General features: G+C 72.4%; 51 protein-coding genes (1 of these 51 running past the window's edge). 10 read left to right on the top strand and 41 right to left on the bottom strand.

Going from position 1 to position 56,552, the window contains the following annotated elements:
• From ACIQMX_RS25780 to ACIQMX_RS25750, 7 genes are all read right to left on the bottom strand, one after another.
• A protein-coding gene (locus ACIQMX_RS25780; RefSeq protein WP_363073881.1) for a S1 family peptidase crosses the window boundary here: on the bottom strand, nt 1-301 show its 5' portion. It extends 599 nt beyond the left edge of the window; 301 of the gene's 900 nt are visible here — the first part of the coding sequence; the start codon lies at nt 299-301; its stop codon lies beyond the left edge, outside the window.
• Nucleotides 302-529: 228 nt separating this feature from the next.
• On the bottom strand, nt 530-1,330 hold the full coding sequence (locus ACIQMX_RS25775; RefSeq protein ID WP_363073879.1) for a DUF1684 domain-containing protein: 801 nt from the start codon (nt 1,328-1,330) through the stop codon (nt 530-532).
• A 4-nt stretch (nt 1,331-1,334) separates the two neighbouring features.
• Nucleotides 1,335-2,600 carry an NtaA/DmoA family FMN-dependent monooxygenase gene (locus ACIQMX_RS25770; protein ID WP_402481921.1) on the bottom strand — a complete coding sequence of 422 codons (1,266 nt, stop codon included), beginning with the start codon at nt 2,598-2,600 and terminating at the stop codon, nt 1,335-1,337.
• Nucleotides 2,601-2,617: 17 nt separating this feature from the next.
• Nucleotides 2,618-3,664, bottom strand: a complete 1,047-nt coding sequence (locus tag ACIQMX_RS25765) for an LLM class flavin-dependent oxidoreductase (protein ID WP_363073875.1) — start codon at nt 3,662-3,664, stop codon at nt 2,618-2,620.
• Nucleotides 3,665-3,758: 94 nt separating this feature from the next.
• A complete protein-coding gene (locus ACIQMX_RS25760) occupies nt 3,759-4,511 on the bottom strand; it encodes an amino acid ABC transporter ATP-binding protein (protein ID WP_402481494.1) in 753 nt (250 codons plus the stop codon).
• A 113-nt stretch (nt 4,512-4,624) separates the two neighbouring features.
• Nucleotides 4,625-6,469, bottom strand: a complete 1,845-nt coding sequence (locus tag ACIQMX_RS25755) for an FAD/NAD(P)-binding protein (protein WP_402481492.1) — start codon at nt 6,467-6,469, stop codon at nt 4,625-4,627.
• On the bottom strand, nt 6,466-7,332 hold the full coding sequence (locus ACIQMX_RS25750; RefSeq protein WP_402481490.1) for an amino acid ABC transporter permease: 867 nt from the start codon (nt 7,330-7,332) through the stop codon (nt 6,466-6,468). The genes ACIQMX_RS25755 and ACIQMX_RS25750 overlap by 4 nt, the downstream gene beginning before the upstream one ends.
• 489 nt (nt 7,333-7,821) lie before the next feature.
• Here ACIQMX_RS25750 and ACIQMX_RS25745 point away from each other — a divergent pair, with 489 nt between their 5' ends.
• Nucleotides 7,822-8,763, top strand: a complete 942-nt coding sequence (locus tag ACIQMX_RS25745) for an ABC transporter substrate-binding protein (protein ID WP_402481487.1) — start codon at nt 7,822-7,824, stop codon at nt 8,761-8,763.
• 46 nt (nt 8,764-8,809) lie between these two features.
• On the opposite strand, the gene ACIQMX_RS25740 is transcribed toward ACIQMX_RS25745, so the two are convergent.
• Nucleotides 8,810-10,072: a DUF5685 family protein gene (locus ACIQMX_RS25740; RefSeq protein ID WP_402481918.1), complete on the bottom strand. Its 1,263-nt coding sequence runs from the start codon at nt 10,070-10,072 to the stop codon at nt 8,810-8,812.
• A 308-nt stretch (nt 10,073-10,380) separates the two neighbouring features.
• On the opposite strand from ACIQMX_RS25740, the gene ACIQMX_RS25735 reads away from it, so the two are divergent.
• Nucleotides 10,381-10,824 carry a cell division protein SepF gene (locus ACIQMX_RS25735; RefSeq protein WP_219573620.1) on the top strand — a complete coding sequence of 148 codons (444 nt, stop codon included), beginning with the start codon at nt 10,381-10,383 and terminating at the stop codon, nt 10,822-10,824.
• Nucleotides 10,825-10,862: 38 nt separating this feature from the next.
• Here ACIQMX_RS25735 and ACIQMX_RS25730 read toward each other — a convergent pair whose 3' ends face one another.
• A complete protein-coding gene (locus ACIQMX_RS25730) occupies nt 10,863-12,074 on the bottom strand; it encodes an acyl-CoA dehydrogenase family protein (RefSeq protein ID WP_363073867.1) in 1,212 nt (403 codons plus the stop codon).
• 95 nt (nt 12,075-12,169) lie between these two features.
• Nucleotides 12,170-13,900: an MFS transporter gene (locus tag ACIQMX_RS25725; RefSeq protein ID WP_402481484.1), complete on the bottom strand. Its 1,731-nt coding sequence runs from the start codon at nt 13,898-13,900 to the stop codon at nt 12,170-12,172.
• 557 nt (nt 13,901-14,457) lie between these two features.
• Between ACIQMX_RS25725 and ACIQMX_RS25720 the strand changes: the two genes are divergently transcribed.
• Nucleotides 14,458-15,495, top strand: a complete 1,038-nt coding sequence (locus ACIQMX_RS25720; protein ID WP_363073863.1) for a phosphatase PAP2 family protein — start codon at nt 14,458-14,460, stop codon at nt 15,493-15,495.
• A 116-nt stretch (nt 15,496-15,611) separates the two neighbouring features.
• On the opposite strand, the gene ACIQMX_RS25715 is transcribed toward ACIQMX_RS25720, so the two are convergent.
• Nucleotides 15,612-15,827, bottom strand: a complete 216-nt coding sequence (locus ACIQMX_RS25715; protein WP_402481481.1) for an I78 family peptidase inhibitor — start codon at nt 15,825-15,827, stop codon at nt 15,612-15,614.
• Nucleotides 15,828-16,533: 706 nt separating this feature from the next.
• Between ACIQMX_RS25715 and ACIQMX_RS25710 the strand changes: the two genes are divergently transcribed.
• Both ACIQMX_RS25710 and ACIQMX_RS25705 read left to right on the top strand, forming a co-directional pair.
• Complete coding sequence (locus tag ACIQMX_RS25710) at nt 16,534-17,316, top strand: hypothetical protein (protein WP_363078970.1); 783 nt, start codon at nt 16,534-16,536, stop codon at nt 17,314-17,316.
• 137 nt (nt 17,317-17,453) lie between these two features.
• Nucleotides 17,454-17,795: a hypothetical protein gene (locus tag ACIQMX_RS25705; RefSeq protein WP_363078971.1), complete on the top strand. Its 342-nt coding sequence runs from the start codon at nt 17,454-17,456 to the stop codon at nt 17,793-17,795.
• A gap of 182 nt (nt 17,796-17,977) precedes the next feature.
• On the opposite strand, the gene der is transcribed toward ACIQMX_RS25705, so the two are convergent.
• The 5 genes from der to aroH form a co-directional block, all read right to left on the bottom strand.
• Nucleotides 17,978-19,447, bottom strand: coding sequence for a ribosome biogenesis GTPase Der (gene der / locus ACIQMX_RS25700; RefSeq protein ID WP_363078201.1), 1,470 nt, complete (start codon nt 19,445-19,447; stop codon nt 17,978-17,980).
• A 61-nt stretch (nt 19,448-19,508) separates the two neighbouring features.
• Nucleotides 19,509-20,216 carry a lysophospholipid acyltransferase family protein gene (locus ACIQMX_RS25695; protein WP_363078199.1) on the bottom strand — a complete coding sequence of 236 codons (708 nt, stop codon included), beginning with the start codon at nt 20,214-20,216 and terminating at the stop codon, nt 19,509-19,511.
• Nucleotides 20,213-20,929, bottom strand: a complete 717-nt coding sequence (cmk, locus tag ACIQMX_RS25690; protein ID WP_363078197.1) for a (d)CMP kinase — start codon at nt 20,927-20,929, stop codon at nt 20,213-20,215. The genes ACIQMX_RS25695 and cmk overlap by 4 nt, the downstream gene beginning before the upstream one ends.
• Before the next feature lie 148 nt (nt 20,930-21,077).
• Complete coding sequence (locus ACIQMX_RS25685) at nt 21,078-22,163, bottom strand: prephenate dehydrogenase (protein WP_363078195.1); 1,086 nt, start codon at nt 22,161-22,163, stop codon at nt 21,078-21,080.
• On the bottom strand, nt 22,160-22,522 hold the full coding sequence (aroH, locus tag ACIQMX_RS25680; protein WP_402481476.1) for a chorismate mutase: 363 nt from the start codon (nt 22,520-22,522) through the stop codon (nt 22,160-22,162). The genes ACIQMX_RS25685 and aroH overlap by 4 nt, the downstream gene beginning before the upstream one ends.
• 137 nt (nt 22,523-22,659) lie before the next feature.
• On the opposite strand from aroH, the gene ACIQMX_RS25675 reads away from it, so the two are divergent.
• On the top strand, nt 22,660-23,382 hold the full coding sequence (locus ACIQMX_RS25675; RefSeq protein ID WP_402481473.1) for a DNA polymerase beta superfamily protein: 723 nt from the start codon (nt 22,660-22,662) through the stop codon (nt 23,380-23,382).
• Here the strand turns inward: ACIQMX_RS25675 and ACIQMX_RS25670 are convergent.
• The 14 genes from ACIQMX_RS25670 to ACIQMX_RS25605 form a co-directional block, all read right to left on the bottom strand.
• Nucleotides 23,371-24,165 (bottom strand): DNA polymerase beta superfamily protein, encoded by a 795-nt coding sequence (locus ACIQMX_RS25670; RefSeq protein ID WP_402481470.1) that lies wholly within the window; start codon nt 24,163-24,165, stop codon nt 23,371-23,373. The two genes, ACIQMX_RS25675 and ACIQMX_RS25670, sit on opposite strands and share 12 nt — an antisense overlap.
• A 3-nt stretch (nt 24,166-24,168) precedes the next feature.
• The gene (locus tag ACIQMX_RS25665) at nt 24,169-25,191 is read right to left on the bottom strand and encodes an ADP-ribosylglycohydrolase family protein (protein WP_363078188.1); all 1,023 of its coding nucleotides are present in this window, start codon (nt 25,189-25,191) and stop codon (nt 24,169-24,171) included.
• Nucleotides 25,188-25,922, bottom strand: a complete 735-nt coding sequence (locus ACIQMX_RS25660; protein ID WP_363078186.1) for an NUDIX domain-containing protein — start codon at nt 25,920-25,922, stop codon at nt 25,188-25,190. The genes ACIQMX_RS25665 and ACIQMX_RS25660 overlap by 4 nt, the downstream gene beginning before the upstream one ends.
• Nucleotides 25,919-26,998, bottom strand: a complete 1,080-nt coding sequence (locus ACIQMX_RS25655) for an AAA family ATPase (protein WP_363078184.1) — start codon at nt 26,996-26,998, stop codon at nt 25,919-25,921. Before ACIQMX_RS25655 ends, ACIQMX_RS25660 begins: the two co-directional genes overlap by 4 nt.
• On the bottom strand, nt 26,995-27,648 hold the full coding sequence (pnuC, locus tag ACIQMX_RS25650; RefSeq protein WP_402481465.1) for a nicotinamide riboside transporter PnuC: 654 nt from the start codon (nt 27,646-27,648) through the stop codon (nt 26,995-26,997). Before pnuC ends, ACIQMX_RS25655 begins: the two co-directional genes overlap by 4 nt.
• Nucleotides 27,649-27,798: 150 nt before the next feature.
• Nucleotides 27,799-28,992 (bottom strand): pseudouridine synthase, encoded by a 1,194-nt coding sequence (locus ACIQMX_RS25645; RefSeq protein ID WP_402481464.1) that lies wholly within the window; start codon nt 28,990-28,992, stop codon nt 27,799-27,801.
• Entirely contained in the window at nt 28,992-29,639 is a 648-nt protein-coding gene (gene scpB, locus ACIQMX_RS25640; protein ID WP_363078178.1) for an SMC-Scp complex subunit ScpB, read from the bottom strand. The genes ACIQMX_RS25645 and scpB overlap by 1 nt, the downstream gene beginning before the upstream one ends.
• Nucleotides 29,636-30,769, bottom strand: a complete 1,134-nt coding sequence (locus tag ACIQMX_RS25635) for a segregation and condensation protein A (RefSeq protein WP_402481460.1) — start codon at nt 30,767-30,769, stop codon at nt 29,636-29,638. The genes scpB and ACIQMX_RS25635 overlap by 4 nt, the downstream gene beginning before the upstream one ends.
• A 117-nt stretch (nt 30,770-30,886) precedes the next feature.
• Nucleotides 30,887-31,489, bottom strand: a complete 603-nt coding sequence (locus ACIQMX_RS25630) for a hypothetical protein (RefSeq protein ID WP_363078211.1) — start codon at nt 31,487-31,489, stop codon at nt 30,887-30,889.
• Nucleotides 31,486-32,604, bottom strand: coding sequence for a ParA family protein (locus ACIQMX_RS25625; protein ID WP_323177982.1), 1,119 nt, complete (start codon nt 32,602-32,604; stop codon nt 31,486-31,488). Before ACIQMX_RS25625 ends, ACIQMX_RS25630 begins: the two co-directional genes overlap by 4 nt.
• 368 nt (nt 32,605-32,972) lie before the next feature.
• Nucleotides 32,973-34,088 carry an alanine dehydrogenase gene (gene ald, locus ACIQMX_RS25620; RefSeq protein ID WP_402481915.1) on the bottom strand — a complete coding sequence of 372 codons (1,116 nt, stop codon included), beginning with the start codon at nt 34,086-34,088 and terminating at the stop codon, nt 32,973-32,975.
• 143 nt (nt 34,089-34,231) lie between these two features.
• The gene (locus ACIQMX_RS25615; RefSeq protein WP_402481457.1) at nt 34,232-36,295 is read right to left on the bottom strand and encodes a tetratricopeptide repeat protein; all 2,064 of its coding nucleotides are present in this window, start codon (nt 36,293-36,295) and stop codon (nt 34,232-34,234) included.
• 247 nt (nt 36,296-36,542) lie between these two features.
• On the bottom strand, nt 36,543-37,169 hold the full coding sequence (locus ACIQMX_RS25610; RefSeq protein WP_363078170.1) for an NUDIX hydrolase: 627 nt from the start codon (nt 37,167-37,169) through the stop codon (nt 36,543-36,545).
• Nucleotides 37,170-37,258: 89 nt separating this feature from the next.
• Entirely contained in the window at nt 37,259-38,920 is a 1,662-nt protein-coding gene (locus ACIQMX_RS25605) for a CTP synthase (RefSeq protein WP_148016028.1), read from the bottom strand.
• Nucleotides 38,921-39,325: 405 nt separating this feature from the next.
• On the opposite strand from ACIQMX_RS25605, the gene ACIQMX_RS25600 reads away from it, so the two are divergent.
• Nucleotides 39,326-41,128, top strand: coding sequence for a glycoside hydrolase family 15 protein (locus tag ACIQMX_RS25600; protein WP_402481912.1), 1,803 nt, complete (start codon nt 39,326-39,328; stop codon nt 41,126-41,128).
• A 49-nt stretch (nt 41,129-41,177) separates the two neighbouring features.
• Here the strand turns inward: ACIQMX_RS25600 and ACIQMX_RS25595 are convergent, their stop codons facing one another.
• Entirely contained in the window at nt 41,178-42,050 is an 873-nt protein-coding gene (locus ACIQMX_RS25595; RefSeq protein ID WP_402481454.1) for a sulfurtransferase, read from the bottom strand.
• Between the two features lie 232 nt (nt 42,051-42,282).
• On the opposite strand from ACIQMX_RS25595, the gene ACIQMX_RS25590 reads away from it, so the two are divergent.
• Nucleotides 42,283-43,908, top strand: a complete 1,626-nt coding sequence (locus ACIQMX_RS25590; RefSeq protein WP_402481451.1) for a PucR family transcriptional regulator — start codon at nt 42,283-42,285, stop codon at nt 43,906-43,908.
• Nucleotides 43,909-43,917: 9 nt separating this feature from the next.
• Here ACIQMX_RS25590 and ACIQMX_RS25585 read toward each other — a convergent pair whose 3' ends face one another.
• The 5 genes from ACIQMX_RS25585 to ACIQMX_RS25565 form a co-directional block, all read right to left on the bottom strand.
• Entirely contained in the window at nt 43,918-45,015 is a 1,098-nt protein-coding gene (locus ACIQMX_RS25585; protein WP_402481448.1) for a glycosyltransferase family 4 protein, read from the bottom strand.
• Nucleotides 45,016-45,529: 514 nt separating this feature from the next.
• Nucleotides 45,530-47,275, bottom strand: coding sequence for a DNA repair protein RecN (recN, locus tag ACIQMX_RS25580; RefSeq protein WP_363078162.1), 1,746 nt, complete (start codon nt 47,273-47,275; stop codon nt 45,530-45,532).
• An 82-nt stretch (nt 47,276-47,357) separates the two neighbouring features.
• Nucleotides 47,358-48,260 (bottom strand): NAD kinase, encoded by a 903-nt coding sequence (locus tag ACIQMX_RS25575; RefSeq protein WP_363078160.1) that lies wholly within the window; start codon nt 48,258-48,260, stop codon nt 47,358-47,360.
• The gene (locus tag ACIQMX_RS25570) at nt 48,257-49,072 is read right to left on the bottom strand and encodes a TlyA family RNA methyltransferase (RefSeq protein ID WP_363078158.1); all 816 of its coding nucleotides are present in this window, start codon (nt 49,070-49,072) and stop codon (nt 48,257-48,259) included. The genes ACIQMX_RS25575 and ACIQMX_RS25570 overlap by 4 nt, the downstream gene beginning before the upstream one ends.
• A gap of 7 nt (nt 49,073-49,079) precedes the next feature.
• Nucleotides 49,080-49,421 (bottom strand): hypothetical protein, encoded by a 342-nt coding sequence (locus ACIQMX_RS25565; RefSeq protein WP_363078156.1) that lies wholly within the window; start codon nt 49,419-49,421, stop codon nt 49,080-49,082.
• 43 nt (nt 49,422-49,464) lie between these two features.
• Between ACIQMX_RS25565 and ACIQMX_RS25560 the strand changes: the two genes are divergently transcribed.
• The gene (locus tag ACIQMX_RS25560) at nt 49,465-49,812 is read left to right on the top strand and encodes an SCP2 sterol-binding domain-containing protein (protein ID WP_363078154.1); all 348 of its coding nucleotides are present in this window, start codon (nt 49,465-49,467) and stop codon (nt 49,810-49,812) included.
• Nucleotides 49,813-49,907: 95 nt separating this feature from the next.
• Here the strand turns inward: ACIQMX_RS25560 and ACIQMX_RS25555 are convergent, their stop codons facing one another.
• The 4 genes from ACIQMX_RS25555 to ACIQMX_RS25540 form a co-directional block, all read right to left on the bottom strand.
• Nucleotides 49,908-50,735, bottom strand: a complete 828-nt coding sequence (locus ACIQMX_RS25555) for an ABC transporter ATP-binding protein (protein ID WP_402481444.1) — start codon at nt 50,733-50,735, stop codon at nt 49,908-49,910.
• 89 nt (nt 50,736-50,824) lie between these two features.
• Nucleotides 50,825-51,904 (bottom strand): FecCD family ABC transporter permease, encoded by a 1,080-nt coding sequence (locus ACIQMX_RS25550; RefSeq protein ID WP_402481443.1) that lies wholly within the window; start codon nt 51,902-51,904, stop codon nt 50,825-50,827.
• Nucleotides 51,901-52,860, bottom strand: a complete 960-nt coding sequence (locus tag ACIQMX_RS25545) for a FecCD family ABC transporter permease (RefSeq protein WP_402481909.1) — start codon at nt 52,858-52,860, stop codon at nt 51,901-51,903. The genes ACIQMX_RS25550 and ACIQMX_RS25545 overlap by 4 nt, the downstream gene beginning before the upstream one ends.
• A gap of 197 nt (nt 52,861-53,057) precedes the next feature.
• The gene (locus ACIQMX_RS25540) at nt 53,058-54,086 is read right to left on the bottom strand and encodes an HAD-IIA family hydrolase (protein WP_402481440.1); all 1,029 of its coding nucleotides are present in this window, start codon (nt 54,084-54,086) and stop codon (nt 53,058-53,060) included.
• Nucleotides 54,087-54,157: 71 nt separating this feature from the next.
• Between ACIQMX_RS25540 and ACIQMX_RS25535 the strand changes: the two genes are divergently transcribed.
• Nucleotides 54,158-55,435, top strand: a complete 1,278-nt coding sequence (locus ACIQMX_RS25535; RefSeq protein ID WP_402481438.1) for a DUF1015 family protein — start codon at nt 54,158-54,160, stop codon at nt 55,433-55,435.
• 58 nt (nt 55,436-55,493) lie between these two features.
• Here the strand turns inward: ACIQMX_RS25535 and ACIQMX_RS25530 are convergent, their stop codons facing one another.
• The gene (locus ACIQMX_RS25530) at nt 55,494-56,225 is read right to left on the bottom strand and encodes a tetratricopeptide repeat protein (protein WP_402481906.1); all 732 of its coding nucleotides are present in this window, start codon (nt 56,223-56,225) and stop codon (nt 55,494-55,496) included.
• Nucleotides 56,226-56,552: the final 327 nt, after the last annotated feature.

The raw sequence follows: 56,552 nt of genomic DNA, 5'->3' as shown, positions 1-56,552 counted from the left end.
CGCCCGCGTTGGCTCCCGCGGAGTCCTTGATCTGCTGGATCTCCGAGGCGGAGACCGTGCTGTCGGCCGTGACCACGACCTTCTTCGTCACGGGGTCGACGCTCCAGGCCGTACCGGCCACGTCGGCGCCGAGGACGGCGTCGCTCGCGGCGGAGAGCTGGTTCGCGCTGTACGTTCCGGTGGAGCTGGCCTGGGCGCTGGGGACGGTGAGTGCGGCGACGGCCACGAGACCCGCGGCGATGCCGATGGCCCTGCTGCGTCTCGCGACGGTGCTGAGGGGGGTGGTGCGCTTGATCCTCACTTGTTCCCTCCCGAGGGGGGTCGGGGGCCCGCCTGTGGGGTGGTCGGGCCCGTGAGGCGCAGTCATGGGCCCGGCGTCCGTCCGCATTCCGAACGTGCCGTGCCCCTGACAAGCGCTGCTCGGGAGTATTCAAGGCGTCAACTTCTGGCGCAAGGGCGCCTTTTGGCCTGAGCTCGCGAAGTCCCCGCCCCGCCACCACGACGAGGGGTGGCCGGGGCGAGGGGTCGTTCAGCCGTCGGTCCTGTTCCGCTCGCCGGCTTCGACGGCGAGCGCAAGGGTGTTGCCGGGCGGCGGGAAGGGGCAGATGAAGTGGTCCGCGAAGGCGCAGGGCGGCAGCAGCGCGCGGTTGAGATCGACCGTCACCGAGCCGTCGGCGGCCGGGGCGGCGGGGCGCAGGAACCGGAAGCGGTAGCTGGTGTCCCCGCTGGTGGCATCGGCGAAGACCGCCCAGAGCGAGCCGTCGTCCTCCACGGCCACCTGGAGCGTGTACTCCACGCCGTCCACCTCGAACGCGATCTCGCCTCCGAGCCCCAGCCCGCGCTCGACACCGTCGGCGTTCTCGACCCGGACGGTACGGGAGCTGTCGTAGGGGCGGAAACGCCCCGGCACGGCCCAGCGCGGGTCGTACGCTGTGGCCTCGATCGCGCGGAAGGCACGCCGCGCCGCGGAGTCCGGGTCGAAGTCCCGTACGGCCCAGAGGCCTTCGCGGCTCAGCACGACGAGCCTGCGCCCGCCGTGCGCCACCCGGGAGCCGTCGATCGGCCCGCGGTCGGCTCCCAGCCGGACCCGGCCGGTGAACGGCTTCCCGTCCACGCTCAGCCCGTCCTCGGGACCGGCGGTGAGCACCACCTCGTCGCCGTCCTCCGTCCAGAGACCCGGGACGGCCGGAATTCGACCTTCCGGGTAGTCGGAGAGCCAGTGGGTGCCGGTGAGGGACAGTGGTCCGTACGGAGCGGCGACCGTGGCGGTCCGTCCCTGGTGCCAGTGGTTCCAGTCCGCTGCTGCCTGCTGCTGTGCGTCCGTGCTCATGCGGTCAACCTTTCCATACCGGCGCGGCGAACCCGAGGTGCGACCGCAGCGTGGAGCCGGTGTACGCGGTACGGAACACCCCCCGCTCCTGGAGCAGCGGGACGACCCGGTCGACGAATTCGTCGAGGCCGCCGGGGATGCGATGGGGGACGAGGAGGAAGCCGTCGGCGGCTTCCGTGGCGAAGCGACGGGTCATCTCCGCCGCCACGGTCCGCGGGCTGCCGACGAAGGAATGACGGCCCGTCGCCTCGATGACCGTTTCCCGGAGGGACAGCCCCTTCTCCCGGGACAGCTCGCGCCAGCGCGCCGCGACCGCGCGGGCGTCGCCGTGCCCGGCCCGCGCCGCCGCGGGGTCCGGATCGCAGGCGGGGAGCGGCCCGTCGGGGTCGTACGAGGAGAGGTCGCGGCCCCAGATGCGCTCCAGGGCCGCGATCGCGTGCTGCGGCGAGACCTGTTGCAGGCGGATCGCGGCCGCCCGCTCCCGTGCCTCCGCGTCGCTGTCGCCCAGCACCACACCGGTGCCCGGCATGATCCTCAGCTCGCCGGGCTCCCGGCCGTACTTCGCGAGCCGGCTCCTGACGTCGGCGCAGAACGCGCGGCCCGCCTGCGGGGTGGCGTGCCGGGTGAGAACGACGTCGGCGGCGGCCGCGGCGAACGCGCGGTCCTGCGTGCCGTCCGCCGTCCGGATCACGACGGGGTGTCCCTGCGGGGAACGCGGGACGGTGAACTCGCCCTCGGCCGAGAAGTGCCGGCCGTGGTGGGCGAAGGGGCGCGGGGCGCCGTCGGGGGTCCAGGAGTCCCACAGCTCGCGGGCCGTGGCGACGAACTCGGTGGTGCGGGCGTCGCCCTCGGCCCGGTCGGGGCGGCCGGCCGGCCGGACGTTCTCGCCCGTGAAGGCGTCGGCCGACGTGACGACGTGCCACGCGGACCGGCCGGCGCTGAGATGGTCGAGGGTGGCGAACCGGCGGGCCAGCTCGTAGGGCTCGTGGAACGTGGCGCTGACGGAGGCGGCGAGACCGAGCCGGCCGGTGACCGCGGCCAGCGCGGGCAGCACCGTGAGGGGGTCGGGGCGGCCTGGCACGTCCAGGTCGTGGACCGGGCCGTCGTGCTCGCGCGGCCCCGGTCCCCCGGCGACGAGGAGGAAGTCGAACAGTCCTCGCTCGGCGGTCCGCGCGAGGTGCTGGAAGGAGGCGAACTCGATCTGGCTGCCGGAGCGCGGGTCGTCCCGGACGGTCATGTCGTCCACCGGGAAGTGCGCGGCGAGATGCATCTGTCTCGGGGCGGCCGTCATGCGCGTGCTCCCCGGAGTGCGTAGCGGCCGGCCGGGCGGGGCAGGCCCAGGTGCTCGCGGAGGGTGCCGCCCGGGTAGAAGGTGCGGAACAGGCTGCGGTGCTGAAGCAGGGCCACGGTGCCGTTGACGATCCGTTCGAGGTCTCGGCCCGGGGTGATCGGGGTGAGGTGGAAGCCGTCGACGGCTCCGGCCCGGTACCACTGGGCGATCAGGTCGGCGAGGTCGACCGGGCCGCCGCGGTAGTACGTGCCGTGCCCGGCGAGCGGCGGCCCGCTCTCCAGACCGGGTTCCGGGGCGGATTCGGCGTCGCCCAGGTCGACGGTGAGCGCGACGAGCACCCGCAGCGTCCCGGGGTCCCGTCCGTGGCCCGCCGCGCGGCGGTGCATGTCGTCGCGGATCGCGGCGGCCCGCTCGGGTGTGCCGGCCCGGACGAGCACCACGTCGGCGTGGCGGGCGGCCACCTCCCGGGCCGGTCCGGCCGTTCCGTCGACGACCGTGACCGGGTGGCCCTGCGGGGGCCGGGGCATGACGGCGGCGCCCTCGAAGCCGGTGCGGTGCGGCTCGCCGCGGTCGAGGAAGCGCCCGGTGGCGGCGTCCCGGATCTCGGCATCGTCCTCCCAGCCGTCCCAGAGCCGCGCCCCCACGTCCGCGGCCTCGCCGGCCTCCCGCCACAGTTCGGCCGGGGGCGCGGCGGAGCGGCGGCCGAACAGCCGGGCCTCGGCGGCGGTCGCCGACACGTCCACGCGCCGGCCGGCCCGGCCGTGGCTGATCCAGTCCAGCGTGGCCACGGCGGATGACACGTGGAAGGGCTCGGTGTGGGTCGCGGTGACCGTCGGGACGAGCCCGATCCTGCGGGTCTCCGGAGCGACCCGGGAGAGCACGGCGAGCGCGTCCGGCCCCGGCCGCGCGAACGAGTCGCCGAGGGAGACGAAGTCGAGGACCCCGCCCTCGGCGAGCCGTGCGAGGCCGGTGTAGTGCGCAGAGTCGTACCGGGGCGGGCCACCGATCTCGGCGGCCAGGTGGAGGGGGCGGAGAGGCGGCATGGGCGGGCTCTTTCGGAGGGTACGGACATGGCTCACGGCCCGGAGTGCCGGGCCGTCCCGGGGAGAAGGGCGTGTGTGGCCCCGAAGTACCCCGTCACAGCACCTTGGAGAGGAAGGCGCGCGTGCGTGCGTGGCGCGGCCGGTCGAGCACCTCGGCGGGCGGGCCGTGCTCGACGATCCGTCCCTCGTCCATGAAGACGACGGTGTCGGCGACCTCGCGGGCGAAGCCGATCTCGTGCGTGACGACGATCATCGTGGTGCCCTGCTCCGCGAGGTCCCTGATGACGTCGAGGACCTCGCCGACGAGTTCGGGGTCGAGCGCGGAGGTGGGCTCGTCGAAGAGCAGCAGTCGCGGTTCGAGGGCGAGGGCCCGCGCGATGGCGACGCGCTGCTGCTGGCCGCCGGAGAGCGTGCGCGGGTACGCCGCCGCCTTGTCGTCGAGTCCGACACGGGCCAGGAGCCGGTGTGCGGTGGCCGCGGCCTGCTCCTTCGTCCGCCCCAGAGCGGCCACCGGGGCCTCGGTGACGTTCTCCAGGACGGTGAGGTGGGGGAAGAGGTGGAAGTTCTGGAAGACGAAGCCGATCCGGGTGCGGCGGCGCAGCACCTCGCGCTCGGGGAGTTCGTACAGCCTGTCGCCCTTCCTGCGGTAGCCGACGAAGTCCCCGTCGACGGTGATCGAGCCCCGGTCCGCCTTCTCCAGGTGGTTGACGGTGCGCAGCAGGGTGGACTTGCCGGACCCGGACGGGCCGAGGATCACGGTCACCTCGCCCTGGCGCACCGCCAGGTCGATGCCCCGCAGCACGTCGAGGGAGCCGAACCTCTTGTGGACCCCCTTGATCTCGACCATGGGCGCGGTCTGTCCGGGGCCGGGTACGGCGGCCGGTTCGCTGTTCGGGGGGGCGGCTGGTCGTCTTCATGGTGGTGTCCTCGGGTGCTTCGGGCCGGGAGTGCCCGCGCCGGTCAGTCATCGGTGCCGTCGGGGTCGCGCAGGAAGGTCAGGACCGCGCGGGCGGTGGCGTCGTTCTGCCCGAACGCCGGGCCGCCGGTGCGTGGCCGGGTGAAGGCGCCGCTCGTACGGGCGGCCGTGTGCGGGCCGAGGGCGAAGCGCCGGGGGTGCGGGACGCCGTCGCGGTCCAGGGTCCGGCCGTCGGCGGGGTCGACGGCGAGCAGTCCGGTGGCGGTGGCGGCGGCCCCGTCCTCGTACAGCGCCCGGAGCAGGGTGCTGCGGGTGCGCAGCGGTGAGGGGTCGGGCAGCCGGGCCTCGACGAGGGCGCGGGACTCCAGCCGCTCTCCGGGCACGGTGGCGCCGGCCGCGCGGAACACGCCCCGTTCCTCGTCGGTCCCGACCGTCGTCCCGGCACCGAGGAAGCGGACGACGCCGGCCCGGGAGAGCGCGAGCAGTTGCCGCAGCCGGGGGCCGGGCGGTCCGGACGCGAGGTAGCTGAAGAAGCCGTGCCACCAGTCCCCGATGTCCGGGAACCGGGTCAACTGCCCGTACACGGAGAGCAGTCCGAGGAAGACGGCGAGGTCCTCGCTGTGCCCGGGGTCGTGCCGGCGGTCCAGGTCGGCGGTGATGTAGGCGCGGGTCGCCTCCTGGAACGAGGCGGCCGAGGTGTGGCGCACCCCGTCGAGCGGGTGGTCGAGCGCGGCCAGGTCGAGGCGGTCGGCGGGGTCCGGGACGGCGGCGGCGACCACCGCCCGCAGATCGGCGCTGCCCGGGTCGGCGGCCGCGTACTTCTCCTCGAAGGCGGTCCAGTCGGCCGTGGTGCGTTCCGGGTGGGCGGCGAAGAGCCGGTGGTAGTGGGCGTAGCCGAGCTCTTTGTCGACATGGGGCCATATGTCGCGACGGAAGTCGAGCGGATCCGTTCTGCTCAGGAGCTCATCGGCCCGGTCGGGTCCGAAGAAGCGCGGGAGCGGGGGCCGCTCGCCGGGCCGGACGTATCCGATCTTGGAGTGGTACGGGACACCGCGCCGCGATCCGACGTACAGGACGGGTTCCCTGCCGGAGGGCAGGTACGTGCCGTTCTCGTACCGTCCTCCGCGGCCCTCGGTGAGCAGCACCATCAGGTCGATGAAGGCGAGTCCGAAGCCCCGGACGATGACGGGTTCGCCTGCGGGCAGGGCGCTGAGGTCGCTGTCGGCGGTGAAGTCGGGCGGCAGGTGGATCAGGCCGTGCCGGTCCGCGAAGCGGGACAGCCGCCGCAGTTCGTCGTCCGGTTCGGCGTCGAGGTGGCCGAGGGTGAGGACCACGAGGTCGGCGGTGAGCGGTTCGGTGCGGCCCTCCAGGTGGACGGTCTGACGGCCGTCGCGGGGGCCGGTGACGCGCAGGGCCCGGCCTCGGTGCTCGTGGACGGTGACGGTGGGCGGGAGCGCGGCCACCGACTGCTCGTACACCCAGCGCAGATAGGCCCCCTGCAGCCGCCGGCTCGGGAAGTCCTGGCCCGTCAGCCCGTCGATCTCGGCGCGGAGTCCGGGATCGGCGGCGATGCCCGGCCCCGGGGCGGTCCGTCCCTCGCGCACGTCGGCCGCCCAGGCGTCGAGGGCCGGGCCCGGCCGTACGGGGCCCTCCAGGCGGACGGTGTCGTCGGTGAACATGGTGACGTCCTCGGCCATGGAGTTCATCCACAGCAGCGGCGACTGTTCGTGACGCCAGATCCGGCCGCCGCCGGGCGGGAACGGGTCGACGAGATGGATGTCCAGCGGCCTGTCGCCGTACAGGGAGGGGGCGTTGGCGGCGATGCGCTCGATGACGCCGGTGCCGCGCGGTCCGGCGCCGATGACGACGAGCGTGGGGACGGCGCTCACCGCGCGCCCCCGGTGCCGCGCGCGTAGTACCGCTCGACGTAGTGCTGTCCGACGCTGAGCAGCGAGGTCACGACGACGTACCAGAGGGTGGCGACCAGCAGCAGCGGGATGACCTGGTACGTGCGGTGGTAGACGAGCTGCACCGAGTACAGCAGGTCCTGTACGGCGATGATGCTGACGATCGACGTGCCCTTGAGCGTGCCGATCAGCATGTTCCCGGCGGGCGGCACGATGGACCGCATCGCCTGCGGCAGCACGATGCGGTACAGCCGCCGCCACGGGCCGAGGCCGAGCGACTGGGCGGCCTCCAGTTGTCCGCGTTCCACGGACAGGATGCCGCCGCGGACGACTTCCGCCGCGTACGCCGCCTCATGGAGCGTCAGTCCGATGACGGCGACCGTGACGGGGCCGAGGAGGTTCACCGTGCGGACGCCGAGGATCTCCGGGTAGAGCGCTCCGATGTTGAACCAGAACAGCAGCTGGACCAGGATCGGAGTCGACCTGAAGAGCCACACGTAGCCCCAGCCGACCGCCTGGAGCACGCGGTTGGCGGAGAGTCTGAGAACGGCGAGCAGGGTGCCCAGCGCGAAGCCGAGCGCCATCACGAGCGCGGTGAGCCAGAGCGTGAGGCCGAGGCCGCGCAGCACCGCCGTGGCGGTGAAGTAGTCGCCGACGACGGCCCATTGGAAGGCGTCGTTGCGGATGACGGAGTTCAGCGCGAGGGCCAGCAGGACCAGCACGGCGGCGGCCGCCGTCCACTGGCCGGTCCGGCGTACCGGAACGATCCGCAGCCGGTCGGCATCGTTGTCTTCGAGAGGACCGGCCGGAAGGGCCGGCGGGAGGGTGTCGGTCTGTGCGGACATGCGAGGGCTCCGTGGATGCGGCGATCGAACACGGGGCGCGCCCTCGGCACGGAACACGACGTGGAACACAACGGGGACCGGGCCCCTCAGCCCGATCTCCCTTTGAGGTAAGCCCTGTTCGCGGCAGCTTGTCAACCCTGTCCACACTGTGGGCGTGACATCCCGGCTCGGTTGACGGACCACCGGATGCCTGTTCCACTGGGGCCATGCATTCGCAGCAGTGGCTGGTCAAGCGCTCCCACATCGACTTCGGTCGCGTGTGGTCCTGTTCCTGTTGAGCCTTCGCCCTGCTCCGTCCCGCGTTCCCGCTCGCGCCGTGACCGGCGTCTGAGCTCTTCTCCCTGCGTGCCCTCGCGTACACAACGCCGCGCCACCCTCCCCTCGCACCGCTTCCGCCGTCGTGTTCCGCCTTTCCTCCGCCCCGCCCGTGGGCCGTCGCGCGCTGCCCCGCGCCCGTCCGCGGACGCCGAATCTGGAGAACAATCCCTGATGCCCCGTACCCGGCACACCGCTGCCTTCGCGCTGATCACCGCCGCCACTCTGACGCTGACCGCGTGCGGGTCCGGCGATCCGGCGGCCTCCCCCGCGGGTGCGGCCGGTCCCGCCGCCAAGGGCGCCGTTCCCACCGCCGATGTGGTGTCGGGGGTGAGGAAGGACGCGGCGGCGGCCGCCCTGCTGCCCGCCGGGATCCGCTCGTCCGGCACTCTGAGCATCGCCTCCAGCGTCGGCTCCCCGCCCGGAGCGACCTATCTCGCCGACGGCACGACCCTGGCCGGCGTCGACATCGACTTCGGGGATGCCGTGGCCAGGGTTCTGGGGCTGAAGCCGAAACGGGAGGTCGCCGCGTTCGAGGCGATCCTGCCCGCGCTCGGCAGCGGGAAGTACGAGGTGGGCACCGGGAACTTCGGCGTCACCGACGAACGCAGCCGCACGATCGACTTCGTCACCTACCTCAACGACGGCCAGGGCTTCGCGGTCCGCGACGACAGCAAACTGACCGCGGTCACCGATCTCGTCCGGCTCTGCGGCCTGACCGTCGGCACCGCGGCGGGCACCACGTTCGAGGTGACGCTGGAGAAGAACCGGCACCGGTGCGCCGAGGCCGGCAGGAAGGCGTACGACGTGAAGACGTACTCCGACGCCTCAGCGGTCTGGACCTCGCTCCAGCAGGGGCGTACGGACGTGGTGATGTCGACCATCAACGGACTGCGGTACGCCGTGCGGCAGCAGGAGGGTGTGCGCTTCCTCAACGAGTTCAAGCGGCTCGACGTCGGCTTCGCCTTCAAGAAGGGCACCCCGCTGGCGCCCGCCTTCCAGGCCGCCGTCAACCACCTCAAGGCGGACGGTACCTACGACCGGATCCTGAAGAAGTGGGGCATCTCCGCGTCCGCGGTCGAGACCTCGCAGATCTCGCCGCCGGAGATCAAGTGACGCCGAGTCGGTACCGGCGGCCGCGGACGGGGTTCCGGGCGCCGGGTCAGCAGCTGCAGTCGCATCCGCAGCAGTCGCAGCCGTCACAGCAGTCCCCGCAATTGCTGCAGCAGTCGCAGGCATCGCAGCAGTCCCCGCAGTCGCACTGGCTGCACAGTCCCTCGCGCCGCTGACGGCTCCACGGGTCATCGAAGGTGCCGCAGCACATCTGGCAGGTACAGGCGAGGCCCGCCCACACCAGGCACCCCATGACGAGCCCCCGCCGGTCGCGCGGCGGCTCCGGCGGCGGGCCGAAGGGGCCGGACGGGCCCGTGGGGGCGTACGGATTGCCCGGGGGCGGTCCGAAGGCCCCTGCGGGCCGCACTCCTGACGGGTGGCCGGCTCCGGCCATCGTCCCGCCTCCCGGCGGATGGGACCCCTCGGTCAGCAGCCCACCGCCCTGATGGGAACAGACGTCCGTGGCGAACGCCCGGTCCACCGAGCGCCGCAGTTCGTGCGCCAGCAGCACGTGGGCGAGCTTGGCGTCGGCGAATTCCGCGTCGCGCAGCGCCATCCGTACGCCGCGCAGCGCGTCGTCGCACAGCCTGCGGGCCTCGGCGCGCGAGGTGCCGGTCGCCGTGAGGGGGTTCCAGGCGCCCGACGCTGCGTCAGCTTCCTGGTCCTCCACGGCATCCAGCAGATGCGCGAGGCGGCCGAAGAGCCGCCCGGCCTCCGCGAGCGGCTCCGCGTTCTGCGGCTTGCCCGCGAGTACGGCGGTGTGCGCGAAGGCCGCCGCGGTGGCGGTCTCGGTGGGCTCGGTGACCGTCAGCAGCGGGGTACCGGGCCCCGCGAGCAGCTCGATGCCGGTCTGCCGGTCGACGGCGTCGACGAGCAGCGCGGTGTCGAAGCCGAGCTGCGCGCCGGTGCGCGCCCCGGCCCGGTCCCAGCCCGCGGCCACCCGGCGCGCGGCAGCGGCCACCGGGCGGCGCGCCAACAGGCCGTCCCGGTCGGCCACGTGGTCGCGCACCTTGGCGGAGGCCAGCACCAGCGAGACGGCCGCCGCGAGCCTGGCGCCCTCGCCGCGTGCGACCGGGGCGGTGCGCATGGCGCGCAGGGGGCAGGGACCGGCCGTGCGCCGCTGTCCGGGGGTGCGCTCGGTCTGAGCCTCCGTCAGGACCGAGACGATCAGACCGTCATAGTTCGTGACGATCCGGGCGAACTGTCCGTGATCGGAGCGAAGTGCCAGACAGAGCCCGCAGAGATGGGCCATCCACTCGGCCTTGAGCCCCTCCGACAAGCGATGAGTGCAGGGCCTGACGATTCCGAACACGGCCATCCCCCGGGAGTCGTTCAGCTGTGCGCGACGCTCGGGCGCCTGCGCGACGTGCATCGTATCGAGTGACCCGTTCACCCGTACGTCCCCCATGTCACCCGTACGGACCGGAGGAGCATATTTTCTTATCTCCAGGGCCCTTATGCAGGAGGAACCTTGACGAATCGCCACATCTTCTGCACCAGTACCGTCACGAATGCCCTGCGCGCCGCCTATCCCCTTGGCGCACGATCCGCATCATGGACGACCATAGGGATACGAAAGACATGCGGAACGCCAAGGAACCACGGTGAGAGGAGGCGTCCATGGGATCGGTGCGCAAGGCGAGCGCCTGGCTGGGCCTCGTAGAGGACAACGACGAGCGGTACTACGACGACGACGAGTACGCCGAGGGTGCACGGACCGGGACCGGTCAGGCCTGGGTGACCGATCCGCGGGTGCGGGTGGCCACGGAGGCGGCCGAGGAGACGGGGCGACGGATCGCGACCGTGACCCCGGACAGCTTCCGGGACGCCCGGGCCATCGGAGAGCTCTTCCGGGACGGCGTCCCGGTGATCATGAACCTCACGTCCATGGACTCCGCCGACGCCAAGCGCGTGGTGGACTTCGCCGCGGGACTGATCTTCGGACTGCGCGGGTCGATCGAGCGCGTGGCCACCCGGGTCTTCCTGCTGAGCCCCGCCGACACCCAGGTCGTCACCGGCGAAGCCGTCGGCCGGCCGGCCGACGGCTTCTTCAACCAGAGCTGAGCGGGGCGCTCACGGCGGTCCGGTCGCGGTCCCGGTGTCTACCGGAACGCGTCCAGGCCGGTGAGCGCCTTGCCCAGCACCAGCTGGTGCATCTCCACGGTTCCCTCGTAGGTGAGCACCGACTCCAGATTCGTCGCGTGACGCATCACCGGATACTCCAGCGAGATGCCGTTGGCGCCGAGGACCGTGCGCGAGGTGCGGCAGATCTCGATGGCCTCCCGCACGTTGTTCAGCTTTCCGAAACTGACCTGCTCCGGACGGAGCCTGCCCGCGTCCATCCGACGGCCGAGGTGGTGGGCGAGCAGGATGCCCTTGTGCAGTTCGACGGCCATGTCGGCGAGCTTGGCCTGGGTGAGCTGGAAGCCGCCGATCGGCCTCCCGAACTGCTCACGTGTCCTCGCGTAGTCGACGGCCGCCTCGAAGCTGGAGCGGGCGGCGCCCATCGCGCCCCAGACGATGCCGTAGCGGGCATGGCTGAGACAGCTGAGCGGGCCGCGCAGCCCGGTGACTCCCGGCAGCACGGCGTCGGCCGGCAGCCGCACGTCGTCGAGGATCAGCTCGCTGGTGACCGAGGCGCGCAGGGACCACTTGTGCCTGATCTCCGGCGCGGAGAAGCCCGGGGCGTCGGTGGGCACGACGAATCCGCGGATGCCGCCGCCCGCGGTGCCCTCGTCGGTCTGCGCCCAGACCACGGCGACCCCGGCGACCGAGCCGTTGGTGATCCACATCTTGCGGCCGCTGAGGACCCAGTCCCCGCCGTCGCGCTTGGCATACGTCCGCATGCCGGCCGGGTCGGAACCGTGGTCCGGTTCGGTGAGCCCGAAGCAGCCGATGATCTCGCCGGCCGCCATGCCGGGCAGCCACTGCCGCTTCTGCTCCTCCGAACCGAACCGGTGGATGGCGTACATGGCGAGTGAGCCCTGCACGGAGACGAGCGAGCGGATCCCGGAGTCGGCGGCCTCCAGCTCCAGGCAGGCCAGCCCGTACTGGACCGCGGTGGCTCCCGCGCATCCGTAGCCCTCCAGGGACATGCCCAGGGCCCCGAGCGATCCGAGCTCGCGGGCCAGCTCGCGGATGCCGGGCAGCTCACCGTTCTCGTACCACTCGGCGATGTGCGGCAGGACCCGGTCGGCGGCCCAGACCCGGACGGTGTCGCGGATCGCGAGATCCTCGTCGCCCAGGAGATCGTCGATGCCGATCGGGTCGCGGGGGTCGAAGGGCGGGAGTTTCGAGGACGGAGCGGTGGACATGAGGGGGTGCCTCCGGCGGCTCGCACGGTACCGATGTCGGTGGGGAACGCCGAAAACTAGCAGTGTTAGTTGCGGCGTCCTGCCGACGTTACGACTCAGTGTGCCGCGCGTCCAGAGCCCGTCGCCTCGGCCGGCGCGCGCCGCGCGGGCAGCCGGAGCAGCACCTCGGGCCGCTCCCGGTCCGGCACCTCGTGCGGGTGCGGAGACTCGTGGTGGCCGAGCGCCTCCCGGGGGCCGGGCAGCTCCTCGCCGTCCATGGATTCCCGGGGCTCGCAGAGCGGCGGCGGGCACTCCATCGCGCGGGGCAGCTTCAGCGCCGCGAGGGCCCCGAGAAGCAGCAGACCCGCGCTGACCAGCAAGGTGATGTGCAGCCCGCCGACGAAGGCGTCCCGGGCGGTGGAACGCAGTACGGCGCCGAGCGGACCGCCCAGCTGCGCGGCGACCTGGTAGGCCTCACCGAGCGAGTGCGCCGCGGCGGCGCCGGCGGCGGCGGGGACCCCTTCGTCGGGGAGCTTGGCCAGGCCGGGGGTGTACGCGGCGTTCATCACGCTGCCGAGCAGGGCGATGCCCATGCCGGCGCCCAGCTGGTAGGAGGTCTCGCCTATCGCGGCGGCCCCGCCGGCCCGGTCGGCGGGCGCCTCGCTGAGCATGGACTCGTACGCGCCGAAGAGCGTGGACTGCAGGCCGAAGCCCAGCAGGACGAAGGACACGGTCAGCAGGCCGGGCCGGTCGTGCTGGCCCATCGCGGTCAGCATCAGCACCGCGGCGGCCGTCAGGACGAAACCCCAGCCGACCATCCGGCGCGGCCCGATCCGGCGCAGGGTGTACGAGCCGCTGGCACCCGCGGCCATCGCCGCGAAGGTGAGCGGCAGCAGTCGCAACCCGGTCTCCAGCGGGCTGAGGTCCAGGACCAGCTGGAGGTACTGGACGGCGATCAGCTCCAGGCCGACCAGAGCGAGCATGGCGAGGACGATGCAGCCCACCGCGGTGGTGAAGGCGGGCCTGGCGAACATCCCGATGTCGATCAGCGGATGCGTCCGGCGCTTCTGCCGGCGGACGAACGCGGCCAGCAGCACGATGCCGGCCAGCAGCGGCACGAGCGTGCCCGGGCCGACCAGTCCCTCGCCGGTCCCCGCCCGCTTCACCCCGAGGACGACACCGAGGACACCGGCGGCGGCCATCAGCGCGCCGAGCACGTCCCAGGGGCCGTCGTCGCTGCCCCGGGACTCCGGGAGCAGCAGCCGGCCGAGCGGCAGGATCAGGGCCATCAGCGGGATGTTGATGAGGAAGACCGAGCCCCACCAGAAGTGTTCGACGAGGAAGCCGCCGATGACCGGGCCGGTGGCGGCGCCGACGGCGGCGACGGCCGACCACACGCCGATGGCCACGGCCCGCTCGCGGCGGTCGGGAAAGACCTGCCGGAGGATAGACAGGGTGGCCGGCATGATCATCGCGCCGCCGACACCGAGCAGGGCCCGGGCCGCTATGAGCACGCCCGCGCTGTCGGCCATGGCGGCGACGGCGGAGGCGACCCCGAAGAGCGCGTAGCCGAGCAGCAGGATGCGCCGGCGTCCGACGCGGTCGCCGAGCGTGCCGAAGAGGATCAGCAGGGACGCGCAGACCAGCGGATAGACGTCGACGATCCAGAGCAGGCCGACGGCGCTGGGCCGCAGGTCCTCGGTGACGGCGGGGACCGCGACATGCAGCACGGTCGCGTCGAGCGCCACGAGCAGCAGGCTGAGGCAGAGGACGACCAGGACGACCCATCGATTGGCACCGTCGGCGGCTTCGCGCAGACGGATTCGGGCTGTGGTCGTCCCGGACATGCATCTACCTCCCAAAAGGTCCCTCGCGCTCGGCAGGCCCCCCGGGGATTCAGCGTCCGCTGTCCCTCCGGGCCCGGCATCGACGGGCGAGTGATCCGTCAGCGTACGCGAGTTCGACAGGGCCACACGTGGCCCATCTCATACCGGCCGCCGCCGTCGAGTGTGGCGTACGCCACTCCGGATGCCCGACCCGCCCCCCACCGGGACACCGCACCGACCTGCGGCAACCGGCCCTCCCGCCGCAGGAGCCAGGGGCTCCGGGAGGCCGCGGGGGCCTCCGGCGCGCGCCGCCCGAAGGCGTCCAGTAACCGGACCGACACCGTCCGTTCCCTCTCACGGGCACCGGGGACTAATGCTCCCGGGCACCTGGATCACCTTTCCGTTCCTCACCGAATATGTTTACGGAAGCGTCCGCCGAATGAATGGATCGAAAGGAATTCCGGACTGCCGGAAACTCAGAAAATCGGCTCACGCTGAGACATAGTCCACATCACATCGTCATCACAAAGCGGCCGGATCGACCGGCTCACCCACTCACTCGCTGTAACGTCGATTGGGTGCGTACCGACATCTTTGCCCGTCTGGACCGGGAGCCGGAACCGCCGAAGATAGAGACACCGCGGATGAGCCCCCACCGCATCGCTCTCTTCGGCGGGACGTTGGCGTTCTATCTGGCCATCGTCATTGCCGTGCTCATGTCGTCCTGGCTGGTGGCCCTGGACTGGAAGGTCATGCTCTTCCGGCCGTACGAGCAGTGGCCCGGAATCCACGCCTTCCTCGACTACTACGTCGTCCTCGGCCAGCGCGGACCGACGGCGGTCATGGTCGCCTGCTGGCTGGGCTGGCGCTCCTGGCGGCAGCACACCCTGCGGCCCCTGCTGACGCTGGGCGCCTCACTCCTGCTGCTCAACGTGACGGTGGGTGCGGTCAAGATCGGCCTCGGCCGGCTCGGCCCGCACTACGCGACGCAGATCGGATCGGCGGAGCTCTTCGCCGGCGGCGATATATTTCCCTCGGGCCACACCGCCAACGCCGTCGTGACCTGGGGAATCCTCGCCTATCTGGCCGCCACGCCCCGGGCCAGGCGCTATCTGTCGGCCATGTCCGCGATCGTCTCGCTCGGGGTCGGCCTGACGACGGTCTACCTCGGTACGCACTGGCTCAGCGACGTGGTGCTCGGATGGGCGGCGGGGCTGCTGATCCTCCTGGGCCTGCCCTGGGTCGAACCCCTGATCACCCGGGCCGAGAACTGGATCTTCGCGGCCCGTGAATGGCTCAGCGCCCGCGGCAGGACCGCGGCACCGGCACCCGCTCCGGCCACCGCTCCCCGGCCGGCGACGGCCGGGCTGCCGGCCCCGGGCGACGCGGTGCAGGGCGCCGCCCGCGAACCGGCCGGCAACGGCGGGCACCAGACGACGGTGGTCACGGCCACCGGCGGCCGCCCCCGTGCGCACACCGCCCCGCCCGCACACCCGGGCCACACCGCGCGCTCCGAGCGGACCCCGGTCACTCCGGCCGGCAGTCGCCGGCCGCCGCACACGGAGCGCTCGCCCCGCGGCGGCGCGGCCCCCGCCCGGCCGGTGGCGGGCGGCTGACCTCGCAGAACCCGGGCCTGATACGCGCCACGCCCGTGCATGACGGAAGGCCCCGACTCCGGTCGGGGCCTTCCGTCATGCACGGGGCCGGGCGGCCCTCACACGGCATCGGGCCCTCAGCCGGTCCAGCAGCGCCTGACGACGCCCGCCTCGACCTCGAAGTTGATCCGGCCGCTCTGGAACTCCATGGTGATCACGGTGCCCGGCGGCAGGGCTCTGACCGTGGCCCAGCCGCGCTCCCGGGCCCGCCGTTCGGCGGCGTCGGAGTCGAGGCCCACATAGGCGCCGGGGGTGTCGTCGGGCTGGGCGGAGGGAGTCGGTACGGGTGCCATGCCTCTCACCGTAGGCGGCTGCCGACCGCGACGGAAGCCGGGGAGCCCGCGGTCACACCGCATCCTCACGTACCCCGCCGGTCACACTTGTGTCACAGGATCACTACACGTGTTCCCCGTGAGGTCATTCGTTCGGACGCACGATTCCGCATCGAACGCACAGTAATCACACAGGGCGGAAAACGATCACCGAAGCGGTTCGAAAGAGTACGGAAAACGGACGGAATAACGACTGCCGAGTGGCGCTGATTCCCTGCCGGAGTGGCCATCCGTAAAGGACCGCACCACCAGGAATTCACCCTTCCTTATCGCGCCCTTATACCGAGCCGACGATATCCACACCATCCCACCACGGCCCCGCCGCGCCCTCCTTCTGCCCGTATGACGGACACCGGGGCCATCCGGATTACGGTCGCGCACGCCCTGCCGGGAGCCGCGCCGAGCACCTCGGCCGCGAGCGGCCGGCGGTTCCCGTGCTCCGCCGCCCAGGCCCGCCCGGGCGCGGCCGGCACCTCTGGGCCGGGTGACTCACCTGCGTACGACACCTTTCCTTCATGTCTGCGTTTGCCCTGGTATCACCCATTCGAACATGCGGCACGGTCCGATCCCGTTCCCCTTCCCGCGTGACCCCGGCAGCGGCTCACCCGTTGTCTCCTTCATGAGCCGGGAACCGCCCGGCGCACGTACCGAGTCCGAGGAGCCACCCGTGCCGCGCATGCTCGACGTCAGCGAGGACGTACGCGCCGAGATCGGCGACGCCGAAGCCGACCGGCTGCTCGTCGGCGACAACGCCCCCGGCAGTTACGACTGCACCTCCTGCCGCACCCCCGGCGACTCCGAGCAGGAGCGCACCAGCACGGTGCTGTTCGTGGGCGACGAGACCGCCGTCCTGGCCTTCGCCCACGCGAGCTGCATCCCGTCGCAGGTGGTCCAGGTCGCCGAGGAGCAGCTCCAGGGGGCCGTACGCAGCATCACCGGCAGCGAGCAGGAGGCCCCGCAGCGCCTGACGCCCGAGCAGGCGGTACTCGGGATCACCAGCGGCCTCGTCCTGATCGACGACGAGCTCCACCCCGCCCTGGTCGTCGAGCCGACCGGTGCCATCGCCCGCCCGGGCACCGACGGCAGCGCCGGTGACGAGTTCCTCTCGCTGCTGCTGGAGCAGGGGTTCCGCCCGGTCCACCGGATGGACCAGGTCCCCGAGGTCCTGCACGGCTGGTCGATCCTGCTCGCCATGGGGCAGCTGCACGCGGTCCTCCAGCCGGGCACGGGCGGCGGGGCTCCGGTGGCCTGGTGGCAGGCGCACGCACCCCTTCAGGTCACCGAGGGCTGGCGGACCGCGGCCAACAAGTCGCAGACCGTTCTGGTCTACGCGGCCCCAGCCGGTTCGATCGGCCAGCAGCCCCGCGAGGACCTGCTGCGCGACGCCCTGGAGAGGGCCGCGGCCCGCGGACTGCTCGTCGCGGCCGCGATGCCGCTGGCCGGGACCTGATCATGACCGCGCACCCCGCGCGTCTGCGGCGAACTGCGATTTCTCCCGCGGGCCCGCATCCGACGGACGGCGGGGTCGTTGGCACATACGTGCACTCATACGACCCCTCCCACCAGCGTCCGAGTCCGATCCCTTCCATGCGTCCCGCGCAGGACCCATCGGGCGGCCCGTCCCACACGCCGATCTACGACGCGCTGTACTCCGAGTTCCGCAGGTCGTTCAGGGCGTTGCCGGGCGATCGGAGCGGCGAGGAGGGTCTGGGGCTGCCGGCCTTCGGTTCCGGGTTCTTCGGCTCCCGCGCCCCGCTGAGCGGCCACTCCGGGCACGGTGGAGCGGGGAGTACCGCCACTGGTACCGGCGGACAGGGCGGCGGTCCGAGCAGCCACACGGGGAGCCTCGGCTCGTGGCAGCGGGTCGGACGGCATGCGGGCGGGGGACGGCCGGCTGCGGCGCTGCCGCCGGGCTCACGGGGAGCCTGACCCGTACGACAGAGCCCCGGACCACTCGTTCGACGAGTGGTCCGGGGCTCTGTCGTGTGCTCAGGGGCCCTCCGGGGCCCTTGAGGGCCTCGGAGGGCCTCAAGGGCCTAGGCGGGCGGGGATGGAGGCCCCGGGGTGCCTGGCGCGGGCGCAGGGCGGCGCCGGGCGCCCGCCTCGGCCTCCTACTTGTTGCGGCCGCGCTTCTCGCGGACCCGCACCGAGATGTGGATCGGCGTGCCCTCGAAGCCGAACTCCTCACGCAGCCGACGCTCGACGAACCGACGGTAACCGTGCTCCAGGAAGCCGGAGGCGAAGAGCACGAAGCGCGGCGGCGTGGTGCCCGCCTGGGTGCCGAACAGGATGCGGGGCTGCTTGCCACCGCGGATCGGGTGCGGGTGGGAGGCGACGATCTCGCCGAGGAAGGCGTTCAGCCGGCCGGTGGGAACGCGGGTCTCCCAGCCGGCGAGCGCGGTCTCGATCGCCGGGACCAGCTTCTCCATGTGACGGCCGGTGAGGGCCGAGACGTTGACCCGCGGGGCCCACGCGACCTGCGCGAGCTCCGTCTCGATCTCGCGCTCCAGGTAGTAGCGGCGCTCCTCGTCGAGGGTGTCCCACTTGTTGAAGGCGACGACGATCGCGCGCCCGGCCTCGACGGCCATGGTGACGATGCGCTGGTCCTGGACACTGATCGACTCGCTGGAATCGATCAGGATCACGGCGACCTCCGCCTTCTCCACGGCGGCCGCGGTACGCAGCGAGGCGTAGTAGTCCGCGCCCTCCTGGAGGTGGACCCGGCGCCGGATACCCGCCGTGTCGATGAACTTCCAGGTGATGCCACCGAGGGTGATCAGCTCGTCGACCGGGTCACGGGTGGTGCCGGCCAGCTCGTTGACGACGACGCGGTCCTCGTTGGCCACCTTGTTCAGCAGCGAGGACTTGCCGACGTTCGGACGGCCGATCAGGGCGATGCGGCGCGGGCCGCCGACCGCCGTGCCGAACGACTGGGCCGGGGCCTCGGGGAGCGCCTCCAGCACGGCGTCCAGCATGTCGCCGGTGCCGCGGCCGTGCAGCGAGGAGACCGGGTGCGGCTGGCCGAGGCCGAGCGACCAGAGCGCGGTGGCGTCCGCCTCGCCGCTCTGTCCGTCGACCTTGTTGGCGCAGAGCACGACGGGCTTGCCGGAACGGCGCAGCAGCTTGACGACGGCCTCGTCGGTGTCGGTGGCGCCGACCGTCGAGTCGACCACGAAGACGACCGCGTCGGCCATCTCGATCGCGTACTCGGCCTGGGCGGCGACGGAGGCGTCCAGCCCGAGGACGTCCTGCTCCCAGCCACCGGTGTCGACGACCTTGAAGCGGCGGCCCGCCCATTCGGCCTCGTAGCTGACGCGGTCACGGGTGACGCCGGGCTTGTCCTGGACCACGGCCTCACGACGGCCGATGATCCGGTTCACCAGCGTCGACTTGCCGACGTTGGGGCGGCCGACGATGGCGAGCGCGGGCAGCGGGCCGTGACCGGCCTCACCGATGGCACCCTCGACGTCCTCGGGGTCGAACCCCTCCTGCGCGGCGAGCTCCATGAACTCCGCGTACTCGGCATCGCCAAGCGCTCCGTGCTCGTGGTCCGAGCCGCCGGAGTGAATCTGGTCGTTCATGAAGTCCGTTCCTCTTTGCATCATCGATGGACCGCGCAGCACGCGGTCCACTACTCACGTCTTACTCGGTGCGCCCGGTGAGGCGCCTGGCCTGCTCCAGGTGGCCGGTCAGCCGTCCCTGGATGCGCACCGTCGCCTCGTCCAGCGCCTTGCGCGTCCGCAGGCCGCTGCGGCCCGCCTGTCGCCCGCCGCCACCCGTATACGAGCTTCGCACGCCCTCTTGCGCGGCGAACGCCTCGCCGAAGACGACATCGACACGGCTGCGCAACGGCGGCAGTGCCGATATCAACCGTCCGCGGCGCTCGGTGCTTCCCAGGACGGCCACGGGCACGATCGGCGCCCCGCTGCGTACCGCGAAATACGCCAGTCCGGCGCGCAGCGAGGCGAAGTCTCCTTCGCCCCTGGTGCCCTCGGGGAAGATCCCGAGCACCCCGCCGTCCTCCAGCACGCCGAGGGCGTGGGTGATGGCGGTGCGGTCGGCGATCGAACGGTCCACCTTCAGCTGACCGATTCCGCGCAGGAACGGGTCCAGAGGGCCGACGAACGCCTCTTTCTTGATCAGGAAGTGCACGGGCCGGGGCGCGGTGCCCATCAGCATCGGCCCGTCGATGTTGTGCGAGTGGTTCACCGCGAGTATGACGGGTCCGGAGGCGGGAACCCGCCAGGCGCCGAGTACGCGGGGCTTGAAGAGCCCGTACATCAGCCCGATCCCGATGCCGCGTCCGACCGCCGCTCCGCGCAGCGTGGGCGCGCTCGTGGCAGGGGTCACTTGGCGGCCTGCTTCTCCCCGACGAGGGTCACGACGCACTCGATGACCTGCTGGAGGGTCAGCTCGGTGGTGTCCACCTCGACCGCGTCGCCCGCCTTGGCGAGCGGCGAGGTCTTGCGGCCGGAGTCGGCCGCGTCCCGCTTGATCAGCGCCTCCTTGGTGGCGGCCAGGTCGGAGCCCTTGACCTCGCCGCTGCGACGGGCCGCGCGGGCCTCCGGGGACGCGGTAAGGAAGATCTTGATGTCGGCGTCGGGCAGCACGGTGGTGCCGATGTCGCGGCCCTCGACGACGATGCCCTTCTCCGCTCCGGCGGCGATGGTGCGCTGGAGCTCGGTGATGCGGGCGCGCACCTCGGGGACGGCGCTGACGGCGCTGACCTTGGAGGTGACCTCCTGCGTACGGATCGGGCCGGAGGCGTCCTCGCCGTCGACGGTGATCGTCGGGCCGGTGGGGTCGGTGCCGGAGACGATGACCGGCTTGGCGGCCGCGGTGGCCACCTCCGCCGCGTCCTGCACGTCGATGCCGTTGTTCAGCATCCACCAGGTGATCGCCCGGTACTGGGCACCGGTGTCCAGGTAGCTGAGGCCGAGCTGGGCGGCGACGGCCTTGGACGTGCTGGACTTGCCGGTTCCGGAGGGGCCGTCGATGGCGACGATCACTGCGGCCGGGGCGGTCCGGGCGGCGGTGCTTACGGTTTCCACGGTGGTGGACACCTTCCTGGTACACGGGGCGGGCGGGACGGGACGCGTGAACCCGCCCCGCACAAGGTTACCGAGTGCCGGGGCGGGCCCGACCACCCCTGTGGAAAAGTGCCTCCCGGCCCGGTGCCCCAAGGGCCCGGGAGGCGGGCCGCCGCTGCGGCTACTGCCGGATCGACCAGCCCCGCTCGCGCAGGGCGGCGCCGAGTGCCGGGGCGGCGCTCGGTTCGACCATCAGCTGGACGAGGCCCGCCTGCTGCCCCGTGGCGTGCTCGATCCGGACGTCCTCGACGTTGACCCCGGCCCGGCCCGCGTCCGCGAAGATCCCGGCCAGTTCGCCGGGGCGGTCGCTGATGAGGACGGCCACGACCTCGTACGAGGCGGGGGCGGCCCCGTGCTTGCCGGGCACCCTGACCCGGCCCGCGTTGCCGCGGCGCAGGACGTCCTGGATGCCATCGGTGCCCGCGCGCCGCTTGTCCTCGTCGGCGGACTGCAGCCCGCGCAGCGCGGTGACGGTCTCCTCCAGATCGGCGGCGACCCCGGCCAGCACATCGGCGACGGGGCCGGGGTTGGCGGACAGGATCTCCACCCACATCCGGGGGTCGGAGGCCGCGATCCGCGTGACGTCCCTGATGCCCTGGCCGCACAGGCGCACCGCGGTCTCGTCGGCCTCCTCCAGTCGGGCGGCGACCATGGACGAGATCAGCTGCGGGGTGTGGGAGACGAGGGCGACGGCCCGGTCGTGGGCGTCGGCGTCCATGACGACCGGAACGGCGCGGCAGAGCGCGACCAGCTCCAGCGCGAGGTTGAGGACCTCGGTATCGGTGTCACGCGTGGGCGTGAGGACCCAGGGCCGGCCCTCGAAGAGGTCGGCGGTGGCGGCGAGCGGGCCGGAGCGCTCCTTGCCGGCCATCGGGTGCGTACCGATGTACGGGGTGAGGTCGACGCCGAGCGCCTCCAGCTCGCGGCGCGGTCCGCCCTTCACGCTCGCCACGTCGAGGTAGCCGCGGGCGACGCCGCTGCCGATGGCGGTGGCGAGCACGGTCGCGGTGTGGGCCGGCGGCACGGCGACGATCGCCAGGTCGACGCGGCCCTCGGGCTGCTCGTCCGTACCGGCTCCGAGGGCGGCCGCCGTACGCGCCGACTCCGGGTCGTGGTCGACGAGGTGGACCTTGATGCCGCGCCCGGCGAGGGCGAGGGCCGCGGAGGTGCCGACGAGGCCCGTTCCGATGACGACGGCGGTTCTCACTGGGCGATGTCCTTGCGGAGGGAGGCGGTGGCGCCGAGGTAGACGTGGGCGATCTCGGCCTTGGCGAGGTACGTCTCGACATGGGCGAGGATCCGTACCACCCGGGGCATGGCCCCTTCGACGTCCAGTTCCTGGGCGCAGATCAGCGGTACGTCGACGATACCGATGCCGCGTGCCGCGGCGGCCGGGAAGTCGCAGTGCAGATCGGGTGTCGCCGTGAACCAGATGCTGATCAGGTCGTCCGCGACCAGGCTGTTGCGCTCCAGGACGGTGGTGAGCAGCGCCCCGACCTGCTCGTCCATGTGTCCGGCCTCGTCCCGCTCAAGCTGGACGGCTCCACGGACCGCTCGTACCGCCACGTCGTGCTCCTTGCCTGTTCCTGCCGCGTCTGCGCTTGCGTTTCAGCCTAAGGGGGCGAAGGCGCCCCGCGCCGGGCCGCCCTGTCCGTGAGACGCGGCAGCGGCACGGGCCGGGCGGGGGCGCGTACCCTCCCCGCATGATCTCCCCCGGCGACGCGTCCCTGGTCCGCGACCACACGGTCTACTCCTGCGTGATGGGTTCGCGCGCCTTCGGGCTCGCGACGGAGGGCAGCGACACGGACCGGCGCGGGGTGTTCCTCGCCCCGACCGCGTTGTTCTGGCGGTTCGACAAGCCTCCGACGCATGTCGACGGGCCGGCCGACGAGCAGTTCTCCTGGGAGCTGGAGCGGTTCTGCGCACTGGCGCTGCGGGCCAATCCCAATGTGCTGGAGTGCCTGCACTCGCCCCTGGTGGAGCGGATCGACGCGACGGGCCGTGAGCTCCTCTCCCTGCGCGAGGCGTTCCTGTCCCGGCAGGCCCACCAGACCTTCGTCCGGTATGCGCTGGGTCAGCGCCGGAAGCTGGAGGCGGACGTCCGGAGCCACGGGGCGCCGCGCTGGAAGCACGCGATGCACCTGCTGCGGCTGCTGGCGAGCTGCCGGGACCTGCTGCGTACGGGAGAGCTCACGATCGACGTGGGCGAGGCCCGGGACGGGCTGCTGGAGGTCAGGCGGGGCGAGGTGGCCTGGGCGGAGGTGGAGCGGCGGATGACGCGGCTGTCCGAGGAGAGCGACGAGGCGGCCGCCGTCTCCCCGCTGCCGGAGAGGCCGGACCGGGCGCGGATCGAGGACTTCCTGGTCCGCGCCCGGCGTGCGTCGGCCCTGGCCGGCCCGCCGGCCGCGGACGGTTCAGCCGGCTGAGGGCGGGGCGAGGCGCGCCCGCACCACCAGTTCGTGCAGTGCGTCGAATGCGCTCGCCCCGTCCGGAAGCCCCGAGTCCGCCTGTGCCCCGTCGAGCACCCCGTGCAGCGACTCGACGTCCCTGGCCGCCGCCACGGCGTCCACCCCGTCCGCTCCCCCGTGTTCGGCCGCGGCCTTGGCCTCGATCAGGCCGGGGAGGTACGACGGCGTCGGCACCCGGCCGAGCAGGGTCGGCAGATGGGCGAGCACCTCGCCGCTGCGCATCAGATGGATGCCGGTGAGCAGCGCCCGGAAGGTGTACAGGAGCGGTTTCAGTTCGCCGGTCCTCTCGAAGAGCCGCCACTGGGTGCGGGCGAATCCGCGGTAGTGGTGGGCGTGGTTGCGGGTGAGGACGGCCGGGGCGAGGGCCACCAGTTCGGCGTGCAGGGCGGTCGTGTGCACGACCAGCGGCGACAGCAGCTGCTCCAGCACGTAGCCGTTCGGCTTCAGCATCAGCCGGACGAACTTGCGCAGGTCGTGGGTGACCAGGTCCATCTCCACCCCGTCGTCGCCGTCCCACATCCGCGAGCGGGTCTCCTCGGGCTCACGCAGCCCCACCAGGTCCTCGGCGGGCAGGACGTGGACCCCCCGCAGGTCCACGTCCGAGTCCCGGGAGGGGAACCCGTACAGATGCGCCCCGGAGACCGTGGCGAACAGCAGCGGGTGGCGTTCCCCGGCGAGGACCGGGCCGAGGTCGGTGACCGGCAGCCCGGCCGCCTGGAGGAGTGCGGTGTTCGTGAGCATGGCTCAAGCGTCCCAGAGCGCCCCCAGGGACAGCAGGTCGCTCCGGTACTCGATCCGCTCCGACCACTCCTTGGGCCAGGCCGCCGAGCCCAGGTGCGCCCCGGCCAGCGCGCCGGTCAGACAGCCGAGCGAGTCCGAGTCGCCCCGGGTGCAGGCGGCGCGGCGCAGAGCGGTGACGGGTTCCTCGGGGAAGAGCAGGAAGCAGTGCAGGGCCGTGGCGATGGCGTCCTCGGCCGTCCAGCCGTCTCCGGTGCTCTCGCAGGGGTCGGTCTCCGGGGACGGGTGGCGCAGGGCGTCCTGGACCCGGGCCAGGGCGGTGAGGCACTCGTCCCAGCCGCGCTGGATGTACAGCTCCGGGGAGGAGTCGCCCGCGTGGCGCCAGAGGTCGCCGAGCCAGCGGGTGAGGTAGCGGTTGCTGTTCTCGTACGCGTAGCTGCGCAACTGGCCGATCAGGCCCATCGGCTCAGCGCCCTGGGCCAGCAGGTACACCGCGCGGGCCGTCAGGTCGGACGCGGCGAGCGCGGTCGGGTGTCCGTGGGTGAGGGCCGCCTGGAGCTGGGCGGCCCCGGCGCGCTGTTCCTCGCTCAGTCCGGGGACGAGTCCGACGGGCGCGACGCGCATGTTGGCGCCGCAGCCCTTGGAACCGGTCTGGCTGGCCTCCTGCCAGAGGCGGTCGCTGTCGAGCAGACGGCAGGCGGTCATGCAGGTGCGGCCGGGGGCTCGGTTGTTGTCGGGCGAGTGGTACCAGTCGACGAACTCCTCGCGCACCGGCCGCGCCAGGCGCAGCGGGGTGAGCAGTCCGCGGTCCATGGCGGTGCGGATCCCGCGGCCGAGGGCCAGGGTCATCTGGGTGTCGTCGGTGACGATCGCCGGCTTCGGCAGCCGCATCTGGCGCCACGGCCCGCACTTGGCGAGGATCGCCGGCACGTTGTTGAACTCGGTGGGGAAGCCCAGTGCGTCGCCGAGCGCGAGCCCGGTGAGCGCGCCGGTGGCGGCCTGTTTGGTGAGGGTCCTGGTCACGGTCATGTGCTTCTTCCTTCCGGTCGCAGCAGAGGAGGATGCAGGGCGGTGGCGGCACCCGCCCGGTGGAGGGCGGCCGGTTTTCCCCGTCCTCCGGTGCGGCGCGGCGGTCCTTCCACGGCCTGGACGAAGCCGGGTGTGGCGAGGACCTTGCGCCGGAAGTTGGGCCGGTCCAGCTCGACGCCCCAGACCGTCTCGTACACCTGCTGGAGCTCTCCCAGGGTGAACTCGGGCGGGCAGAACGCGGTGGCCAGGCAGGTGTACTCGAGTTTGGCGCCGATCCTGGCCCGGGCGTCGGCGAGGATGAGGTCGTGGTCGAAGGCGAGCGTGCCGAGCCGTCCGGCGTCCCACCACTGGGCGCCGGCCGCGTCGCCGCCGCCGCGCGGTTCGGGCAGATCGGGGACGAGGGCGGCGTAGGCGACGGACACGACCCGCATCCTCGGGTCGCGGTCCGGGTCGGTGTAGGTGCGCAGTTGCTCCAGATGGAGGGACGGGACGGTGTCCTCGGTCAGTCCGGTCTCCTCCGCCAGTTCCCTGCGGGCCGCGGTCCCCGCCGACTCGCGGGGCAGCACGAAGCCGCCGGGCAGCGCCCAGTGGCCCTTGTACGGGTCCTCGCCCCGTTCGACGAGCAGGACGTGCAGCCGGGACGCGCGGACGGTGAAGACGGCGAGGTCGACGGTGACGGCGAACGGCTCGAAGGCGTGCGGGTCGTAGCCCTCGGGCGCGGCGGCGCTCATCGTCGCTCCGGGAGGGGCGCGGCGAAGTTCCAGCCCTCGGCGAGCAGGGTGTCCACGGCCGCGACGGCGGCGGCCAGCCGTTCGGTCCTGCTGCCGGTGACTTCGGTGAACGTCCTTCCCGTACGGGTGAGTTCGGCCCGGAAGCGCTCGGTCATCCAGGGCCGCAGCTCCTCGCCGTCGCGCAGTCCGTCGTCCTCGAAGGCGACGCCCTCGTGGTCGGTGAGCAGCCACAGGTGGTGGGTGACCCGGTCGGCCGTGCGCTCGACGAGGGGGTTGCGGCCTCCGACGTACCGCTCGTGCCACACGGTCGTGGCGAAGGAGTCCGTGTCGCAGACGAGCAGCGGGGAGCCGACGCGGGCCGCGGCCTCCTCGCGGGCGTTCTGGGTCTCGGCGATGAGCGGGAAGTCGTGGGTGGTGAAGGCGACGTCCTCCCACTGGGCCTCGGGCCACCGGGCGCGCAGCGCGGCGAGCTTCCGCTCACTGAACTCACGCCCGTACTCGGCGACGTAGCCCGTGTGCGCCCAGACGCCTCCGCGCCGCCGGTAGTACGCGGCGAGGTCACGGGCCAGGGTGGTGGTGCCGGTGGACTCGGCGCCGAGGACGACGACACGCCGGGTGAGCGCCGCCCTGACCGGGGGTTCGAGGAAGTCCCAGCAGCCGGCCGGATCCGCGCGGACGGCGGTGCCGGAGACCGGGAAGAGAGTGCGGTCCGGGTCGACGCAGACGGGCTCGGCGCCGAAGCGGCGGGCCAGTTCGTCGCCGTACGTCTCCGAGGTGAAGACGGCGTCCACGGGTTCGGGCACGGCCCCGGTGAAGACGGCCATGTGGGCGTCCCAGATCGCCGGGTCGTGGAGATCCATCCGGGTGTCGTCCATGGCGCCCACCACCGTCACGTCCGGATGCACCTCGCGCATCCAGGCGACCCGGTCGGCGAGCGGCACCGACTCCACCGAGGCGGCGCAGACCAGCACGGTCAGCCGCTCGCAGCGGTCCCGGGCGGTGCGGACGAGGTGGTGGTGGCCGGCGTGCGGCGGGTAGAACTTCCCGAGCACCAGCCCGTGTGCGAAACGCTTCATGCCACGGCCTCCACGCGCTCCGGGGCGCGGACGGCGAGGTCCCGTGTCCAGTTGCGCAGGCCGATCAGGCACAGCGTCAGGAATCCGGCGTACAGCAGCGAGGTCAGATAGAGCTCCTTGTAGGCGTACAGCGGGATGTAGACCACGTCGGCGGCGATCCACAGCCACCACGACTCGACGAGCTTCCTGCACTGCCCGTACGTCGCCGCGAGCGACAGTGCGGTCGTCAGGGCGTCCCAGAAGGGCACCGTCGAATCGGTGGCCCGGTCGAGCAGAACGGTCAGCGCGAGGGTCCCCACCGCCCCTGCCGCGAGCAGCCCGGCCCATTCGGTGCGGGTGGTGCGCCGCACCGGCAGGCCGTCCGTCCCTGGTCCACCCCCGTGGGTCCAGGTCCACCAGCCGTACGCGGCAAGGGCGATGAAGACGATCTGGAGGCCCGCGTCCGCGTACAGACCGGACTGGGCGAACAGCAGGACGAAGAAGACGTTGTTGGCGATGCCGATCGGCCAGTTGGCGAGGTGCTGGCGGGCCACGAGCCAGACGCACAGCGCCCCGCTGCCGAAGCCCAGCACCTCGGTCCAGCTGACCGGGGTGTCCAGAACCGTCACCAGGGGTTGCTGCAGGGGATCGAGTACATCCGCGAGACTCACACCCGCCTCCTTAATAGTCACTCTGACTATAAAGGCGGAACGGGGGCAGCAAAAGACCCGCGGCCGGTTCCTGTTCAGCAATCGAACGGGAACCGGCCGCGGGCCGTGAGCGGTGCGGTTCCGCGGACGTCGCGGACCCGGCGGGGTGGTCTACAGACCGACCTCGCGCATCAGCATGCCCACCTCGGTGTTGGTGAGCCGGCGCAGCCAGCCCGACTTCTGGTCGCCCAGCGGGATCGGCCCGAAGGACGTGCGCACGAGCCGCTCGACGGGGAAGCCGGCCTCGGCCAGCATCCGGCGGACGATGTGCTTGCGGCCCTCGTGGAGGGTCACCTCGACGAGGTAGTTCTTGCCGGTGTTCTCGACGACACGGAAGTGGTCGGCACGGGCGTACCCGTCCTCCAGCTGGATGCCGTCCTTGAGCCGCTTGCCCAGGTCGCGCGGGAGCGGGCCCTGGATGGCGGCGAGGTAGGTCTTCTTCACGCCGTACTTCGGGTGAGTGAGACGGTGGGCCAGCTCGCCGTGGTTGGTGAGCATGATGATGCCCTCGGTCTCGGTGTCCAGCCGGCCGACGTGGAAGAGACGCGTCTCACGGTTGGTGACGTAGTCGCCGAGGCACTGGCGGCCGTCCGGGTCCTCCATGGAGGAGACGACACCGGCCGGCTTGTTCAGCGCGAAGAAGAGGTACGACTGGGTGGCGACGGTCAGGCCGTCCACCTTGATCTCGTCGTGGTGCACGTCGACCCGCATGCCCTGCTCGACGACGATCTCGCCGTTCACCTCGACGCGGGACTGCTCGATGAGCTCCTCGCACGCGCGGCGCGAGCCCATGCCGGCCCGGGCGAGGACCTTCTGCAGCCGCTCACCCTCCTGCTCGGCGCCCGGGTGGGTCTTGGGCGTCTTGATCTCGGGCTTGTCCGCGTACCTGTCGCGGTTGCGCTGCTCGATCTTGGCGTCGAGCTCGCGCGAGCGGGCCGGGGAGCCGTACGGGGCACGCCGGCCGCCGCCCCTGGAGCCGCCCGACGCCGCCTTCGGACCGCCCTTCGCGCCGCCGCGGGCGGCCTCGCCGCGGCCCTTGCGGGTACCGCCGTCGCCGCCCGGCTTGTCGTTGCCGACGTCGTAGCGGCGCTCCTCGGGGCGGGGGCGGCGGGGACGCTGGTCCTGCTTGTCGTCGCGCCCGGAGCTGGGAGTCCGGGCGTTCGGGTTGCTGTTCCTGCCCGTGCCGGCGTTGTTCCTGCTGCTCCTGCCGCCGCCGCTGCCGCCGCTCCTGGCACCGCCGCCGCTGTTGCCGCCGCTCCTGCCGCCGGCGCCGCTGCTGCCGCTGTTCCTGCCACTGCTTCGCATCAAAATTCCGTCTTGTCGTGTGCGTGAGTATCCGGGGTGTCCGGTGCGTCCGGATCGAACGACGGCACACCCTCTAGCGTCTCAGCCTCGATCGCGTCCGCCTCGGGGAGGAAGGGCGCGAGCTCCGGGAGCTCGTCCAGGCCACGCAGGCCCATTCGCTCCAGAAAGTAGTTCGTCGTCCTGTACAGGATCGCACCTGTTTCGGGTTCCGCGCCCGCTTCCTCGACCAGACCCCTCTGCAGCAGGGTCCGCATGACCCCGTCACAGTTCACGCCGCGCACCGCCGAGACCCTCGACCGGCTCACCGGCTGGCGGTACGCGACCACCGCCAGGGTCTCCAGTGCCGCCTGCGTCAGACGGGCGTGCTGCCCGTCCAGGACGAAGCCCTCGACCGCCGGCGCGTACTCCGGGCGCGTGTAGAAGCGCCAGCCGCCCGCGACGAGCCTGAGGTCGAAACCGCGGCGCTGGACGGTGTACTCGTCCGCCAGCTCCCGCAGCGCGTCGGCGACGGCCCGCCGGGGCCGCTCCAGCACCTTGGCCAGGTGCTCCTCGGTCGCGGGCTCGTCGACGACCATGAGGACGGCCTCCAGCGCGGGCTTGAGGTCGAGGTCCGCGACGGCGGAGCCGGTGACGTCCTGCTCGCTCATTCCTTCACGTCCCCCCGCTGTGCATCCTGCACGTCGTCCACGTCCTGTGCCTCCTGATCGAACTCGTCCGTCACGGTGGGCCCGGCTCCCTCTCCCCCGGCCCAGCGCACGGTGAGCTCGCCGAGCGCCTCCTCCTGGTCCAGGACGACGGCCTTCTCCCGGTAGAGCTCCAGCAGGGCGAGGAACCGCGCGACGACGGTCAGGGTGTCCGGAGCGTCCTCGGTCAGCTCCCGGAAGCTGATCTCCCCCGCCTCGCGGAGCCGCTCCACCACGATCCCGGCCTGTTCACGCACGCTGACCAGGGGGGCGTGGATGTGGTCGATGTAGACCTGCGGCCTGGGCTTGGGCTGCATCGCCTTCACGGCGAGCCGCGCGAAGCCCTCGGCCCCGATGCTGATGACGACGTCGGGCAGCAGCTGCGCGTGATGCGGCTCCAGCCCGACGGTACGGGGGAAGCGCCGGCCCTCGGATTCGAGGCGTGCGCTGAAGATCTCGGCGATGCGCTTGTACGCGCGGTACTGGAGCAGCCTCGCGAAGAGCAGGTCCCTGGCCTCCAGGAGTGCCAGGTCACCCTCGTCCTCCACCTCGGCGGCGGGCAGCAGCCGGGCGGCCTTCAGATCGAGGAGGGTCGCGGCGACGACGAGGAACTCGGTGGTCTGGTCGAGGTCCCAGTCGGGTCCCATGGCCCGGATGTGGGCCATGAACTCGTCGGTGACCTTGGACAGGGCGACCTCGGTCACATCCAGCTTGTGCTTGGAGATGAGCTGGAGCAGCAGATCGAACGGGCCCTCGAAGTTGGCCAGCCGGACGGTGAAACGCCCGTCGTCGGGGGTCGGGGCGGGGACGGAGACCGGATCGGAAGACCCGCCGTCGGATGCGGAGGCAGGGGCTGGATCGGGATGCCCGCCGTCGGATGCGGGGGCGGGGGCCGGATCGGGCTCCGGTGCGGGAGGAGCGGGAGCTACGGCTACGGGCGCGTCGTCGGCTGCCGGGGCCTCGCCCTCGACGGCCTCGTCCGGGACCGGGCCCACCGCCGGCGCTGCCACCCCGTCCCCGGGCACGGGTCCGCCGCCCGGCCCGCGGCCCAGGGGGCGGCGGGAGGCACGGGCGGGCTGGTCGGGTGTCGGCATGGAGATCCAGGGTGCGACGGTACAGGGACAGCGCCGACGGGCGGCGGCCCGTACGGGGACGGGCCGCACCGCTCGGCCGGCGGCCGCCCTGCGGGCAGGCTACCGGCGCCGTGCCGCTCAGCGGCCGCGCAGCCGCCTTACGAGGATGCTCGCGTCGCCCCGTGACTCCAGGTCCGCGAGGACCACGGCGACGGCCTCACGGACGATCCGCCCGCGGTCGACGGCAAGGCCGTGCTCGCCGCGCAGTACGAGCCGCGCGTGTTCGAGGTCCATCAGCTCCTCGGCGGAGACGTAGACCGTGATCTTCTCGTCGTGGCGTTCCCGGCCGCTGGGCCGCCTGTTCGCGCCGCGTCCGCCGCCGCGCCTGCGCTGCTGCTGGACGACGGGGGCGGGCACCGGTTCCTGCGAGGACGGCGGCTGCGGGCGTCGTCCGGCCTGTGCGGCCACCGCGACGCGGTCACTCTCGCCGCCGCGGCTGCGCGAGCCGCCGGCGTTGGCCTCGGCGTCCGCCGCGGAGTGTTCCTCCTGCGAGGAGGGGGCCGCGCCGGCGGAGGCCTCGGAGCCCTCCCCCGCCGCGCCGTCCCCGGAATCCGCCTCGCCGGCCGGAGCCGGCACCCGGGTCTCACCGTTCGCCTTGCGCCGCCGCTCCGCGGGGGACGAGGACTGCAGCCCCATCCCCCCGGTGGTACGGAACAGTTCGTCGGCCCCGGGCAGACTCACTCGGCGTGACACCGGGCGAGCACCTCCCTGGCGAGCTGGCGATAGGCGGCGGCACCGACCGAGTTGGAGGCGTACGTGGTGATGGGCTCGCCGGCGACCGTGGTCTCCGGGAAGCGGACCGTGCGACCGATGACCGTGTGGTACACGTGATCGTCGAAGGCCTCGACGACGCGCGCGAGGACCTCGCGGCTGTGCACCGTACGGGAGTCGTACATGGTGGCGAGGATGCCGTCGAGCTCCAGCTCCGGGTTGAGCCGCTCCTGGACCTTCTCGATGGTCTCGGTGAGCAGCGCCACACCACGCAGCGCGAAGAACTCGCACTCGAGCGGCACTATGACCTTGTGCGCGGCGGTCAGCGCGTTCACGGTGAGCAGGCCGAGCGAGGGCTGACAGTCGATCACGATGTAGTCGTAGTCGGCCATCAGCGGCTTCAGGGCACGCTGCAGCGTGGACTCGCGGGCGACCTCGCTGACCAGCTGGACCTCTGCGGCCGACAGGTCGATGTTGCTCGGCAGCAGGTCCATGTTGGGCACGGCGGTCTTCAGGAGGACCTCGTCGGCCGCCATGCCCCGCTCCATGAGCAGGTTGTAGACGGTGAGATCGAGCTCCATCGGGTTGACGCCGAGGCCGACCGACAGGGCTCCCTGCGGGTCGAAGTCGACGAGCAGGACGCGCCGGCCGTACTCCGCGAGCGCCGCTCCCAGGTTGATGGTCGACGTGGTCTTGCCGACGCCGCCCTTCTGGTTGCACATCGCGATGATCTTCGCGGGGCCGTGGTCGGTGAGCGGGCCCGGGATCGGGAAGTAGGGCAGGGGCCGGCCGGTCGGGCCGATCCGCTCGCGGCGCTGCCGGGCGGCGTCGGGCGCGAGCGTGGCCGCGTACTCCGGATCGGGCTCGTACTCGGCGTCTGGGTCGTAGAAGTGCCCCTGGGGCGCTTCGTCGAAGTCGGCGAAGTGGGCGGTATCCCGGCCACTCTCGTTGCCGGCCATGGCGTTCACGTGTAGGCCGTCCATCATCTGGGGGGCTGTCGTCATGTGCTGGTGGGTGGCGAAGGTGCGGACAGCGACGGAGCCGACAGCCTCCAGCCCGTTCGGGCTCTGGCCCCGCGCCGGCATCCCTGGATGAACACCCCCGGGAGTAAATGTCGACTCATTCACAAGTCGTCTTACCTCCTTGGACGTGACCAGGAAACTTATCGATAGGTCAGCGTGGCACCATGCCGACGATTGGCGACTCTATGGCGTGTCACCGGTCCGCAGCAACACAATCCGCCGGACCCGGCCCGATGTGTCGGCAATCGAACACCCCGCTGTCAAGGGCGCGCAGCCCCCCGGGCACACTTTTCGCGGGTGCACGAATCGGTTAAAGGGTTACGTTCGAGACGAGTTGCTCGCAGGCCCGGAGGGGCCCGACACGCGTCCGGCCGGACCTTGCTCGGCAAGGTCCGGCCGGACGCGTGAGGTTGACGAAGGGTGTTGACCCGTCAGCCGAGAAGCGTGCTCAGTTCGACGTGGCCGAGGCCGTGCGCCTCGGCCACCTCGCGGTAAACAACCTGCCCGTCATGGGTGTTGAGACCCTTGGCGAGCGCGGCGTCCCGGCGCAGCGCCTCGGCCCAGCCACGGTTCGCGAGCTCCACGATGTAGGGAAGCGTCGCGTTGGTGAGGGCGTACGTCGAGGTGTTCGGGACGGCGCCCGGCATGTTCGCGACGCAGTAGAACACCGAGTCGTGAACCATGAAGGTCGGCTCGGCGTGCGTCGTCGGGTGCGAGTCCTCGAAGCAGCCACCCTGATCAATTGCAATGTCGACAAGTACACTTCCGGGCTTCATCTTGGCGACGAGCTCGTTGGTGACCAGCTTCGGGGCCTTCGCTCCGGGGATGAGCACGGCTCCGACGACGAGGTCGGCCTCGATGACGGCCTTCTCCAGCTCGAAGGCGTTGGAGACGACGGTCTGCACCTTGGTGCCGAAGATCTTGTCGGCCTCGCGGAGCTTGTTGATGTCCCTGTCGAGCAGCGTGACGTGGAAGCCGAGGCCCACGGCGATCTGCGTGGCGTTCCAGCCGGAGACGCCGCCGCCGATGACGACGGCCTTGCCGGCCGCGGTACCCGGGACGCCGCCGGGCAGCACGCCGCGCCCGCCGACCGACCGCATCAGGTGGTACGCACCGACCTGCGGGGCCAGCCGGCCCGCGACCTCGGACATCGGGGCGAGCAGCGGCAGCGCACGGTTCGCGGTCTCGACGGTCTCGTAGGCGATGGCGGTGGTGCCGGACTCCAGGAGCGCGTCCGTGCAGGCGCGGGAGGCGGCGAGGTGCAGGTACGTGAAGAGGGTCTGGTCCTTGCGGAGACGGTGGTACTCCTCGGCGACCGGCTCCTTGACCTTCAGCAGCAGGTCCGCGGTGGCCCAGACCTCGTCGGCGGTGGGCAGGATCTGCGCCCCGGCGGCCGCGTACTCCTCGTCCGTGATGGAGGAACCTGCCCCGGCGTTCTCCTCGACGACGACCTGGTGGCCGTGGCGGACGAGCTCGTGCACACCGGCAGGCGTGATCGCCACGCGGAACTCGTTGTTCTTGACTTCGCGGGGGATGCCGACCTTCACGTCGATCACGGTCCTTGACTCAGAGGGTTATCCGGGCATGGCTACGCAGACCCGGACATACGCAGTGTAAATGGAGACACCGCGAACACCCGCGGCAGAGCCAGTCTAATGAAGGGCTTCTCGCTGTCTAGCCTTACAAAGCATTAATTTTCTGTCGCCGCACTACGGATTTCGTAGGCCGCACTCTCCTCGCCCAGCAATCTCTCGGCCGCACCCCTGTGCAGCCCCGCAGCTGCGGGGTCTCCCAGGCGGTCGAGGGTGTCCGCCAGCCGCAGCTCCAGCGCGGCCTGCAGCCGCAGGTCCTTGGCCCGGCGCGCCCACTCCACGGCCTCCCGGCAGGTCTGCAGGGACTCCTGCGGACGGCCCGCGTACTCCTGGACCCGGGCGACCTCGCTGAGTGCCCGTGCGTGGGCGGGCAGATCGCCGAGCCTGCGGTAGCCGGCCGCCGCCGCGCGCCAGTTCCGCAGCGCCTCGCCGTAGCGCCCCGCGTAGGTGTGGACGGTGCCCAGCCGCCCGTACAGCCTCGCCTCGTCGGCACGCTCGCCCTGGGTGAGGCGCTGGGCCAGCGCCCGGCCGTACCAGTCGGAGGCCCGGTGGAAGTCGCCCAGCTCCGCATAGGCGCCGCCCACGGACTCCATGGCTCGGCCGGTGGCGTACGGATCCTTCGCGGCCCGTCCGGCGTCCAGCGCCGCCCGGTAGCGGGCCAGTGCCTCCCGGGTCCGGCCCGTGCCGGCGTCCAGATCGGCGAGGTTGAGGAGGGCGGCCGCCCGTTCCCGGGGCAGATCGCGCCGCTCCGCGACGGCCAGCACCAGACCGTGCAGCCCGTAGAGCTCGGGCGCGGCCGCCTCGGTGCCTTCGTGCACGGCCAGCGCCCTGACCAGTGCGGCCACCAACCGCCTTGCCAGAGTGTCGAGTTCGCCGTCCTCGACGGCGATCCGGGCGGAGGCGACCAGTGCGGGCCTGCGGATCCGCAGCCAGGCGGCCGCTGCCTCGGGGCCGGGGAACCGCAGGGAACGCGGCAGCCCGGCGAGCTTGCGCCGGGACGGGGAGCCCTCCGGTTCGGTGACCGCACGGCAGGACTGGAGCAGGCGCACGGTGCGCTCCAGCATCCGTGCCTGCGCGAGCTGGATCTCGGCCGGGCGGTCCCGGTCCTCCAGCAGCGCCCGCAGCAGCGCCGCGAGGCAGCCCGGCACCTCGTACTGCGGCTGCTCACCGCCGTCGCTGCGCAGCAGTCCCAGGCGCACGAAGTCGTCGAGGGTGGTCCGGGCGGCCGAGACGGAGCAGCCGGCGAGCGCCGAGGCGGTGTGGGCGTCGGCGAGTCCGGCCGGGGCGAGGGAGAGCAGCCGCAGTATCCGGGCCGCGGTCGGCGGCAGGGAGTCGTGGACCAGCCGGAAGGCACGGGCCAGTGGGCGGGCGCCGGCGGGCTGCTCGGCGTCGTCCGGCAGCTCCCGCAGCTGTTTGGTGACATCGGCGACCGAGGCCGTCGGCCGGGCGGCCAGCCAGCCCCCGATCATGACGAGTGCGGCGGGCTGTCCGCCGCACTCCTCCGCCAGCGTCTCGGCCGTGAGCGGGTCGACGGTGATCCTGACCTGCCCGATCGCATCGGCGAGCAGTTCGACGGCGGAGCCCGCGTCCAGACCGCCGAGGGTGCAGGGCCGGACGCCGGGAATGCCGGTCAGCGGGCCCTGCGCGGTGGCGATGACGAGACAGTCCGGGTTGTCCGGCAGCAGCGGGTCGACCTGTTCGGCGTCGGGGGCGTCGTCGAGCAGGAGCAGGACACGGCGCACGGCGAGCGCCTCGCGGACCATCTCGGAGAGTTCGTCCGCGTCCGCGCCGGGCGGCCCGGCCACCCCCAGCCCGCGCAGGAGTTCGCGGGCGGCGCGTTCGGTGGGGACGGCGCCGCCGCCGGGCTCGGTGAGCCGGACGCGGACCATCCCGTCGGGGTAGTCGCCCGCGGCGAGCAGCCTGCGGGCGAGCTCGTCCGCCAGTGCGGTGCGGCCGGATCCGGGGCGGCCCGCGATCAGCAGGACCCGGACACGGCCGCTCTTGCGACCGGCCATGGTGTCCAGTCCGGCCCGTTCGATATCGGCCCGCAGTTCCTTCAACTCGCGCTCGCGGCCGAAGAATCGGGGTGGTTCGACGACGGCCGGCTCCTCGGTCCCCGCTGCCTCGGCCGGGCCGCTGGTGTCCACCGCCTGATCCGTCACGGGCCACGCTCCACTTCGCTGCACGCGTCGCCCGCCGGGACTCCGGTCAGGGCGTTCCGAGCGTAGTTCAGGCCGGTGGGCGAATCGGGTGGAGCGCGGCGGGGAGGTCCCCCGATCGGATCAGCATCTTTTCCGATCGGAGGACGCGAAGAGATATCGGGGAGCACGCCGAGCGCCGCCCGCACGCGCCCAACGGGCCGCCAGGCCTCAGGCCGTCAGGCCCTCAAGCCCTCAGGCCGCCAGGCCCTCAGGCCTCGAACGGCCGGGCGGGCCACGGGGCCTCCGCGGGCCGCAGCGAGTCGGGACCGTCGCCCGCGAGCACTGCCGTGAGCGCGAGCACCCCGACCACGAGGCAGTTGTTGTGCAGGTCCCCGGCGAGGACACCCCGCACCAGATCCTGGAGCGGTACCCGGGCCAGCTCCATGTCGGCCTCCTCCTCGGAGACGTCGAAGCGCTCCCCGTCCGCCTCGGAGATGTTGCGGGCGAGGAAGATGCGTACGGCTTCGTCGCAGCCGCCGGGCGTCGTGTAGACGTCGGTCAGCACCCGCCAGTCCTCGGCCTTGACGTACGCCTCCTCGTAGAGCTCACGCTGAGCGGCGTGCAGCGGGTTCTCGCCGGGGACGTCGAGGAGCCCGGCCGGAATCTCCCACAGCTTGTGGCGCACCGGGTGCCGGTACTGGCGCAGCACGAGGACGCGGTCCTCGTCGTCGAGCGCGAGCACGGCGACCGAGCCGGGGTGGACCTGGTAGTCGCGGCGCGCGATCGTGCCGTCGGGCATCTCGACGTCGTCGGTGCGGACGCTGGTCTTTTTGCCGCGGAACGGGGTCTCGGTCGCGGTGACCGGCCATTCCTCGGGCGTGTCCTGGAAACCCATCTACGTCCTCCCACAAAAAACAGTGACCGGGGTACGCGTCCTCGTAAGGATGCGTACCCCGGTCAACCGTAACGCCTGCGGGGATGCCGCTACTTAACCGGCTTGGCGCCCGTCTTGCGTGCGACGGCCGCCTTCACCAGGCCCGCGAAGAGCGGGTGCGGGCGGGTCGGGCGGGAGCGCAGCTCCGGGTGCGCCTGCGTGGCGACCAGGTAGGGGTGGACCTCGCGCGGGTACTCGACGTACTCGACGAGCTTGTTGTCCGGGGAGGTGCCGGAGAAGACCAGACCGGCCTTCTTCTCCAGCTCGGCGCGGTAGGAGTTGTTGACCTCGTAGCGGTGACGGTGGCGCTCGTCCACGTACGGCTGGTCGTCGTAGGCCTCACGGACCAGCGAGCCCTCGGCGAGCTTCGCCGGGTACAGGCCAAGGCGCATGGTGCCGCCCAGGTCGCCCGCGCCCTCGACGTACGCCAGCTGCTCCTCCATCGTCGAGATGACGGGGTGGGCGGTGGCGGCGTCGAACTCGGTGGAGTTGGCGTCGGGGATCTCGGCGAGGTTGCGCGCCGCCTCGATCACGATGCACTGGAGGCCCAGGCAGAGGCCGAGGAGCGGCACCTTGTTCTCGCGGGCGTACTGGATCGCGCCGACCTTGCCGATGACACCGCGCTCGCCGAAGCCGCCGGGGATGCAGACGGCGTCGACGTCGCCGAGCTGCTTCTTGGCGCCGGCCGGGGTCTTGCAGTCGTCGGAGGCGACCCACTTGACCTTGACACGGGCCTTGTTGGCGAAGCCGCCGGCCCGGATGGCCTCGGTGACCGAGAGGTAGGCGTCGGGCAGGTCGATGTACTTGCCGACCAGGGCGACGGTGACCTCGTGGTCGGGGTTGTGGACGCGGTCCAGCAGATCGCCCCAGGTGGTCCAGTCGACGTCCCGGAACGGCAGGTCGAGCTTGCGCACGACGTAGGCGTCCAGACCCTCGGAGTGCAGCACCTTCGGGATGTCGTAGATCGACTTGGCGTCCGGGCAGGCCACCACGGCGGCCTCGTCGACGTCGCACATCAGCGAGATCTTGCGCTTGATGGCGGTCGGCACGTCACGGTCGGCGCGGAGCACGATGGCGTCCGGCTGGATACCGATGTTGCGCAGGGCGGCGACGGAGTGCTGGGTGGGCTTGGTCTTGAGCTCGCCGGACGGGCCGATGTAGGGCAGCAGCGAGATGTGCACGACGAAGACGTTGTCCCGGCCGACCTCGTGGCGGACCTGGCGGACGGTCTCCAGGAACGGCAGCGACTCGATGTCGCCGACCGTGCCGCCGACCTCGGTGATGACGACGTCGACGTCGTCGGTGGCCATGCGGCGGATGCGGTGCTTGATCTCGTTGGTGATGTGCGGGATGACCTGCACGGTGTCACCGAGGTACTCGCCGCGCCGTTCCTTGGCGATGACCGTCGAGTAGACCTGGCCGGTGGTGACGTTGGCGGAACCGTCGAGGTCCACGTCCAGGAAGCGCTCGTAGTGGCCGATGTCCAGGTCGGTCTCGGCTCCGTCGTTGGTGACGAAGACCTCGCCGTGCTGGAACGGGTTCATCGTGCCCGGGTCGACGTTCAGGTACGGGTCGAGCTTCTGCATGGTGACCCGGAGGCCGCGCGCCTTGAGCAGGGCACCGAGGCTGGAGGCAGTCAGACCCTTGCCGAGGGAAGAGGCGACACCCCCGGTGACGAAGATGTGCTTGGTCGTCGTGGATGTGGGCTGCATAGCCAAAGGGGGCTCCCGTGGTCGCGATCGTGAGGTGCGTACCGGCGTTCCCGTCCGGAGAATCCGGAGGTGCCGTCGCTGCGGTTCGGGGGCCTCGTCTGCTCTCGCTGACGACCACCGTCCACGGGCTACCAGGGTAACAGCGACGAGGGGAGCCTGCTTCCGGCCACTCCCGGCACACCCGGGTCACGGGATCCCCGCACGTCTCTCACACCCCACCCGTTCGGCTCATGTCTGTTGTCAAGAGCGTCGCGCGGATCACCCGGGTGCGTCGTATCCTGCTCGGACACTCGCTCCGGGCGAGGTACGAGCTCGCAGGTTTCCCCACATCAACCCCTTGCAACGACCTCTTGACCCGTAGTAAGCGCCCCACGGGGCGACATGGCCGTTCGACTGGAGATGCACGTGGCCGGGCGCATCGAGGATTACGCACTCATCGGAGACATGCAGACCGCCGCCCTGGTCTGCCGGGACGGCACGGCCGACTGGCTGTGCCTGCCCCGCTTCGATTCACACGCCGTCTTCGCGGGACTGCTGGGTACCGAGGAGCACGGCTTCTGGCGCCTGGGACCGGCCCGCGCGGAGGGCACGGAACCGCCGTCGGCGGACCGTCGCCGCTATCGCGGGGACTCGTTGATCCTGGAATCGGAATGGGACACGCCGCGCGGCACGGTCAGAGTGACCGACTTCATGCCGCCGCGCGACGGCGCGCCCCAGCTGATCCGGATCGTGGAGGGAATCAGCGGCCGGGTGCCGATGCGCTCGGAACTGCGGATGCGGTTCAGCTACGGGCGTGTCACCCCATGGGTGCACAAGGTGGACGGCCGTACGGTCGCCGTCGCGGGCCCCGACTCGGTCTGGTACGACACCCCTGCGGAGACGTACGGCGAGAACCTGACGACGTACTCCGACTTCACCGTCGCCCCGGGTGACCGGATCGCGTTCACCATCAGCTGGCAGCCCTCGCACCGCGAGCCGCCCGCGCTCCCTGACCCGGAGGGCTCCCTGGAGGCCACCGCGGACTTCTGGCGCGAGTGGGTGGACCAGTGCACGTACCACGGCCCCTACCGCGAGGCCGTGGTCCGCTCGCTGATCACCCTGAAGGCCCTGACGTACGCGCCGACCGGCGGCATCGTCGCCGCGCCGACCACCTCGCTGCCGGAGGACATCGGCGGTTCCCGCAACTGGGACTACCGCTACACCTGGCTGCGCGACGCCGCGATCACCCTCTCCTCGCTGCTGCGCACCGGCTACCGCGAAGAGGCCCGGGCCTGGCGCGAGTGGCTGCTGCGGGCGGTCGCGGGCGACCCCGAGAACCTGCAGATCATGTACGGGATCGCGGGCGAGCGTGAGCTGGGCGAGGCCGAGCTGGAGTGGCTGCCCGGGTACGAGAACTCCGGGCCGGTCCGCGTCGGCAACGGCGCCGCGGGACAGCTCCAGCTGGACGTGTACGGCGAGGTCACCGAGGCCCTGCACCTCGCGCACATGACGGGGCTGACCCGTAACGACTACGCGACCGGTCTCCAGCTCAAGCTGATCGAGTACCTGGAGAAGCACTGGGACGAACCGGACGAGGGCATCTGGGAGGTGCGCGGTCCGCGCCGGCACTTCGTGCACTCCAAGGTGATGGCCTGGGTCGCGGTCGACCGGACCATCAAGCTGATCGAGTCCGGCGACACGGACGGGCCGCTGGAGAAGTGGCGCGAGCTGCGCGACGACATCCACCGGGACGTCTGCGAACGGGGCTACGACAAGGAGCGCAACACCTTCACCCAGTCCTACGGGTCGACGGAGCTGGACGCCTCCCTGTTGCTGATCCCGCAGATGGGGTTCCTGCCGCCCGACGACAAGCGGGTCATCGGCACCATCGAGGCGATCCAGCGCGAGCTGTCCACCGAGGACGGCTTCGTGCTCCGCTACCCCACCTCGGGCGAGAACGCGGGCGTGGACGGCCTGGAGGGCGACGAGGGCGCGTTCCTGGCGTGTTCGTTCTGGCTGGCGGACGACCTGGCGATGATCGGCCGGGTCGACGAGGCCCGCCAGCTCTTCGAGCGGCTGCTGTCCCTGCGCAACGACCTGGGCCTGCTGGCCGAGGAGTGGGACGCGCGGCTCCAGCGCCAGGTGGGCAACTTCCCGCAGGCGTTCAGCCACGTGCCGCTGATCGACACGGCGCTGCGGCTGACGGCGAGCGGGGCGTACGTGGGCTGACGCACCGGTACTGCGGTGGGCCGGACGGCTCACCGCAGTACCGGTGCCGTCAGCCCGGCTCCGCCTCCCGGCCCGTCACGACCGGGCGGCCCTCCGAGGGCAGCCCCCACTCGCTCCATGAGCCGTCGTACACCGCGAGGTCGCGGTATCCGGCCAGCGCGGCACCCAGCGTCAGTACGCAGGCGGTGACGCCCGATCCGCAGCTGAAGAACAGCCGCTCCCGGTCCTGCGCCCGGGCGGCGAACGCGGCGCGCAGTTCCGCCGCCGGACGCATCCGGCCCTCGTGCTGGACATCGGTGAAGGGCAGGCTGACCGCCCCCGGCATATGGCCGCCGCGCAGGCCCGCACGCGGCTCGGGGGCCGTACCGCGAAAGCGTTCCCGGGACCTGGCGTCGAAGACGGCGCTCGTCGGATCCGAGAGGGCCGCCGCCACCTCGTCCGCGCCCACGAACAGCCCCGGCCGCGGGACTGCCGTGAAGTCACCGCGCTCCGGGAGCGCCGTGGGCGCGCCGCTCTCCGTCGGCAGACCGGCGGCCACCCAGCCGGGCAGTCCCCCGTCGAGCACGGCCACCCGGTCGAGGCCCATCGCCCGGAGCATCCACCAGGCCCGGGCGCTGGAGTAGATCCCCGCCGCGTCGTAGACCACGGCCGTGTCGCCGTCGTGGAGGCCCAGGGCGCGCAGCTCCTCGGTGAACCGCCCGGCGGCGGGCATCGTGTGGGGCAGCGGCCCCGTGTGGTCGGAGAGCGGGCCGTCGAGGTCGAACGGGATCGCCCCCACGATCCGCTCCGCGGACCCCCGGTGCGCGCCCACGGAGGCGTCGAGCACCAGCAGTCCCGGGGTCCCCAGACGCCGGGCGAGCCAGTCGGCCCCGACGAGGGGTCCGGGCAGGGAATCGTCGTGCGGCGGCGCATCGGCGCCCATGGTTCCTCCCACGCGTCCGGGAACGGCATCCTGCTCCGGGAAAGGCATCCCGTCCGGAAACGGCATCCCGTCCGGGTACAGGATTTTCAAGATCGCAGCGGGCCCGGGGCCTGTCAACGGCGCAGCGCCCCGACGAAGGCCCGCGCGCCCCGGGCCGGTACCTTCCTGACCAGGGCGACCGCACCGGCGCGACCGCCCGGTCCGAACGACGTGAAGCGCGAGGCAGGAGCCAGTGGAGACCCGAGGCGGCATCACCGTGCAGCGTGCCCTTGAGTTGCCGGGGCTGCGCAGCGGACTCCCCGAAGTGGTGACCGGCGCCGAGCGGCTGGGCCGCACCGTGCGCTGGGTGCACGCGGGCGAGGTCCCCAACATCGCGTCGCTGCTCAAGGGCGGCGAGCTGCTCCTCACCACCGGTCTGGGGCTCGGCACCCGCCCCGCCGAGCAGCGCGCGTTCGTCCGCCGGCTCGCGGACCGCGGCATCGCCGCCCTCGTGGTGGAGCTCGGTCCCCGCTTCAGCAGGCTGCCGTCGTCGATCGTGGACGCCGCCCGCGCGGCCGGGCTGCCGCTGGTCCAGCTGCACCGCGAGGTGCCGTTCGTGACGGTGACGGAGGAGATCCACACCGAGATCGTCAACGGTCACTACGCGCTCCTCCAGCAGGCCGAGGAGGTCCACCGGCGCTGCACCCGGGCGCTGCTCGGTGGCGGCGGGGTACCCCAGGTGCTCGGCATCCTGGCGGATTTCACGGCCAACCCGGTCTTCCTGGAGACGGCGGACGGCCAGCTGCTGTACGCCGCCGGCACCGAGTCGGGCCCCGTCTGCGCCGATCCGCTCCAGGTCTGGGACGGGATGCGGGGCGACCGTGCGGCCCGTGAGTCGCCGCCCGTCGGCGCGGTGCTGGTGGATGTGCCGGGCGGTGGTCCGGGGACCGGTTCGGTGCGGGCCAGGCTGGTCCTGCTGGCCGTGGACGGGCCGTTGACGCCGGTGCACCGGATGGCTGCGGAACGGGCTGCGGGCATCCTCGCGGTGGTGCTGATGCAGGCCCGCCAGGAGGAGGAGCTCGCGGCGCGCGGCCGGGGCGACTTCCTGACCGATCTCGCGGAGGGCCGGATCACCCCCGAGGACGCGCCGGCGCAGGCCCGCGTACTGGGCTTCAAGCCGGGCGAGATGCCGCTGCTGCCCGTGGTGATGCGGCTGGCCCCGGAGCTCTCGCCCTCCGGCAACTGGGCGCTGCTGGCCCGCGCGGTGCTGGAGGAGCTGTCCTCGGTCGGGGTGCCGGTACTGCTCGGGGTGCGGCCGGTGGAGGGCCGGGTGCCGCTGCTGCTGGGACTGCGCACGGAGACGGAGCGTACGGCGGTGGCCGACCGGGTCGCCGCGGCGCTGCGGGCCGGGGTGGAGCGGGCCGGACTGGAGCGGGCGGGTTCCCGTCCGCCCGTCGTGGTGGTCGGGGTGGCGGGCGGCTGGGCGGTGGCCGGGGCAGGGCTGAGGCACGCGGCGGAGACGGCCACGGCGGCGCAGGGGCTCGGCGACCGGCCCTGGCACGACGCCCGGCGGCTCGACATCGATCTGCTGCTGTGGCGGCTGCGGGACCATCCGGACCTCGCGGCGTTCGTCGAGCGGGCGATCGGTCCGCTGCGCGATCACGACCGCACCTCGCGCCCGCCGTTGCTGCCGACGCTGGAGACGTATCTGGCCCATGCGGGCCGCAAGGCGGAGACGGCGCGTGAGCTGCATCTGAACCGTCAGACGCTGTACAACCGGCTGGCCCGCATCGGTGAGCTGCTCGGCACCGATCTCGACGACCCGCAGGCCGTCCTGGCGCTGAGCCTGGCCCTGCGCGCCCGCCGCCACGCGACGTGACCGGCGCCCTCAGCGGGTCCGGGCCGCCGCCAGCGGCTGGACCAGCTCGTCGTACACACTGAGCACGTGGGCGATCGTGTCGTCCTCGGTCGGCCAACTCGCCGCCTGCCGCAGGCCTGCGGCCGCCAGTCGGTCCCGTTCCGCCGGATCGCCGAGCAGGCGGGCCACGGCGCGGGCGAGCGCCTCCGCGTTCGCGTAGGGCACGAGTTCCGCCGCGCCGCCCACGAGTTCGGGCACGCCGCCGACAGCGGTGGCGACCAGCGGCACCCCGATCCGCAAGGCCTCCTGGGCCAGCAGCGACCGCGCCTCCCAGCGGCTGGCCATCACGACCAGGTCGGCGGCGGCCAGGAGTTCGGGAATGTCGGTGCGGCTGCCGATCAGCGAGACGGGAAGGTCCTCCGCCTTGATCCGGCGCCGCAGCGCGGCCCTCTCCCGTCCCTCGCCCGCGACCACCAGCAGGGGTACGGGGTCGAGCCGCCGCCACATCCGTGCCGCGTCGAGCAGCGTCCCGTACCCGTGATGCGGTACGAGGCTGCCCACCGACATGATCAAGGGCCGCTCCACCGCCCCGAGTTCGGCGCGCACCTTCCCGTCGGGCACGGGCGGGGGAAGGCGCGGCGCGGGTACGGCGACGGGCGCGAGGCGGGCATCGCGCGCCCCCCGGCGCCGGGCCCGGTCGACCAGGTCCGACGACGCGCCGAGCACCACCGACGCCGCGCGGGCGGCTCTCCGCTCCAGCAGGTGGACCAGCCGGCGACGGGCCCCCTCGGCGTGGGTGCGGGTGTGCCAGGTGACGACGAGCGGTACCTGACGGCCGCCGAGCGCCAGGGCGGCCCGCAGGGCGGCGTGCGGTCCGTGCGCGTGCACGACGTCCGCGCCCGCGCAGGCGGCGCGCAGCGCGGCGACCGCGACGGGGTCATTGCGCCGGGGCACGGGCGTGAACCGGGCGCCCGTGGCGGAGAATTCGTAGGACCGGTCCAGTCCGGCCGGGGCGCAGACGGTGACCTGCACGCCTCGCGCGACCAGTCCGGCGGCCAGCGAACCGACATGGGCGCTGCTGCCCGCACTGCCGCCGCCCAGCACTTGGACCGTACGCAGCTGTGACACGTTGAATGGCTCCCGGGGCTCCCGATGCGGGCGTGACGGCCTCACCCGCGGCCGTATGTTCACCGCCAAGGATGCCAGTCCGTACGCGCGTTCCGGCACGACCGGACCGGTACGCCGGTGCGCACCGCGACAAACCGGGCGCGGCGCACCACCCGCACGGGTGAAATCCGCGAGGAACCGGAAGGGCCGGGACGCCGGGGATCCCACCCCCGCGAAGCCCTGCCCGTCGAGCCCGCACCGCCGCGGCGCGAAGCCCCGTCCATCGCCCCGAACCGCGACGCGGAGCCCTGCCCTTCGGGCCTTACCGCGACGCAAAGCCCCGTCCGCCGGCGCGAACCGCAACGCGGAGCCCCCGTCCGCCGGCCCGAACCGCGACGCACAGCCCTTGCCCGTCGCCCCGAACCGCGACGCCGGGCCCCGCCCTTCGGGCCTTACCGCGACGCAAAGCCCCCGTCCGCCGGCCCGAACCGCGACGCGGGGCCCCGCCCTTCGGGCCTTACCCCGGCGCGGGCCCCTATCCGTCGGCCCGCGCCGTGGCCAGCAGTTCCTCCGCGTGTGCCCGGGCCGTCTCGGAGTCCTCCTGGCCCGCGAGCATCCGGGACAGCTCCCGTACCCGGTCCTCGCCCTCCAGGACCGTGACGCCGCTCCTGGTCACCGAGCCGTCCACCGTCTTCTCGACCAGCAGCTGCCGGTCGGCGAACGCGGCGACCTGGGGCAGGTGGGTGACGACCACGACCTGAGCCGACCTGGCGAGCTTCGCGAGCCGCCGGCCGACCTCGACGGCCGCCTTGCCGCCGACGCCCGCGTCGACCTCGTCGAAGAGATAGGTGGGTACGGGGTCGGAGCCGGCGAAGACCACCTCGACGGCGAGCATCACCCGGGACAGCTCACCGCCCGACGCGCCCTTGGCGATCGGGCGGGGCTGGGCGCCGGGATGCGGGGCCAGCAGGAGTTCGACCTCGTCGGCGCCGGACGGCCCGTAGGCCACGTTGCGTCCGCCGATCTCGATGCCGGACGCCTCGTCCGCCGCCTCGGTCTGCCGGATCTCGAAGGAGACGCGGGCGTGCGGCATGGCGAGGGAGGCGAGTTCCGCGGTCACCGCCTCGGCGAAGAGCGCGGCAGCCTCCGTACGGGCGTCGGTCAACGCCTGGCCGAGCACCGAGAGTTCGGCGCGCAGCGCGTCCCGCTCGGCGGTCAGCTCGCCGATCCGGTCGTCGTCGCCCTCCAGCTCGGTCAGCCGGGCCACCCCGTCCTCGGCCCAGGCCAGCACGGCGGCGATGTCCGCACCGTATTTGCGGGTGAGACCGGTGAGCGCGGCCCGGCGCTCCTCGACCGCGGCGAGCCGCAGCGGATCGGAGTCCAGCTGATCGGCGTACCCGGACAGTTCGCCCGCGACATCGGCGAGCAGGATGGAGATCTCACCGACCCGGTCGGCGAGCGCGGCGAGCGCGGGATCGTGGGAGCGCACCCCGTCCAGGGCCTGCCGGGCGGCGGCGACGACGGTCGTCGCGTCGACGGCCTCCTGGTCCTCGGGGTTGCCCGCCAGCGCGGTGTGCGCAAGTGCGGCGGCGGAGGCGAGCGCGTCGGCGTGACCCAGGCGCTGCGCCTCGGCGGCGAGCTCCGTGTCCTCTCCGGGCAGCGGTTCGACGGCGGCGATCTCGTTCAGACCGAACCGCAGCAGATCGGCTTCCTGGGCCCGCTCACGGGCGCGCGTGGTCAGCTCGTCGAGCTCACCCGCGACCTCGCGCAGACGCCGGTAGGCCGCCGCGTACGTGGTGTGGGGCACGGCGACGCCGTCGCCCGCGTACCGGTCCAGGGCCTGCCGCTGCCGGGCCGGCTTGAGCAGCCCCTGCTGGTCGGTCTGGCCGTGCACGGCGACGAGTTCGTCGGCGAGTTCGGCCAGCACTCCCACCGGCACGGATCTGCCGCCGAGATGAGCCCGGGAGCGCCCTTCCGCGGAAACGGTACGGCTGATGAGCAGCGCACCGTCCTCGATCTCGGCCCCGGCCTCCTCGGCCCGCAGCGCCACGGCGTCACCCTCGGCCACCGTGATCCGGCCCTCGACGACGGCGGCCTTGGCGCCGATCCGCACCAGGGCGGGATCGGCGCGTCCGCCGAGCAGCAGCCCCAGACTGGTGACGACCATGGTCTTGCCCGCGCCGGTCTCACCGGTCACCGCGGTGAAACCGGGTGACAGCTCCACCACCGCGTCGTCGATGACTCCGAGCGACCGTATCCGCATCTCCTCCAACACGCACATGACCATACGAGGTTTCCCGGCCCGCGTGCACACGGGTCGCGGCCGGGGCGCCGGATCCACCGGTACGGAACCCGCCCGGAGGTCAGTGCGGTGCGCCCCGCCACCCCGACACCGGCAGCGCGAACTTGGCCACCAGCCGGTCCGTGAACGACGCCTGGTGCAGCCGTGCGAGCCGTACGGGCACGGCACCGCGCCGGACCTCGACGCGGGCGCCCGCGGGCAGCTCCACGGTCCTGCGCCCGTCGCACCACAGGACCCCGTGCGGGGTGTGCGGCTGGACCTCGACGGCGAGCACCGAGGTCGGCGAGGTCACCAGCGGCTTGGCGAACAGCGCGTGGGCGCTGATCGGGACCATCAGGAGCGCCTCGACCTCGGGCCAGACGACGGGCCCGCCGGCCGAGAAGGCGTACGCGGTCGAGCCGGTCGGCGTCGCGCACACGATGCCGTCGCAGCCGAACCCGGTCACCGGCCGGCCGTCGATCTCCAGCACGACCTCCAGCATCCGCTCGGGCGACACCTTCTGCACGGCCGCCTCGTTGAGGGCCCAGTCGGTGTGGACGACGTCGCCGTTGCTGTGCACGAGGACGTCGATCGTCATGCGCTCCTCGACGGTGTACGCGCGGGTGACGACCCGGTCGACGACCTTGTCGAGGTCGTCGCGCTCGGCCTCGGCGAGGAAGCCGACCCGGCCGAGGTTGACGCCCAGCATCGGGACGCCCGAGGCGCGCGAGAGCTCCGCGCCCCGCAGCAGCGTCCCGTCGCCGCCCAGCACGATCAGCAGCTCACAGCCGTTGACCGCCTCAGGCGTGTCGGTGACGGTTTCCACGGATTGCGGGAGCGGCAGGTCGGCCGCCTCCGTCGTCAGGACCCGCACACCCAGGCCGCTGCGGAGCAGCCCCTGGACGACGAGTTCGGCACTGCGGATCGCGGCCGGCCGGCCGGTGTGCGCCAGGAGAAATACTGTTCGTGCCGCATTCGTCGTCAACGAGGCCCCTCCGCCACTGCACGGTCGACATCCGCGGGATCCAGTTCAGGTGCTCCGGCCCGCAGCCACAGAAAGTACTCGACGTTCCCCGACGGTCCGGGCAACGGGCTGGCCGTCACGCCCCGGACCCCCAGTCCCAGCGCCCACGCCCGGCGGGCCACCTCCCTTACCGCCTCGGCCCGCAGCTCGGGGCTGCGCACCACTCCGCCGCTGCCGAGGCGTTCCTTGCCGACCTCGAACTGCGGCTTGACCATGAGGACCAGGTCCGCGTCGGGGGCGGCGCAGCGTGCCAGGGCGGGCAGCACGAGACCGAGCGGGATGAACGACAGATCGCCCACCACCAGGTCCACCGCCTCGCCGTCGATCGCGTCGAGGGTCAGTTCCCGCACGTTGGTACGGTCCTTGACGATGACGCGTTCATCGGACTGGAGCGACCAGGCGAGCTGCCCGTAGCCGACGTCCACGGCGAGGACGCGGGACGCTCCGGCGCGCAGCAGCACATCGGTGAACCCACCCGTCGAGGCCCCGGCGTCCAGTGCCCGCCGCCCCTCCACGTTCAGCCCGAGGGGCACGAAGGCGGCGAGGGCGCCCGCCAGCTTGTGGCCGCCGCGCGAGACGTACTCGGGGTCGCTGTCGTCCTTGGTGACGACGAGGGCGGCGCTCGTCTCGACCTGGGTGGCCGGTTTGGTCGCGGTGTTGCCGCCGACGGTCACCCGTCCTGCGGCGATCAACTGGCTGGCATGCTCGCGTGAGCGGGCGAGCTTTCGGCGTACCAGCTCGGCGTCGAGGCGGCGACGGGCCACTCCTGCCACGTTCGGTTCAGCTCCTGTTGTCGGACGAGTTGTCGTACGGGGGCATCCGTGCGGGTGCCGGTGCGGGTGCGGGCCTGGCGTCGAGTGCGGTCAGCTCCTCGCGCAGGCCACGGTGTACATCCTCGTACACCTCGATGTGTCCGTCCGCCGGGAGGTGGTCCGCATCGGCCAGACGCTCCAGGTGCGCGTCCACGCCGGCGTGAGCCGTGGGCGTGCGTACGACACCGAGGGGTGCCGGGCCGGCGGGCTCGTGCGGCACCGCGGGGGGCGGCTCCTGCGGCACGTCCTGCGGGATCTCCCCGGGCGCGGTTCCGGCGGCCGTGTCCGGCCCCGGCATCGAGTCGCTCATGCGGGAAACGCTACCGCGTGGGGCTGCGGTACCGTCGGTCACGATGGCGACCATGGCGGAGTGCCGCAGCGCACTCGACAGACTTTCCGACAACCTCGCGGGGGCCGACGGCGACGTGCGCGGCGCGGCGGCGCTGAACCGTTCGCTCAGCTGCCACATCAAGGACCTCGGCATGACGTTCACCGGACGTCTTGCCGACGGCCGGATCCAGGTGCTGGACACGGTCGAGGGACCGCCCCGGGAGAAGGCGGAGATCCGGCTCGCGATGACCGGGGACGATCTGGTGGCGATGGTGGACGGTGAGCTGAACTTCGCCAAGGCGTGGAGCTCGGGCCGGGTCCGTCTGGAGGCGGGATTCCGCGACCTGCTGAAGCTGAGATCGCTGCTGTAGCCGCCCCGTGGGGCAGGACGGGCCCGTCAGACCAGTCCGCCGCGCGAGCACAGGGCGTGGCCGCGGGCCACCCGTCCCGGCCGCCCGGCCGCGGGTCACGCGCCCCGGGCCGCCGGCATCGCGTCCGCAGCCCGCGCACCGCGCCTGCGGGCAGCGGGGATCACCAGCGGCGTCCCCGTCTCCGGATCCGGGATCACCTGGCACCGCAGCCCGAACACCCGCTCCACGAGATCCGCGGTGACGATGTCCCCGGGCGCGCCCTCAGCGATGATCTCGCCCTCCCGCATGGCGATGAGGTGGGTGGCGTACCGCGCGGCGTGGTTCAGGTCGTGCAGCACCGCCACCAGGGTGCGCCCCTGCGTCTCGTGCAGTTCCGCGCACAGGTCGAGCACGTCGATCTGGTGCTGGATGTCGAGGTACGTCGTCGGCTCGTCGAGCAGCAGCAGCGGCGTCTGCTGCGCCAGCGCCATCGCGATCCAGACCCGCTGCCGCTGACCTCCTGACAATTCGTCGACATAGCGATCACCCAGCGCTCCGATGCCGGTCGACGCCATCGATTCCTCGACAATGCGTTCGTCCTCGGGTGACCACTGCCGCAGCAGCCCCTGGTGCGGGTAGCGTCCCCGGGCGACGAGATCCGCCACGGTGATGCCCTCCGGCGCGATGGAGGACTGGGGCAGCAGTCCCAGCGTCCTGGCGACCTTCTTCGCGGGCAGGCTGTGGATCGTCTCCCCGTCGAGCAGCACCCGCCCGTGGGCCGGCTTGAGCATCCGGGAGAGCGCCCGCAGCAGAGTCGACTTCCCGCAGGCGTTGGGGCCGACGATCACGGTGAACGAGTGGTCGGGGATTTCGACCGAGAGGTTCTCCGCGATGACCCGCTGGTCGTAGCCGAGGGTCACCGAGTCGGCGGTGAGGCGCTGCATGGTCGTACTCCGGAGGTGGGTCGGATCGGTGGGGGAATGGGGTGCGGGCGCGGTGCCGGGCGCCCGCACCGTGCCCCGTGCGCGGGTCCTCATATCCGGCCCGCCCTGCGTTCGGACACCAGGAGCCACAGCAGGTAGCAGCCGCCGAGGACCCCGGTGACGACGCCGACGGGCAGTTGCCGGTCGCCGAAGGCCTCCATCGAGACCCAGTCGGCGACGAGGAGGAGCGCCGCGCCCATGAACGTCGCGGCGACCAGGTTCGGGCCGGTGGAGCGGGTGAGCCGGCGGGCGAGCTGCGGGGCGCTCAGCGAGACGAACGCGATCGGTCCGGCGGCAGCCGTGGCGACGGCGACGAGCAGCACGGCGGAGCCCATCAGGACGAGCCGGGTGCGTTCGACGCGCACGCCGAGCGCGTACGCGGCGTCGTCGCCCATCTCCATCACCCGCAGCGCGGGCCCGTGCCCGAACACCAGCGGGAGCAGTACGGCGCAGACCACGAGCAGGGGCCAGACCTGCGCCCAGTCCCGGCCGTCGAGCGAGCCGGTCATCCAGACGACGGCACGGGTCGCGTCGACCAGGTCGGCCTTGGTGATCAGGTACTGGGTCGCGGCGGTGAGCATGGCGGCGGCGCCGATCCCCACCAGCACGAGCCGGAATCCGTGCACCCCGCGCTTCCACGCCAGCACGTAGACGGCGACGCCCGTCAGCAGACCGCCGGCCACCGCGCCGCCGGCCACCGTGGCCGCGCCGCCCTGGAAGAGGACGATCACGGTCAGCGCGCCCACGGTGGCACCCTGGCCGAAGCCCAGGACGTCGGGGCTGCCGAGCGGGTTGCGCGAGATGGTCTGGAACACGGCGCCGCCGGCACCGAGCGCCGCTCCGACGAGGAGTCCGACCAGCACCCGCGGCAGACGCAGGTCCGTGACGATGAACTCCTGCTGGAAGGTGCCGTGTCCGAACAATGTGGTGACGACCTCGCCCGGCGTCATCGAGAAGTCGCCGCTGCCGATGAGGACGACGGCGGTCCCCGCCGCCAGGGCGGCGAGCAGCACGATGACGAGCGAGGCCCGGACGTTCATCCGGAACGAGTACCCGCCGGCCGTCCGCACGGCCCGCACCGACCGCGCCGCCCCCTTCGTTCCCGCCGTCTCCTCCTGGGTGGCCTTCACAGCTGGGACATCCTCTTGCGTCGTACGAGGTGGATGAAGACGGGCCCGCCGAGCAGCGCCGTGACGATCCCGACCTGCAGTTCGGACGGACGGGCGACGACCCGGCCGACGACGTCGGCGCCGAGCAGGAGCACCGGGGAGAGCACGGCCGCGTACGGCAGGATCCAGCGCATGTCGGGGCCGGTGATCGTACGCACCAGGTGCGGGATCATCAGCCCGATGAAGACGATGGGCCCGCACGCGGCCGTCGCGGCACCGCACAGCAGGGTGACGGAGATCATCGCGAGGACCCGGGTCCTGGTCAGACGGGCGCCGAGGGACCGCGCGGTGTCGTCGCCCATCTCCAGGGCGTTGAGCGGCCGCGCGATGAGCAGGGCGAGCAGCACGCCGGCTGCGATGAACGGCCACACCTTGCCGACGGTCTCCGTGTTCGCGGAGGCCAGCGAGCCGACGGTCCAGAACCGCAGCCGGTCCAGCGCCGCCGAGTCCAGCAGCTGTACGGCGTTGACGTAGCCGTACAGCGCGGCGGTGACGGCCGTCCCGGCCAGCGCGAGCCGTACGGGGTTGGCGGACCGGCTGCCGCCGAGGAGGTACACGGCGACCGAGACGATCGCGGCTCCGGCGAAGGCGAACCACACGTACCCCGTCAGCGAGGTGACGCCGAAGAAGCTGATGGCGGAGACGACCGCCGCCGACGCGCCCGCGTTGACACCGAGCAGCCCGGGCTCGGCCAGCGGGTTGCGGGTCAGCGCCTGCATCACGGCCCCGGCGAGCCCGAGGGCGGCGCCGACGATCAGCCCGAGCACGGTCCGGGGGATCCGTACCTTCCGTACGAGGACGTCGTCGCCGCTCCCCGCGTAGTGGAACAGGCCGTGCCAGACATCGGCGAGCGGCAGCGCCTTGGCACCGATCGCGATACTCGCGAGGCAGACCAGGACGAGGGCGGCCACCGCCACCAGGAGCCCTGCGGCACGTACCGCATGGCGCCTCGGGGGCGCGGCGCTCGCCGGCGCGGCTATCGGGCCGGGGCTCGGGTTCGGAGGACTCTCAACCAACACGCGGTTAGGTTAGCCTAGCCAACTATGAGCTCGGTCCTCCAGGGGCGGCCGGCCGTCGGACGTACGAGCTGACCGGGCCGCCCCCTCGCCTGGGCCTACAGCCCGAGCCGGGCCAGCGCCTTACCCGCGTCCAGGCCGCACGAGCCGTCCCCGGCGTGCGACCACGCGGCCCCGCACAGCGCCCGCAGACCGTCGAGCGTGTCCCCGTCGCCCTCCAGCACCAGCGCTTCGCCGTGCACGGAGGCCGTCCAGCCGCCGCAGCCATGCGTCCCGCCCTCAGCCGTCACCTCGGGCTGCCCCGTCAGCAGTCCGCGCAGATCGGCGTCCACGTAGGTCGGCCGGTGCTCCGGCCGCGCGGCCAGCAACTGCGCGGCGTCCGCAACCCCGGTGAGCACCAGCAGGGAGTCCACTTCCCCGTTGAACGCCCCCTCGATGTCCGTGTCCAGCCGGTCCCCGACCACCAGCGGCCGCTCGGCCCCGGTCCGCAGCACCGTCTCGCGGTGCATCGGCGGCAGCGGCTTCCCCGCGACCTGCGGCTCGGCCCCGGTCGCGATCCGTACGACCTCCACGGCCGCCCCGTTGCCCGGCGCGATGCCCCGGGCGCTCGGGATCGTCAGATCCGTGTTGGACGCGAACCACGGCAGCCCGCGGTTGACCGCGTACGCGGCCTCGGCGAACCGGCCCCACGCCATGTCGGGCCCGCCGTATCCCTGCACCACCGCGACCGGGTCGTCGTCCGCCGACTCGACCGGCTCCAGGCCCCGTTCACGCAGCGCCACGTGCAGCCCCTCGCCCCCGATCACGAGCACCCGCGCCCCGGCCGGCAGCTGATCGGCGACCAGCCGGGCCACGGCCTGCGCCGACGTGATCACATCGGCGGACTCGGCGGGCACCCCCAGCTCGGTCAGATGCTCCGCCACCGCTTCCGGGGTCCGCAGCGCGTTGTTGGTGACGTACGCCAGATGCATCCCGCCGTCGCGCGCGGTACCGAGAGCATCGACGGCATGGCCGATCGCCTGCCCGCCCGCGTACACCACACCATCCAGATCGAGCAGCGCGGTGTCGTACGCCTCGCTCAGCGCGGTCCTGCTCCCGCTCGGCCTGGTCCTGCTCGCCCGACTCATATTCCGCGCTCCTCATCGCCTGCGTATCCCCCGATCATCGCGCATGCCCGACCCGCGCATACGATGCGGAAATGAACACACGAGGCCCAGCGGACCAGGGACTGCGTCTGATTCCGTTCCGTGGACTGCGCTACGTCCCCGAACAGGTCGGCAGTCTCGCCGCGGTGACCTCGCCCCCGTACGACGTGGTCGTACGCCCTGACGGGCTGCACCATCTGGAATCGGCGGATCCGCACAACATCGTGCGGCTGATCCTGCCCCAGGCCGACACCGCGGCCGCCCGGCACGAACAGGCCGCCGCGACCCTGAACCGCTGGCTCGCCGAGGGGGTCCTGGCCCCCGACCCCGAACCCGCGCTGTACGTGTACGAGCAAAGCGACGGCGACATCCTCCAGCGCGGCGTCATCGGCGCCCTGGCCCTGTCGGACCCCGCCGACGGCATCGTGCTTCCGCACGAGGACGTGATGGCCCATGTCGTCGAGGACCGCGCCGATCTGATGCGTACGACCGCGGCGCATCTCGAACCGCTGCTGCTGACCTACCGCGGCGACGGCGACGCCACGGGTACGACCGCCGTCGTCGAGCGGACCGTCCACCGGACCCCGCTGCTCGCCACCACCACCGAGGACGGCTACAGCCACCGGCTGTGGGCGGTCACCGACCCCGCCGAACGCGCGGAGATCGAAACGGATCTGGCCGGCCGCCAGGCCCTCATCGCCGACGGCCATCACCGCTGGGCGACCTATCTGCGGCTCCAGCGGGAGCACACGGACCCGGGCCCCTGGGACTTCGGCCTGGTCCTCCTGGTCGACACCGTCCGCCATCCGCTCCGGGTCCGTTCCATCCACCGGGTGCTGCACGGCCTGCCCGTCGCCGACGCGCTCGCTTCGCTGGACGGTCCGTTCCGTGTCCGCGCCGTCGCGGGCCCGCTCGCCCACGCCCTGGACGTACTGGCCGACGCGGCCGCCGAGGGCAACGCCTTCCTGCTCGCCGGCGACGGCGGCTTCCATCTGGCCGACCGCCCGGACGAGGCGCTGCTGGCCCGTACCGTCCCCGCCGACCGGCCGGCCGACTGGCGCACCCTCGACGCGACGGTGCTGCACTCCGTCCTGCTCGACCACATCTGGCGGATCCCCGACGACCCGGCACACATCGCCTACATCCACGACACGGCGGCAGCGGTCGAACAGGCCGAGCGCCACGGCTCCACGGCGGTGCTGATGCATCCGGTGCGCGAAGAGGTGGTGCGGGACCTGGCCCGACAGGGCGTCACCATGCCGCGCAAGTCGACCTCCTTCGGCCCCAAGCCGGCCACGGGCCTGGTCCTGCGCAGCCTGGCTCTCGGCTGAGACCTCCCGAACGCAGAAGAGGGCGGCACCCCGTGGGGTGCCGCCCTCTCCTCATGCGTTACGCCTTGACGGGACCGTCGTCCTCGTCCGTGTCGTCGTCCTCGTCGATGTCGTCGTCCGCATCGGTCTCGGCCGATGCCTCGGCGCCGGCGGGGGCGGCCTCGTCGTCGTCGCCGAGGGCGTCGACGAACTCGACACCGTCCAGCTCGGCAAGGCGGTCCGACGCGTCCGTGGAGCCGTCCTTGTCGGCCTCCAGGGCCTTCCCGAACCACTCACGCGCTTCGTCCTCGCGCCCTGCCGCCAGCAGCGCGTCCGCGTACGCGTAGCGCAGGCGGGGCGTCCACGGGTGCACGGCGCTGGAGGCGAGTTCGGGGCTCTGCAGCGTCACGATGGCAGCATCGATCTGCCCCATGTCCCTGCGGGCGCCGGCAGCAACCAGACGCATCTCGACCTGACCGGCCTTGTCCAGCTTCTGCACCTCGGGCTCACCGGCCATGGCCATCGCCCGCTCGGGCCGGCCGAGTCCGCGCTCGCAGTCGGCCATGACGGGCCACAGCTCCACGGAACCGGTCATCCGCCGGGACGCCCGGAACTCCGCCAGGGCCTCGGCGTACTTCTGGGTGGCGTAGGCGGCGAAGCCCGCAGCCTCCCGCACGGCCGCCACACGCGAGGCGAGCCGCAGGGCGATGCGCGAGTACGCGTACGCCTGCTCGGGGTCCTCGTCGAGGAGCCGGGCCACCATGACGAGGTTCCTGGCGACATCCTCGGCCAGGGTCTTGGGCAGGCTCATCAGCTCCTGCCGGACGTCCTTGTCGATCTCGTGGCCGGTGACCTCGTCGGGGATCGGAAGGCGCTTGATGGGCTCACGGTCACGGTCGTCCCGCCGCTCGTACCCACCACGGTCGTCGCGCCCGCGGTAGCCGCCCCGGTCACGGTCATCCCGCTGCCCACGGAAGCCGCCGCCGGAGGAACCACCACGGCTGTCATCACGACGGAAACCGCCGCCGGAGGAACCACCACGACTGTCATCACGACGGAAGCCACCGCCGGAGGAACCGCCACGGCTGTCGTCCCGGCGGAAACCGCCACCGCGGTTGTCGTCATCGCGACGCGGCCC

Origin of the sequence: Streptomyces sp. NPDC091416, assembly GCF_044756845.1 — a bacterium.
In the GTDB taxonomy this organism is placed as follows: Bacteria; Actinomycetota; Actinomycetes; order Streptomycetales; family Streptomycetaceae; genus Streptomyces.
The sequence above is the reverse complement of the archived record's forward strand: the minus strand, read 5'-3'. Positions and strand labels throughout refer to the sequence as shown.

What these genes read in the sequence shown, in the direction of transcription:
- ACIQMX_RS25765 (WP_363073875.1), bottom strand. Translation starts at nt 3,664, where the DNA reads ATGCCGCCTCTCCGCCCCCTCCACCTGGCCGCCGAGATCGGTGGCCCG.
- ACIQMX_RS25530 (WP_402481906.1), bottom strand. Translation starts at nt 56,225, where the DNA reads ATGAGCCTGCCCAAGACCCTGGCCGAGGATGTCGCCAGGAACCTCGTC.
- ACIQMX_RS25610 (WP_363078170.1), bottom strand. Translation starts at nt 37,169, where the DNA reads ATGGGTTTCCAGGACACGCCCGAGGAATGGCCGGTCACCGCGACCGAG.
- ACIQMX_RS25730 (WP_363073867.1), bottom strand. Translation starts at nt 12,074, where the DNA reads ATGTCCACCGCTCCGTCCTCGAAACTCCCGCCCTTCGACCCCCGCGAC.
- ACIQMX_RS25665 (WP_363078188.1), bottom strand. Translation starts at nt 25,191, where the DNA reads ATGACCGTGACCAGGACCCTCACCAAACAGGCCGCCACCGGCGCGCTC.
- ACIQMX_RS25675 (WP_402481473.1), top strand. Translation starts at nt 22,660, where the DNA reads ATGATCTCCCCCGGCGACGCGTCCCTGGTCCGCGACCACACGGTCTAC.
- ACIQMX_RS25660 (WP_363078186.1), bottom strand. Translation starts at nt 25,922, where the DNA reads ATGAGCGCCGCCGCGCCCGAGGGCTACGACCCGCACGCCTTCGAGCCG.
- ACIQMX_RS25715 (WP_402481481.1), bottom strand. Translation starts at nt 15,827, where the DNA reads ATGGCACCCGTACCGACTCCCTCCGCCCAGCCCGACGACACCCCCGGC.
- ACIQMX_RS25760 (WP_402481494.1), bottom strand. Translation starts at nt 4,511, where the DNA reads ATGGTCGAGATCAAGGGGGTCCACAAGAGGTTCGGCTCCCTCGACGTG.
- ACIQMX_RS25705 (WP_363078971.1), top strand. Translation starts at nt 17,454, where the DNA reads ATGCGTCCCGCGCAGGACCCATCGGGCGGCCCGTCCCACACGCCGATC.
- scpB (WP_363078178.1), bottom strand. Translation starts at nt 29,639, where the DNA reads ATGAGCGAGCAGGACGTCACCGGCTCCGCCGTCGCGGACCTCGACCTC.
- ACIQMX_RS25560 (WP_363078154.1), top strand. Translation starts at nt 49,465, where the DNA reads ATGGCGACCATGGCGGAGTGCCGCAGCGCACTCGACAGACTTTCCGAC.
- recN (WP_363078162.1), bottom strand. Translation starts at nt 47,275, where the DNA reads ATGTGCGTGTTGGAGGAGATGCGGATACGGTCGCTCGGAGTCATCGAC.
- ACIQMX_RS25595 (WP_402481454.1), bottom strand. Translation starts at nt 42,050, where the DNA reads ATGGGCGCCGATGCGCCGCCGCACGACGATTCCCTGCCCGGACCCCTC.
- ACIQMX_RS25635 (WP_402481460.1), bottom strand. Translation starts at nt 30,769, where the DNA reads ATGCCGACACCCGACCAGCCCGCCCGTGCCTCCCGCCGCCCCCTGGGC.
- ACIQMX_RS25735 (WP_219573620.1), top strand. Translation starts at nt 10,381, where the DNA reads ATGGGATCGGTGCGCAAGGCGAGCGCCTGGCTGGGCCTCGTAGAGGAC.
- ACIQMX_RS25565 (WP_363078156.1), bottom strand. Translation starts at nt 49,421, where the DNA reads ATGAGCGACTCGATGCCGGGGCCGGACACGGCCGCCGGAACCGCGCCC.
- ACIQMX_RS25745 (WP_402481487.1), top strand. Translation starts at nt 7,822, where the DNA reads ATGCCCCGTACCCGGCACACCGCTGCCTTCGCGCTGATCACCGCCGCC.
- der (WP_363078201.1), bottom strand. Translation starts at nt 19,447, where the DNA reads ATGAACGACCAGATTCACTCCGGCGGCTCGGACCACGAGCACGGAGCG.
- ACIQMX_RS25725 (WP_402481484.1), bottom strand. Translation starts at nt 13,900, where the DNA reads ATGTCCGGGACGACCACAGCCCGAATCCGTCTGCGCGAAGCCGCCGAC.
- ACIQMX_RS25655 (WP_363078184.1), bottom strand. Translation starts at nt 26,998, where the DNA reads ATGAAGCGTTTCGCACACGGGCTGGTGCTCGGGAAGTTCTACCCGCCG.
- ACIQMX_RS25535 (WP_402481438.1), top strand. Translation starts at nt 54,158, where the DNA reads ATGAACACACGAGGCCCAGCGGACCAGGGACTGCGTCTGATTCCGTTC.
- ACIQMX_RS25555 (WP_402481444.1), bottom strand. Translation starts at nt 50,735, where the DNA reads ATGCAGCGCCTCACCGCCGACTCGGTGACCCTCGGCTACGACCAGCGG.
- ACIQMX_RS25625 (WP_323177982.1), bottom strand. Translation starts at nt 32,604, where the DNA reads ATGCCGGCGCGGGGCCAGAGCCCGAACGGGCTGGAGGCTGTCGGCTCC.
- ACIQMX_RS25775 (WP_363073879.1), bottom strand. Translation starts at nt 1,330, where the DNA reads ATGAGCACGGACGCACAGCAGCAGGCAGCAGCGGACTGGAACCACTGG.
- ACIQMX_RS25670 (WP_402481470.1), bottom strand. Translation starts at nt 24,165, where the DNA reads ATGCTCACGAACACCGCACTCCTCCAGGCGGCCGGGCTGCCGGTCACC.
- ACIQMX_RS25540 (WP_402481440.1), bottom strand. Translation starts at nt 54,086, where the DNA reads ATGAGTCGGGCGAGCAGGACCAGGCCGAGCGGGAGCAGGACCGCGCTG.
- ACIQMX_RS25750 (WP_402481490.1), bottom strand. Translation starts at nt 7,332, where the DNA reads ATGTCCGCACAGACCGACACCCTCCCGCCGGCCCTTCCGGCCGGTCCT.
- ACIQMX_RS25605 (WP_148016028.1), bottom strand. Translation starts at nt 38,920, where the DNA reads ATGCAGCCCACATCCACGACGACCAAGCACATCTTCGTCACCGGGGGT.
- ACIQMX_RS25770 (WP_402481921.1), bottom strand. Translation starts at nt 2,600, where the DNA reads ATGCATCTCGCCGCGCACTTCCCGGTGGACGACATGACCGTCCGGGAC.
- ACIQMX_RS25645 (WP_402481464.1), bottom strand. Translation starts at nt 28,992, where the DNA reads ATGCGAAGCAGTGGCAGGAACAGCGGCAGCAGCGGCGCCGGCGGCAGG.